Annotated in this window: 53 protein-coding genes (1 of these 53 only partly in view); 29 read left to right on the forward strand and 24 right to left on the reverse strand. The window is 62.5% G+C overall.

Annotation, left to right across the window (positions count from 1 at the left end; genetic code table 11):
* Positions 1-343: 343 nt before the first annotated feature.
* The 6 genes from ABFP37_RS08715 to ABFP37_RS08740 form a co-directional block, all read right to left on the reverse strand.
* Positions 344-2,584, reverse strand: coding sequence for a site-specific integrase (locus tag ABFP37_RS08715; RefSeq protein WP_347033284.1), 2,241 nt, complete (start codon positions 2,582-2,584; stop codon positions 344-346).
* Between the two features lie 157 nt (positions 2,585-2,741).
* A complete protein-coding gene (locus tag ABFP37_RS08720) occupies positions 2,742-3,914 on the reverse strand; it encodes a tyrosine-type recombinase/integrase (RefSeq protein WP_347033346.1) in 1,173 nt (390 codons plus the stop codon).
* A complete protein-coding gene (locus ABFP37_RS08725) occupies positions 3,799-4,923 on the reverse strand; it encodes a ParB/RepB/Spo0J family partition protein (RefSeq protein WP_347033285.1) in 1,125 nt (374 codons plus the stop codon). The genes ABFP37_RS08720 and ABFP37_RS08725 overlap by 116 nt, the downstream gene beginning before the upstream one ends.
* 603 nt (positions 4,924-5,526) lie before the next feature.
* The gene (gene dprA / locus ABFP37_RS08730) at positions 5,527-6,435 is read right to left on the reverse strand and encodes a DNA-processing protein DprA (protein ID WP_347033286.1); all 909 of its coding nucleotides are present in this window, start codon (positions 6,433-6,435) and stop codon (positions 5,527-5,529) included.
* 541 nt (positions 6,436-6,976) lie between these two features.
* Positions 6,977-7,132, reverse strand: a complete 156-nt coding sequence (locus tag ABFP37_RS08735) for a hypothetical protein (protein ID WP_347033287.1) — start codon at positions 7,130-7,132, stop codon at positions 6,977-6,979.
* A gap of 202 nt (positions 7,133-7,334) precedes the next feature.
* Positions 7,335-8,348 (reverse strand): DUF4192 domain-containing protein, encoded by a 1,014-nt coding sequence (locus ABFP37_RS08740; RefSeq protein ID WP_347033288.1) that lies wholly within the window; start codon positions 8,346-8,348, stop codon positions 7,335-7,337.
* A gap of 532 nt (positions 8,349-8,880) precedes the next feature.
* On the opposite strand from ABFP37_RS08740, the gene ABFP37_RS08745 reads away from it, so the two are divergent.
* From ABFP37_RS08745 to ABFP37_RS08775, 7 genes are all read left to right on the forward strand, one after another.
* On the forward strand, positions 8,881-9,186 hold the full coding sequence (locus ABFP37_RS08745) for a hypothetical protein (RefSeq protein ID WP_347033289.1): 306 nt from the start codon (positions 8,881-8,883) through the stop codon (positions 9,184-9,186).
* 46 nt (positions 9,187-9,232) lie between these two features.
* A complete protein-coding gene (locus ABFP37_RS08750; RefSeq protein WP_347033290.1) occupies positions 9,233-10,249 on the forward strand; it encodes an ATP-dependent DNA ligase in 1,017 nt (338 codons plus the stop codon).
* A 250-nt stretch (positions 10,250-10,499) separates the two neighbouring features.
* Positions 10,500-11,705 carry an adenine-specific methyltransferase EcoRI family protein gene (locus tag ABFP37_RS08755; RefSeq protein WP_347033291.1) on the forward strand — a complete coding sequence of 402 codons (1,206 nt, stop codon included), beginning with the start codon at positions 10,500-10,502 and terminating at the stop codon, positions 11,703-11,705.
* Complete coding sequence (locus ABFP37_RS08760) at positions 11,702-12,868, forward strand: DUF262 domain-containing protein (RefSeq protein ID WP_347033292.1); 1,167 nt, start codon at positions 11,702-11,704, stop codon at positions 12,866-12,868. The genes ABFP37_RS08755 and ABFP37_RS08760 overlap by 4 nt, the downstream gene beginning before the upstream one ends.
* A 250-nt stretch (positions 12,869-13,118) precedes the next feature.
* Entirely contained in the window at positions 13,119-13,448 is a 330-nt protein-coding gene (locus ABFP37_RS08765; RefSeq protein ID WP_347033293.1) for a hypothetical protein, read from the forward strand.
* Entirely contained in the window at positions 13,429-13,755 is a 327-nt protein-coding gene (locus tag ABFP37_RS08770; RefSeq protein WP_347033294.1) for a hypothetical protein, read from the forward strand. Before ABFP37_RS08765 ends, ABFP37_RS08770 begins: the two co-directional genes overlap by 20 nt.
* Positions 13,756-14,235: 480 nt before the next feature.
* Positions 14,236-16,794: an AAA family ATPase gene (locus ABFP37_RS08775; RefSeq protein WP_347033295.1), complete on the forward strand. Its 2,559-nt coding sequence runs from the start codon at positions 14,236-14,238 to the stop codon at positions 16,792-16,794.
* 412 nt (positions 16,795-17,206) lie between these two features.
* On the opposite strand, the gene ABFP37_RS08780 is transcribed toward ABFP37_RS08775, so the two are convergent.
* Positions 17,207-18,001, reverse strand: coding sequence for a hypothetical protein (locus ABFP37_RS08780; RefSeq protein ID WP_347033296.1), 795 nt, complete (start codon positions 17,999-18,001; stop codon positions 17,207-17,209).
* 90 nt (positions 18,002-18,091) lie between these two features.
* On the opposite strand from ABFP37_RS08780, the gene ABFP37_RS08785 reads away from it, so the two are divergent.
* Both ABFP37_RS08785 and ABFP37_RS08790 read left to right on the forward strand, forming a co-directional pair.
* Positions 18,092-19,497, forward strand: a protein-coding gene (locus ABFP37_RS08785) for a DDE-type integrase/transposase/recombinase (protein WP_347033347.1) whose coding sequence is annotated in 2 segments (ribosomal slippage) — positions 18,092-18,431 and positions 18,431-19,497 — 1,407 coding nt in all. Because the reading frame shifts where the segments join, the coding sequence is not laid out codon by codon here.
* A gap of 111 nt (positions 19,498-19,608) precedes the next feature.
* Positions 19,609-20,577: a hypothetical protein gene (locus ABFP37_RS08790; protein WP_347033297.1), complete on the forward strand. Its 969-nt coding sequence runs from the start codon at positions 19,609-19,611 to the stop codon at positions 20,575-20,577.
* Between the two features lie 57 nt (positions 20,578-20,634).
* On the opposite strand, the gene ABFP37_RS08795 is transcribed toward ABFP37_RS08790, so the two are convergent.
* Complete coding sequence (locus ABFP37_RS08795; protein ID WP_347033298.1) at positions 20,635-21,795, reverse strand: IS481 family transposase; 1,161 nt, start codon at positions 21,793-21,795, stop codon at positions 20,635-20,637.
* Positions 21,796-21,829: 34 nt separating this feature from the next.
* Between ABFP37_RS08795 and ABFP37_RS08800 the strand changes: the two genes are divergently transcribed.
* Complete coding sequence (locus tag ABFP37_RS08800; protein ID WP_347033299.1) at positions 21,830-22,360, forward strand: transposase; 531 nt, start codon at positions 21,830-21,832, stop codon at positions 22,358-22,360.
* Between the two features lie 7 nt (positions 22,361-22,367).
* On the opposite strand, the gene ABFP37_RS08805 is transcribed toward ABFP37_RS08800, so the two are convergent.
* The 6 genes from ABFP37_RS08805 to ABFP37_RS08830 form a co-directional block, all read right to left on the reverse strand.
* Complete coding sequence (locus ABFP37_RS08805) at positions 22,368-22,553, reverse strand: transposase (protein WP_347033300.1); 186 nt, start codon at positions 22,551-22,553, stop codon at positions 22,368-22,370.
* Positions 22,554-22,934: 381 nt separating this feature from the next.
* Positions 22,935-24,299 carry an oligosaccharide flippase family protein gene (locus tag ABFP37_RS08810; RefSeq protein ID WP_347033301.1) on the reverse strand — a complete coding sequence of 455 codons (1,365 nt, stop codon included), beginning with the start codon at positions 24,297-24,299 and terminating at the stop codon, positions 22,935-22,937.
* 368 nt (positions 24,300-24,667) lie between these two features.
* On the reverse strand, positions 24,668-25,552 hold the full coding sequence (locus tag ABFP37_RS08815; protein WP_347033302.1) for a glycosyltransferase: 885 nt from the start codon (positions 25,550-25,552) through the stop codon (positions 24,668-24,670).
* A gap of 83 nt (positions 25,553-25,635) precedes the next feature.
* Positions 25,636-26,538 (reverse strand): glycosyltransferase family A protein, encoded by a 903-nt coding sequence (locus ABFP37_RS08820; protein WP_347033303.1) that lies wholly within the window; start codon positions 26,536-26,538, stop codon positions 25,636-25,638.
* 227 nt (positions 26,539-26,765) lie between these two features.
* A complete protein-coding gene (locus tag ABFP37_RS08825; RefSeq protein ID WP_347033304.1) occupies positions 26,766-28,265 on the reverse strand; it encodes a polysaccharide biosynthesis tyrosine autokinase in 1,500 nt (499 codons plus the stop codon).
* A 377-nt stretch (positions 28,266-28,642) separates the two neighbouring features.
* Positions 28,643-29,107, reverse strand: coding sequence for an Lrp/AsnC family transcriptional regulator (locus tag ABFP37_RS08830; RefSeq protein ID WP_347033305.1), 465 nt, complete (start codon positions 29,105-29,107; stop codon positions 28,643-28,645).
* Between the two features lie 159 nt (positions 29,108-29,266).
* On the opposite strand from ABFP37_RS08830, the gene pdhA reads away from it, so the two are divergent.
* The 10 genes from pdhA to ABFP37_RS08880 all read left to right on the forward strand — a co-directional run bounded on the left by pdhA (position 29,267) and on the right by ABFP37_RS08880 (position 39,687).
* Entirely contained in the window at positions 29,267-30,529 is a 1,263-nt protein-coding gene (pdhA, locus tag ABFP37_RS08835; protein ID WP_347033306.1) for a pyruvate dehydrogenase (acetyl-transferring) E1 component subunit alpha, read from the forward strand.
* A complete protein-coding gene (locus ABFP37_RS08840; protein WP_347033307.1) occupies positions 30,526-31,629 on the forward strand; it encodes an alpha-ketoacid dehydrogenase subunit beta in 1,104 nt (367 codons plus the stop codon). Before pdhA ends, ABFP37_RS08840 begins: the two co-directional genes overlap by 4 nt.
* A gap of 4 nt (positions 31,630-31,633) precedes the next feature.
* Positions 31,634-33,139 carry a dihydrolipoamide acetyltransferase family protein gene (locus tag ABFP37_RS08845; RefSeq protein WP_347033308.1) on the forward strand — a complete coding sequence of 502 codons (1,506 nt, stop codon included), beginning with the start codon at positions 31,634-31,636 and terminating at the stop codon, positions 33,137-33,139.
* Between the two features lie 465 nt (positions 33,140-33,604).
* Positions 33,605-34,420 (forward strand): MBL fold metallo-hydrolase, encoded by an 816-nt coding sequence (locus ABFP37_RS08850; RefSeq protein ID WP_347033309.1) that lies wholly within the window; start codon positions 33,605-33,607, stop codon positions 34,418-34,420.
* Between the two features lie 84 nt (positions 34,421-34,504).
* Positions 34,505-34,798 (forward strand): hypothetical protein, encoded by a 294-nt coding sequence (locus tag ABFP37_RS08855; protein ID WP_347033310.1) that lies wholly within the window; start codon positions 34,505-34,507, stop codon positions 34,796-34,798.
* Between the two features lie 66 nt (positions 34,799-34,864).
* The gene (locus ABFP37_RS08860) at positions 34,865-35,008 is read left to right on the forward strand and encodes a hypothetical protein (protein ID WP_347033311.1); all 144 of its coding nucleotides are present in this window, start codon (positions 34,865-34,867) and stop codon (positions 35,006-35,008) included.
* Between the two features lie 184 nt (positions 35,009-35,192).
* Positions 35,193-35,336, forward strand: coding sequence for a hypothetical protein (locus tag ABFP37_RS08865; protein WP_347033312.1), 144 nt, complete (start codon positions 35,193-35,195; stop codon positions 35,334-35,336).
* 219 nt (positions 35,337-35,555) lie between these two features.
* On the forward strand, positions 35,556-36,794 hold the full coding sequence (locus ABFP37_RS08870; RefSeq protein ID WP_347033313.1) for a MinD/ParA family protein: 1,239 nt from the start codon (positions 35,556-35,558) through the stop codon (positions 36,792-36,794).
* 525 nt (positions 36,795-37,319) lie between these two features.
* Entirely contained in the window at positions 37,320-38,564 is a 1,245-nt protein-coding gene (locus tag ABFP37_RS08875; RefSeq protein WP_347033314.1) for an O-antigen ligase family protein, read from the forward strand.
* A 37-nt stretch (positions 38,565-38,601) separates the two neighbouring features.
* The gene (locus ABFP37_RS08880) at positions 38,602-39,687 is read left to right on the forward strand and encodes an acyltransferase (protein ID WP_347033315.1); all 1,086 of its coding nucleotides are present in this window, start codon (positions 38,602-38,604) and stop codon (positions 39,685-39,687) included.
* Here ABFP37_RS08880 and ABFP37_RS08885 read toward each other — a convergent pair.
* Both ABFP37_RS08885 and ABFP37_RS08890 read right to left on the reverse strand, forming a co-directional pair.
* Positions 39,684-39,941 (reverse strand): hypothetical protein, encoded by a 258-nt coding sequence (locus tag ABFP37_RS08885; RefSeq protein WP_347033316.1) that lies wholly within the window; start codon positions 39,939-39,941, stop codon positions 39,684-39,686. The genes ABFP37_RS08880 and ABFP37_RS08885 overlap by 4 nt on opposite strands.
* 313 nt (positions 39,942-40,254) lie before the next feature.
* A complete protein-coding gene (locus tag ABFP37_RS08890; protein ID WP_347033317.1) occupies positions 40,255-40,731 on the reverse strand; it encodes a GDSL-type esterase/lipase family protein in 477 nt (158 codons plus the stop codon).
* 640 nt (positions 40,732-41,371) lie between these two features.
* Between ABFP37_RS08890 and ABFP37_RS08895 the strand changes: the two genes are divergently transcribed.
* Positions 41,372-42,040 (forward strand): signal peptidase I, encoded by a 669-nt coding sequence (locus tag ABFP37_RS08895; RefSeq protein WP_347033318.1) that lies wholly within the window; start codon positions 41,372-41,374, stop codon positions 42,038-42,040.
* A gap of 295 nt (positions 42,041-42,335) precedes the next feature.
* Positions 42,336-43,439, forward strand: a complete 1,104-nt coding sequence (locus tag ABFP37_RS08900) for an acyltransferase (RefSeq protein WP_347033319.1) — start codon at positions 42,336-42,338, stop codon at positions 43,437-43,439.
* Between the two features lie 71 nt (positions 43,440-43,510).
* Here the strand turns inward: ABFP37_RS08900 and ABFP37_RS08905 are convergent, their stop codons facing one another.
* Positions 43,511-43,909: a hypothetical protein gene (locus tag ABFP37_RS08905; RefSeq protein ID WP_347033320.1), complete on the reverse strand. Its 399-nt coding sequence runs from the start codon at positions 43,907-43,909 to the stop codon at positions 43,511-43,513.
* Positions 43,910-44,179: 270 nt separating this feature from the next.
* Here ABFP37_RS08905 and ABFP37_RS08910 point away from each other — a divergent pair, with 270 nt between their 5' ends.
* A complete protein-coding gene (locus ABFP37_RS08910) occupies positions 44,180-45,331 on the forward strand; it encodes an alkaline phosphatase family protein (RefSeq protein ID WP_347033321.1) in 1,152 nt (383 codons plus the stop codon).
* A gap of 191 nt (positions 45,332-45,522) precedes the next feature.
* Entirely contained in the window at positions 45,523-46,722 is a 1,200-nt protein-coding gene (locus ABFP37_RS08915) for a trypsin-like peptidase domain-containing protein (protein ID WP_347033322.1), read from the forward strand.
* Positions 46,723-46,765: 43 nt separating this feature from the next.
* On the opposite strand, the gene ABFP37_RS08920 is transcribed toward ABFP37_RS08915, so the two are convergent.
* On the reverse strand, positions 46,766-47,698 hold the full coding sequence (locus ABFP37_RS08920) for a LysR family transcriptional regulator (protein WP_078026274.1): 933 nt from the start codon (positions 47,696-47,698) through the stop codon (positions 46,766-46,768).
* Between the two features lie 83 nt (positions 47,699-47,781).
* Between ABFP37_RS08920 and hisD the strand changes: the two genes are divergently transcribed.
* From hisD to ABFP37_RS08940, 4 genes are all read left to right on the forward strand, one after another.
* Positions 47,782-49,101, forward strand: a complete 1,320-nt coding sequence (hisD, locus tag ABFP37_RS08925) for a histidinol dehydrogenase (RefSeq protein ID WP_347033323.1) — start codon at positions 47,782-47,784, stop codon at positions 49,099-49,101.
* A gap of 25 nt (positions 49,102-49,126) precedes the next feature.
* A complete protein-coding gene (locus ABFP37_RS08930) occupies positions 49,127-49,942 on the forward strand; it encodes an ABC transporter substrate-binding protein (protein WP_078026271.1) in 816 nt (271 codons plus the stop codon).
* Between the two features lie 81 nt (positions 49,943-50,023).
* The gene (locus tag ABFP37_RS08935; protein WP_347033324.1) at positions 50,024-50,677 is read left to right on the forward strand and encodes an amino acid ABC transporter permease; all 654 of its coding nucleotides are present in this window, start codon (positions 50,024-50,026) and stop codon (positions 50,675-50,677) included.
* The gene (locus tag ABFP37_RS08940; protein WP_078026269.1) at positions 50,670-51,506 is read left to right on the forward strand and encodes an amino acid ABC transporter ATP-binding protein; all 837 of its coding nucleotides are present in this window, start codon (positions 50,670-50,672) and stop codon (positions 51,504-51,506) included. Before ABFP37_RS08935 ends, ABFP37_RS08940 begins: the two co-directional genes overlap by 8 nt.
* 69 nt (positions 51,507-51,575) lie before the next feature.
* On the opposite strand, the gene ABFP37_RS08945 is transcribed toward ABFP37_RS08940, so the two are convergent.
* The 5 genes from ABFP37_RS08945 to ABFP37_RS08965 form a co-directional block, all read right to left on the reverse strand.
* Complete coding sequence (locus ABFP37_RS08945) at positions 51,576-51,974, reverse strand: hypothetical protein (protein ID WP_078026268.1); 399 nt, start codon at positions 51,972-51,974, stop codon at positions 51,576-51,578.
* A gap of 196 nt (positions 51,975-52,170) precedes the next feature.
* Complete coding sequence (locus ABFP37_RS08950) at positions 52,171-52,716, reverse strand: hypothetical protein (RefSeq protein WP_347033325.1); 546 nt, start codon at positions 52,714-52,716, stop codon at positions 52,171-52,173.
* Positions 52,717-52,728: 12 nt separating this feature from the next.
* On the reverse strand, positions 52,729-53,382 hold the full coding sequence (locus tag ABFP37_RS08955; protein ID WP_347033326.1) for a TasA family protein: 654 nt from the start codon (positions 53,380-53,382) through the stop codon (positions 52,729-52,731).
* A 31-nt stretch (positions 53,383-53,413) separates the two neighbouring features.
* Complete coding sequence (locus ABFP37_RS08960; protein WP_347033327.1) at positions 53,414-53,992, reverse strand: signal peptidase I; 579 nt, start codon at positions 53,990-53,992, stop codon at positions 53,414-53,416.
* A 292-nt stretch (positions 53,993-54,284) separates the two neighbouring features.
* Positions 54,285-54,794, reverse strand: coding sequence for a GNAT family N-acetyltransferase (locus tag ABFP37_RS08965; RefSeq protein WP_185982193.1), 510 nt, complete (start codon positions 54,792-54,794; stop codon positions 54,285-54,287).
* A 311-nt stretch (positions 54,795-55,105) separates the two neighbouring features.
* On the opposite strand from ABFP37_RS08965, the gene ABFP37_RS08970 reads away from it, so the two are divergent.
* Complete coding sequence (locus ABFP37_RS08970; RefSeq protein WP_347033328.1) at positions 55,106-57,310, forward strand: S8 family serine peptidase; 2,205 nt, start codon at positions 55,106-55,108, stop codon at positions 57,308-57,310.
* A 133-nt stretch (positions 57,311-57,443) separates the two neighbouring features.
* On the opposite strand, the gene ABFP37_RS08975 is transcribed toward ABFP37_RS08970, so the two are convergent.
* Positions 57,444-57,671 carry the end of a glycoside hydrolase family 3 N-terminal domain-containing protein gene (locus tag ABFP37_RS08975; protein ID WP_347033348.1) on the reverse strand. The gene runs 1,032 nt beyond the window's last position, so only the last 228 of its 1,260 coding nucleotides appear in the window; its start codon lies beyond the right edge, outside the window; its stop codon occupies positions 57,444-57,446.

A 57,671-nucleotide genomic window follows, 5' to 3' on the forward strand; every position in this document is an offset into this window, starting at 1 on the left:
GCAAACTCATGCGGGAAAAAGGCACGCTAGAGGTTCGTCAGAAGGGGCGGGATAACTTTGGCTTTGCGTAGAGCCATGCAACTATCCCGAACAGGGGCACGAAGGCCATCACGAGCACCCAGACGATTCTAAAAGCTGGGTCTACGCGAGGGTCCCCCAAAACATCCCAGATACCCCAGACGATGGCACCCAAGACGAAAATTGCGGACGCTCCGCCAAGTATCACCAAAGCCCATTGCCAAAGTTCCACAGTTCCCCCGTTGATGGTTCTTCTGACCCGTCATGTTCAGCAAAGCACTCAATCACCAAAAGAGATAGGAAAACCTTCTCTACCGGCTCCGGTTCAGACGCGAATGACCGGAATACCCAAATTGGTGGAACCATGCTGGGCGGATCTTTGCGCGTCAGCGCGTTTCTCTTCGAGGAATTGGAGGGTGAGGTCGATGCCTTCGAGTTCGCCCAGCCAACCTTTCGTTTGTGCCAGCTCCCGTCGGGCGATGAGGTCGATCTTAATCTCCTGGAGGCGATCGATCATGCCAGGGTCAACCTGGAGCATGGGGCAGCGGATGCAGGCGTGTTCGTGTTCGCAGGGGGTGGCGTAGGGTCGGGCGCAGTTGCCGAGCTCGACTTTGCGTTTGTCGAAGTGTTCTTCGAATTCAGCCCATTCGGTCTCGGTTGGAGTCTTGTATTCTCTTGCTGGACGCGATACCCGTCGCTCGTTGAGGTGTTTTTGGTAGTGCCGAATGACGTCTTCGCGGAAGACGGTGACGTAGCCGTGGGTCGTTTGGATATCAAGGTGTCCCAGGAGGGCGGCGCCGATGTGGATGGGCAGGCCGTTGTTGACCAGGTCTGTGGCCAGAAGGCGGCGGAAGTCGTGCGGTGTGAAGCGGCAACCGCCCAGCTCGGGATGGTCGATGGCGACTGCGTCACTCAGCTTGGCCAGCTCATCACGAAGCGTTCCAGCGTTGATCACTTCGGTGCGTTGTCCGATCGTGCGTTGAAACAGGAACGGCAGCGGCTCGCTAGTGACTCTTTCGGATGGGTTGAATCGAGTCGCCAGAGGCACGTTCTCCCTGTTCCTAGTCAGGCGCCGGATGATTGTGGCGATGACGTGGAAAAGGTCAGGGCTCATGGGGATGACCCGTTCCCGATCATTTTTTGAGGGAGCGACGACCAGGAGTGCGACGATTTCGCCGTTGGGCCGGATGTATTGACGGATGCTCAGTTGCGACAGTTCCAGGAGTTCGTCGCACCGGAGGCCGGTATGCCTCAAGGTCTCAACAGCCGCCCACTGCCAAAACACGGCGTCCTCAGTGAACGTCACGTTGATCTTGCGGTTGGCGGCTAGATCAAGCACGCGGACATTGGATACTCCGTGGAAGCGGCGGTGTCTGGCATCTCCTTCGGTATATAGCCGTTGATACTGCTTCCCACCGACAGTGATGACCTCGTCTTTTCGGGTATCGCCGGCCACTTTGAGAAGTTCTTGGAAATGGTCTTTCCGTTCTGTGGCAGCTGCTATAAATGCAGGCAGCACTGGCTGTAAGAGGCGGATTCTGGAGTCCATGCGTTCTTTTGCCCGGCGGGTCGCTTTCCCCAGCGTCCGCGTTTCTCGGCCAGCGATCGGGCAAGGCGCTACCCATCTGGCCCAGCGTTCTGGTTCTTCGGCCGCCCAGCCCTGCAGGTCGAGATAGAAGGCCCTGATGTTCGTCATGACGGCTTCGAGCTGCAGGCGTGGTTTTCCGTCGCGGCGGAGGGCAACCACAGCCCGCCAGCTTTCGTAGTGCTCTTGAGAGATGACGAAATTCGACTGGCCGGGGTTGATCTGTTGGAGGCCCGTCCAGAACTTCCCGCAAATGTCCTCTTCCAGGTCCCGGAGTGTGGCGAAGTCTATGTCGTGGCTGCGACGGGTCAGGTAGGCAACGAAGACGTCGCGGATGTCCGGGTTGGTGATGTTGTGTTTATCGACCAGCTCAGCCGGCGTCTGAGCCGGGGATCGCATTGCCCCGCGAAGAGTTGGCGGGACCTGGGCGGGAAAGTGCCCGGATTCGGACATCACGCGCCAGGCAAGGTAACCGACGTGCGTTTCGTAGCCACGGCCCCATCCGCCTTCGCGCGTGGCTATGGCGTAGTGCAGCAACGCCTCGGCGCTCAGGTCGGCGAACCGGATTCCCTGGGTGGTCAACGCCGCAGCCACGTCCATCCGCGCGCAGCGTTTGAAGTGACTTGATGTGTCCTGTTGTTCAACGAGGGCCAGGAAGCGGTCCAGATCGGGATCGTTTTGTGCTTGCTCAAAATGCTCGTGGTAGCGGTAGAACGAGTTGATCTTGAAGGCTGCCAGTGAAGGGCGAATGACACGTAGACAGCACAGGAGCATCAGTGAATGCCCGAGTTCACCGTCAAGGCGGAAGTTTCCCGTGGTCAGCTCACGTATTTTGCGGTGACCATCATTGAACCCGGAGGAGATCCATTTCTCCTGCCAGGTCCGTCCGGAATGCCTCCCGAGATATGACAGCAGCCATTTCAGCCCTTGATGGCGCAGTGATTCACGTGGCTGCGTGCGGCGCCATATCGTGTCGGTCAAGGCGATGATACTTTCGGGGCTTGCCGTGTCCAGATCACCGCGAGGCCATGGAGGAATTTCTGGTCTCGGCGCCGGAGCAGCGATGATGACGGTTTGGTTCCGGGTTCTGCCGGGAACTGCTGCGTTTATCGGCCGCTGTTGTGGTCGTTTCAGAGCCTTAGGCACCGAACACCACTGAGAAGTCGTCGGGGTCGTAGCCAGGGGTCAGCGTTGGTTGGGGCCGTGGAGATGCGATGTGTTCTTGTACTTTTTGGAAGACCTCCTCGACCCGAGGCCTTAGATAGGGAGCCATCGAGGAGACTTGTCGGTGCCGGCTCACGGCCATGATTTCAGGCAAGGTCAGATTCGGGTCCGAGACCATGCGGTTGATGGTCGTGTGTCTTAAATCATGCAGTGACCAGTCCGTGCCCAGCACTACATTCACCCGTTGCAGCATTCGTCGAGCAGCGTGATACGTCAACGGCCGCGGTCTGCCATGGAGTGCTCGCCAGATCAGTTCATCTGGCCTGGGTGTTCCGTGCTCCTGGAAGTACATGGTCAGATACTGCAGGGATTCCGGTGAGACAGGCACCGGTTCCAGGAGACGGGATCCTTTCGATACCACCCATACACGTTGCCCGGCCCAGTCGATCTGATCGCCGTGGACGCCGAGCAGCTCACTCGCTCGAGCCCCTGAGGAAACATACATACTCACAAGGGCACGATCCCGGTTGGTCCGCAGAGCCTCCATCAAATCGTCGAAAAGGTCATCCGGGATGGAACGGGGCAGCCATTCAGACTTCTTCTGACGCAAAGGAGCCCGTTTTGCCCGTGGCACTGTTTCTATCCGGCCTCGATGAACAAGGCGTCTCCGCCCTGCAGCCTCAGGGACCGGGTTTATCAACGGTCCACGACCGAAGCGTGCGTGGTACGAGTAGAAGGCCGAAATCACCGAGAGGGCGTGATTGATCGTTGCCGGCGCATAGCCCCCGGCCAAGGGACGCTTGCCTGTGCGCGAGTTCTTGCCCCGGTTACTGGTTCCCCGCCGCTGAGGATTTACCGCGGATCGCATCCACCCCACGAGGACCTCGACCTCCGCACGAGTCGCCTGCTCCCATCCATTGCCGAGCAGACCAAGAATGCGCCACCATCTGAGCAGGTCATTGCTGTAAGAGCGCACGGTCAAAGGGCTCATATCACTCAGAACGAGATCACGGAGGAACAATGAGAAATCCTCAATCTCTTGCCCCTTGTCGTCGATGACGACGTAGGGCAAGAGGCCCTCCGTTCTTGGGACCACCGCGCCTACCGCCAGCAGGCCAATCTGTCCCTCGAGCAGTTTGAGCCGCACTTCGTCCACGAGGACCGCCTCTCCGGAGAACCCTGATCCAGACTCTACGACGAAGTTCAGTTAACAGGACGGACAGCATCGCTTTATTCTTCTCAATCAGGGTTTTGCGCTCGGCCTTTTGCTCCTCGGTCATGGGGCCTTTCTGCGCTGGGCGGCCGCCGTCGTAGCGTTCGTATTTCGGGGCGAAGCCCGTGTCCTTCCACCCCGCGATCACTGAGTGGGTCCGGTGCTGGCCCCGGTAGCCCGTGGTGATCAGAACGGCGTTGGCGTCATCCTCGGTGGCCGGTTCCCCGTCAGCTCTTTTGGCGGCGGTGACGTAGAGGTTGTCGTCATCGGCGTAGTGTCCGGCGTCCTCCACGATGGTCTTTCCCTGGGCTTCCAGTTCGGCGATCAGTGCGGCGAGGGCGGCGGCGCTTTCGCGCCGGTCCCGCAGCCGCTGCGCGACGTGCAGGAGCTGGTCAGGTTCGTCCATGATGACCGACTCGAGCTCGGCCGAGGCCTCTTCATCTGGCTCAAACTCCGCCATGATCAGTGCCTCCTCGATGCTCCATCCTTTGCCCAGGGCGGCGGCTCCCGCGTAGGAGGCCTTAGCCTTCAATGCGGACTCCACCGTTGTCTTGGTGCGCCCAGTCTTCTTCGCGATCGCGGCCGCCGAGACACCAATCAGGGACAGCTGGTGGTAGGCGTCCGCTTCGTCCGCTTCGGTCAGTTCAGCGCGCTGAATGTTCTCCACCACCTGCGTCACGATACGTTCGGCCTCCTCCGGGGAATCGATGATCATCACCGGGATCAGGGGCCGCTGCGCTTCCACGGCGGCGCGGGTGCGGCGCTGGCCCATCAGCACGTGCACGGTCCCGTCGTCCTTGCGGTGTGCGATCACCGGTTCCATCACGCCATGTTCTTTGATGCTGGCTACGAAATCCTGTGTCAGGGCGGCGTCCTTCCGGACATTGACGTCGACCGTCAGCGTGGCCGGGTCGAGCATTTCAAGCGTGGGTGCTGCATTCATATGGTGTTGCTCCTTTTTTGCCGAAAGGGTTGGTGGGTGGGGCGGCTCAGGTGACCGGCCAGCGTCCCCTCCCCCCCGTTGTTTTGGCTGCTGGCGAAGCTTGCGGAGCTGTGGCCGACGGAGGCCTGTCTACCCGTGAGGGCAAGGTGCGGGAAATTCCCGGAGGAAATCAGCGACGAAGGAGCGCCGCAGGGACATTTCCTGCACCGCAGGCCCCGACGAAGGAGGGGCTAGACCGGTCGGAGCGGACACGTACAATCCGTCAGGACAGCAGCCAAAAAGCGTCGCAGACAACACAGGGCCAGGGGGTCCGGAGCTCTGCGACGGCGCCACCTGGGCCCAACAGCCGGCCGCGCCAGCGGACGCCCATCAACTGGTTGCAGCGCAGTGGAAACCAGGGCGAGCCCCGCGAGCCTGCCCTTCACCCCGGACCACGGACAACCCAACGACACCACCAGCTTTTGCCTTGCCGCCGGCGGACGCCGCCCGGCACCTGGCGGCTGCGGGATGGGCGGTCCGCCGCCGCCAACCAACAGGACAAGCCAGCCACGACGGCGGACCGCCCGCGGTGACCGGCCCCGAAAGACCGGCCACCCCGTGGGTTTAGCTGGCGAGCAGTTCAGTGAGTTCGGCCGCGTCAGTCACCAGTGCCGCGCCTCCTTCTTTCAGGAGCCGGTGGCATCCTGCGGAGTTGGCGCTGTGGACGCTGCCGGGGACGGCGGCGACGTGACGGGCGATGGTTTCGGCGTGGTGGGCGGTGTTCAGGGCACCGGAGCGCCAGCGGGCCTCCACGACGCACGTGACACCGGCAAGGGCTGCAATGATGCGGTTTCTGTACAAAAATCTTGCCCGGGTAGGGGCGGCTGATGGGGGCAACTCGGAGAGCGTGAGCCCGTTGGCGCGGATCGCGGCGGCGAGGTCGGCGTTTCCGGACGGGTAGTCCCGGTCCAGTCCCCCGGCGAGGACGGCGATGGTGGCCGGGCCGTTGCCGGTGCTTCCGGCCAGTGCGGCGCGGTGGGCGTGGGCGTCGATGCCGTAGGCGAGTCCGGCGATGACGCAGATTCCTCGCTGGGCCAGGCTGTAGGCGATGTCGCCGGTGACGGCCGCGCCGTAGCTCGTGCAGTCCCGTGAGCCGGCCAGTGCCGCGCAGTTGGACGGGTCGGGGATGCCGTTCCCGATGGTGCCCCGGTACCAGAGGCCTAGGGGCGCGTCAGGGAGGTCGTCCAGACCGGTGGGCCAGTGCTCATCGCCGGGGATCAGGAAACCTCCGCCCAGGCGTTCGATGGTGGCCAGGTCCTTTTCCGGGTCCAGATCCGGTACGCGGGGCGCCCAGCGCTTCAGCGCGTCGGCCAGTTCCTCGGGCGTCACGTGCGGAAGGGTGTGGGCGGGTTGGGCGCCGGTGGCGAGCCGCAGCGCGGCGTACGCGCCGAGCCTGCCCACGAGGGTCCGTCCAACGGTGTCGTTTGGTTCGAACAGGCGGGTCAGGGCTGCGCGTGCAATGCGGTCGTTCATGGTGTTGCTCCTTTTTTGCCGAAAGGGTTGGTGGGTGGGGCGGCTCAGGTGACCGGCCAGCTTCCCCTCTCCCCCCGTTGTTTTGGCTGCTGGCGAAGCTTGCGGAGCTGTGCCCGTGCAGGCCCGTCTACCCGCAGGGCAAGACCCGGGAAATCTTCGGAGGAAATAAGCGACGAAGGAGCGCCGGAGAAGACTTTTTCGGGGCGCAGGCCCCGACGCAGGAGGGGCTAGAGGGGCCGGAACGGGCACGTACAATCCGTCAGGACAGCAGCCAAAACGGTCGTAGACACAAAAGGACCAGGGACGGCGGAGCCCTGCGGAGCCGGCACTGGACCCAACAGCCGGCCGCGCCAGCGGACGCCCTTCAACTGGTTGCAGCGCAGCGGAAACCAGGGGCGAGCCCCGCGAGCCTCGTTGGTGGCCGGCATGTAGTCGCCGGTGAACATGGCGAAGGGCCGGCACGTCGATGACGTGGCCGGCCCTTCGCGGTTTTTCCTCGGCAAAAAGGAAACTTGCGATGCAGCGTCAGTGCTGCTTCCGTTTACAGCTCGTAGTGTCGGTGGTCTTTTCTGGGCCGGTCTACTGGTCCGGTGGTGGCTGGGCCTGCGGTGAGCAGGCTCAGTTCCAGGATGTCTTCAAGGGGGCTCGCGTCCGGGGCAACGGTATCGTCCTCGGTCATGCGGAATTGATCTGCCACGCTCGGAACTCCTTGGCTGCTGTACGGGACGGCGGTGTCCTTTCACAGTATCGGCAGTTCCTGCGTGCGGGCTGGAAGTCGCGGCGCCCGCGCAGCGTTACGCGGCCGGAGGAGCCCTGGCGGGGGAGGCCGCCGCGCACCCCGGCGAAGATCCGCGGGGAGGGCCGGACCCCTTTTGTAGTGGAGTCCGGCCCTGTCGAAGCTAACGCCTCAGGCGGCGGTCATAAGCCTTTTTCGGATCGCGGCTGCAGTCTGCCAGCAGGCCGCGGTTCACCAGCTCGCCCAACAGTTCCGCCAGCCGGTATCCGGCGGTGTCCTCCAGCGCGAGCTTGAAGTACCGGGCAGCGAAGCTGGACTGTCCTTTGAGCCATTCCAGCCAGCCGATCAGGCACAACATGGGGGCACGCTGCCCTTCCGGGGTGGCTTTCATCAGCTCGAACGCGACTTCCTGCGCCCTGTCCACGCGCACCCAGTCCGGGCGGGTGGGGAACACACCAAGCATGACTGAGGTGAACTGCTCGGGCGCGTGCGGGACGATGTCGCCCATCATGTAGTCCCGGATGGTGGGGTGCTGCAACGCTCCTGCGAGCTGGTGCGCTGTCTGGGTTGTCAGGCTCTTGGGGTCGTCGAGCACCCTGGCCCAGGCAGCACGGCTGGCTTCGAGGTCTTCGGGCCAGCCGTCGGGCTTGTGCGCGGCGATAGCCTCGCGGGCCGTCTCGTCTCCGGTGAAGGGTTCCGGTGCGATGAAGCCGGTCACGGCGCTCCCCCGGTAGATCAGGGCGGCGTTGCCGTTGCTGGTGGTGATGGTGTCCAGCGACTCATCGGGGCAGCAATTGGGGTCCGTGCAGTGGTAGTTCCGCCACAGCTTCGAGGTCACCAGCCATGCGTCCTGCAGGGGCATTCCGGCGGTTGCCAGTTCGGTGCGCAGTGCCTGCACGTGCCCGGCGTAGGGGCTGCTGCCGTCGATCGTGCTCTCATCGGTGTAGATGACCAGCAGGCTGCCGGTGGCGGCCTCATCAGCGGTCAGGTAGCTGACGATGGTTTGGGCGTAACCGACGGGATCCTGCCCGAACGGGGCATCCACGCGCAGGGTCGCGCCGATCTTGTTGCCCTGCATGGTCAGGGCGACAAAGGATTCCGTGGGGGTCTGTCCCAGCGTGTGCGGAATGAAAGCCAGGACGTCGGCCGGGCCGGTGAATTTGATGAAGTCGTTCATGGTGTTGCTCCTTTTTTGCCGAAAGGGTTGGTGGGTGGGGCGGCTCAGGTGACCGGCCAGCGTCCCCTCTCCCCCGTTGTTTTGGCTGCTGGCGAAGCTTGCGGAGCTGTGCCCGTGGAGTCCCGTCTACCCGTGAGGGCAAGACCCGGGAAATCTTCGGAGGAAATAAGCGACGAAGGAGCGCCGGAGAAGAATTTCCGGGGCGCAGGCCCCGACGTAGGAGGGGCTAGAGGGGCCGGAACGGGTACGTACAATCCGTCAGGACAGCAGCCAAAAAGCGTCGCAGACACCACAGGGGCCAGGGGGTCCGGAGCTCTGCGACGGCGCCACCTGGACCCCACAGCCGGCCGCGCCAGCGGACGCCCAAACGGGTGCGAGCCCTGCGAGCATGCACCATCACTACCGGTGTGGCATGCTCGAAGGCGTAAGCAGCAGGATGTTTACACCCAGGGCAGAGGGCCCATTCCCACCGGTTGCGGCCCTCTGCTTTGTCCTGGGCGGTCATTGGAGTGTTGATACGAAGGGAAAGCCGATGGGTCTCTGGAGCTGGTTCGCCCGTCGGCGCAAGCCGGCAACGGCTGCTGGTCGCCCCGCCTTCGCAGCGGCCATTGAGCCGAAGGAACAGGAGCCGTTGACTCCTGAGCAGGTGGCAGATCTGAAAGCGGCGTGGGCCGAACTCGCCGAGGCGGCGAAAGAGTCAGCTGCCACCGGTTTTCATGCCTGCTCACGGGGCGGGAAGCCCTGGCAGGAAGATCCGGCAGCTGTGCGGAGCATGGCGGCATTACTCCGCCGCGTCGACGCGGAGGACGCTGCTACGGAAGGTCCTACCGCCAAGTAAAAGCCAGCACGGACGCTCGTGCTGGTTTCTCCTTTAGGCTGGGCCCATGGCCGAGTCCCTTCCGCCGGCACTGCACCCACCGGTCGCGGTTGCCCTGGCGAAACTCGTCAAGGCCTTCCCCGGCCCCAACGCACTACCCGGCGGTCTGAACGCCGAACCCAAATGGGACGGTTTCCGCACTACCGCCTTTAATGACGGCGGCAAGGTGACGCTGTGGTCCAGACAGGGCAAGGAACTTACCCGAATCCTGCCGGACGCAGCTGCCGCCCTCGCGGAGCAGGTGCCTCCCGGGGTGATCCTGGATGGTGAAACCGTCATTTGGAACCGGAACCGGCTGGACTTCGACGCGCTCCAGCAGCGCATGATCACCTCCAGGGCCGCGCTTCCGGCCCTGGCCAACGAGCTACCCGCTTCATTCGTGGCCTTCGATGTCCTGGCCGTCGCCGGGCACGACACCCGGAGTGTGCCGTTCACCGGGCGCCGGCAGCTGCTCGAGGAGCTCGCCCGGGACTGGGCGGCGCCGTTGCACCTCTCCCCCATCACCAGGGACATGGACCTGGCGAAGACTTGGCTGCGGGATCTTCCCGCGACAGGAATCGAAGGTCTCGTGTTCAAAGGCTCCCAGCCCTACGAGGCCGCCAGGATCTGGTTAAAGCTCAAGCACAAGGATCTTTGGGACGTGGTGTGCGCGGCCGTGATCGGGTCCGTGGCCCAACCACAGGCCATCATCGCCGGCCTGCCCATCGGCGGCGAACTCAAGATTGTCGGCCGCTCCACGGCCCTGTCCACGAAGGCCGGACGTGAACTCGGCCGGCACCTCCACCGCGCTGGACCCGGGCACCCCTGGCCCGAAGAGATCAGCGAGTCCTCCCTGAACAGATTCAGCAAGGACAAAGGCCCCGTGCGGCTGACACTTATCGAACCAGTCGTGGTCGAGGTATCAGCCGACGTCGCCTGGTCCGGCACGTCCTTCCGTCACCCCGTCACGTGGAAGCGCGTCAGGCCGGAGCTGGACCCTGCAGAGGTCAGGCTTCCCCCTGAACTGAACAACAGGCACCGCTGACGACGGCGCTGCGGCGGGTAATACCCAGTGTGGACAGCTTTGAGATTCATCCTCCGGTAACGGAGTCGTACGCCCCGCCGCGCACCAGGTCCAGTCTTATCCCCCGGGTCCTAACCAAGGCATCGATGGTTCAGGGTCCGACCGCGCCCCCACCATGCCAGGCGAAGTACTCACCCGTCGATATGATGTTCAGGCAAGACGCGCCCCACTTCCGGCGCAACAACGCCGGGCGAACGGGGTATTTACGAGCATGACGACACAGACCGCGAACAGGACCTCAAGCCTCAACGCGGCCAAGGCAGCGAAGAACGACGAGTTCTACACGCAGTGGGCCGACATCGAGCGCGAAATGAACGCCTACCTCGAGTTCGACCCCGACGTCTTCCGCGACAAGATCGTGCTCCTGCCGTGTGACGACCCAGAGTGGAGCAACTTCGCGAAGTTCTTTGCCCTGCACTTCGTCGACTTCGGGCTGAAGAAGCTCATCTCGACCTCCTACGCCCCTGACAGTAACCCGGCGCTGTTCTCCTACGAGCCCACGCTCTTCGAGCTGGACGACCCGAAATTCGACCCGACCAAGACGCACGCCAATGGCAAGAAGTTCGTTCTCGAACGCAACGACATCAACGGCGACGGCATCATCAACATCGACGACCTGCAGTGGGAGTACCTCGACGGCGATGGTGACTTCCGCAGCACCGAAGTCACCACGCTGCGCGACGAGGCCGACATTATCATCACCAATCCGCCGTTCAGCCTGTTCCGCGCCTTCGTCGGCTGGCTCGTCGAAGGCGGCAAGACCTTCTCGGTGATCGGGAACAGCAACGCCACAACTTACATGGAGATCTTCCCTCTGATCCAGCAGAACCGACTCTGGAAGGGCGCGACGGCCAACAGCACAGATATGGTCTTCGGCGTACCCAAGGGAGCAACGATCAAGGAGTCAGATCGTCTCAAGGCCGAACGGCTCGGCTACCCGCCGACAGACGAGCACGACTTCACAAGGCTCGGCAACGCGTGCTGGTTCACAAACATCGACCACGGCCGCCGGCACGAGCCGCTGCAGCTGATGACGACCGATGACAACATCAGATTCTCCAAGCACAAGGACGTCCGCGGCGTCGGATACCAGAGGTACTACAACTTCCCCGAGGCCCTCGAAGTCCCGTGGATCGACTCGATTCCCAGCGACTTCGACGGGATCATGGGAGTGCCGATCACCTTCCTGGACAAGTACAACCCCGACCAGTTCGAGATCCTCGCGCACGGCGACGACATGGACGGGCTGCGTCGGATCGGTGTCCAGACCCTGGGTGACGAGTTCGTCAAGACCTACTACGCGCAGGGCGGCACCGGAGGCAATAGTGCGGGGCACCGACGTCTCGGGCTGACTGAACCGAATTACCACACGGCATACAAGCGAATCCTCATCCGTCATCGGAAGGCCGTCTCGTGAAAACCGAGCTCAAGCACTACACCGTGGAGGAAGTCCTCGAGGGTTTCGTCTACAACGAGCTTGAGGGCAAGGGTCTTTTCGGCCTGTCGGGCCGGCTTGTCATTCAGCCGGAATATCAGCGCAACTACATCTACAACGACGGCAAGCGCGACGTCGCTGTCATCGACTCATTGCTCAAGGGGTACCCACTCGGGCTGATCTACTTCAACGTCGAGGGCCAGACGCTCGAAATTCTCGACGGTCAGCAGCGAATCACAAGCGTCGGCCGTTTCGTCACAGGCAAATTCGCCATCAAAGTAGGCGGCAGAGAGCAGACATTCACATCGCTGACCAAGGATCAGCAGCGCACCATCCTGGGTGCCCAGCTCGACATCTATGAGTGCGACGGCACCGAGGACGAGATCAAGGCGTGGTTCCAGACGATCAACATCGTTGGCTTACCCCTTAACAAGCAGGAGCTGCTTAACGCAATCTACTCGGGCCCCTTCGTCACCAAAGCCAAAGCCGAGTACAGCAACTCAAACAACGCAAACATGCAGAAGTGGCAGTCCTACATAGACGGCGACCCCAAGAGACAGCAGATTCTCGAGACGGCGCTTTACTGGGTCGCCTCGGCTGAAGGCATGAGCATTGACGCCTACCTTGCACAGCACCGCCAGGACGCCGATATCAATGGTCTGAGAACGTACTTCACGTCCGTAATCGACTGGGTCGGCAGCATTTTCATTCGCCCGCCGGACAAGGAGATGCGCGGCCTTGAATGGGGTCAGCTGTACGAGCTTTATCACTCCAGCGCATACAACGCTGCTCAGATCAACGCTGATGTTGACCAGCTTCGTGGTGACCTGGCCGTGCATAACAACAAGGGAATCTACGAGTACCTGCTGGGCGGAAAGAGCAACCCGCAACTGCTCGCCATCAGGCTCTTTGATGACAAGACAAAGCGTGCCGCGTATGAGCAGCAGACCCAGAAGGCGAACGCTAATGGTGTGTCGAACTGCCCGCTGTGTGCGATCGGCGACAATGCCAATAGGTTGCGGATCTACAGACAGAACGAGATGGAAGCCGACCACGTGACGGCGTGGTCAAATGGCGGGGCAACAGATCTTGGTAACTGCGAGATGCTTTGCGTCACACACAACCGGGCCAAGGGTAACAGGTAACCACAGCCAGCCAGGCCCTCTGGTATGTCGTTTGCTTCCGATGCAGCTCACGGGAGCCTGGGGCATTTGGGGACCGGATTATGCCCACGGGCGGGCAGGTGGAGCCCTCCGCACCGCTCAAACGCCCTGTCCCAATTGGGTATAACTCGGCCCCTTTGTCGTACCCCTCCCCCACCATGGAAAGCAGGCGGCCAACCTTGGCCGCCATCCTTTGGCGTGTCTTTTCGAATATATGTTCTAAGGTTGTGATATGGGACCCGAGCAGGCTGCAGCCCTACAGGCGCAGTACGCGCGGCGGGCCGGCCCGATCGGCCTGACCATGGAAGAGCTCGACTTCGAGCGCTTCCCGGTCAAGAACGGGTACCCGGGGATCCCGGTCAAGGCGTGGATCCGGTTCCCGAACTGCGCCGAGCTGGTGGACGGGGAAGTGTTCGCCTGGACAGCGAAAGCGGCCGAAGTGACGTGGAAGGACGGCCCGGTGACCTACCGGACCTGGGTGTGGAGCTCGGCGGTCACCCGCCGGGAAGACATGATGAACAGAAATTTGGGAGAGCGGACCCGTGGCAAGAACAGCAACTGACAAACCCCTCAACGTGCCGGTGCAGGTCCGGTTCACCGCGGCCGGCACTCCCCTGGCCGTCAGGTCCGACGGCCGGATCTGGGCCGTGGCCGCCGAACCAGTGCACTGGTTCATCCGCTCGGACTGGTGGAACACCGCCAAGCGGGCGCCGGTCGGTATCGGAAACCTCGTAGACATCGAGATGTGGAGGGTTCAAGTGCGTCTGACCTCGACCTCGGCACTGCGAACGTTCGAGCTGCGCCGCGACCCGTTGTCAGACCAGTGGCTGCTCGCGGCCATTTCCGACGTGGGTGCGGCCGCGGCATAGCCGCCCCGCTTCGGAACAGCCCACAGGGCCGTTGCCCACAGCCGGGGACAATTCCCCATGCGTTATCCACGGCTACGACTGCTAAGGGAGCTACCCCAACGGCTCCCAAATTCCAGCCGTGGATAACCCGAATTGACCCCAACCATGGACAACTCAAAGGTCACCTCGAGCGACTGGACCTGTAACGTGCTGCTTTACCGAAGGCCAGAGGCAAAGTAACTGTCACACATGAGGTCGGCAGCGAGTTGGGATATGCCTCCGTTTTTGCTGCCCACGAAGAGCGCGGTCCAATGTTGGCTTCAAGAAAGAATCCCCTATCCGTACGGGAGACACCACCCACAATCCGACTGACTGAACGCGCCGCAATGAGTTCCACCGTGAACGGGAGGTACGCTGTCCGTCGGGAGAAGCAAATGACCCAGTACGTGTCATTGCGGAATGAGATCTGGGGGAATCATTTTGACGTTACAAGAGCGCATTGTGGCGTGGCTTGCAGGCCGACCGAAATGGCAGCGGAATGTTGCAACAAGAATTTGCCAAGGGGAGAACCTTGGACCCGAGGACATACGGGAGATAGCCGCAAAACTCGTTGAAGGCCAGGCCACGGAACCCTCCGCTCTAACGGAAGCAGATATCCCCGGCGGCTCATTCAGTCCTGATCCTGTCAGGTTGACTCAGCTACGCAACGTTGAAGGAATCAACGTTCTGGCCGCCGATCAAACCCTTACTTTTGCAGAACGCGGCGTGACCGTCGTCTATGGTGACAACGGGAGCGGCAAATCTGGATATGCCCGGCTCGTGCGAACAGCCGTACGAGCACGTGTCCACGGAGACGTGCTAGGGAATGTCTTCGAAGCCGCCCCACGAGGCGACCAACATGCAGTCTTCGAGTACACCGTCGGTAGAGGTGCTCAGACCAGCGAATGGAAATGGAAAGAGCCATTCAGCAATGAGTTGGGCCGAATTCAGTTCTACGACGATGAGTGCGGGCGCGCATACATTTCAACAGCCTCGGAGATCAGCTATCGCCCATCAGCGTTGACCCTTCTGGACCAGCTAGTCTCCGTCTGTGACTCGGTGCGCCAAGTCTTGGATGACCAACTCCAGACAAACACAAACTCTAGGGCAGCGATTCCTACCATCGACCCGCATACAGAGGCCGGCAAGTTCTTAGCGTCCCTGTCCAGTAAGACCACGAGCGAACAAATCGCGACCGCTACCGCCAGGGATGAAGCCGACGGACCGGCCCTTGCTGCCGCATTGCAGCATGAAGCCCAGCTCAAGGGCAGCGACCCCTTAAAGGAACAAAAGCGACTTACCGCTCTGTCCGAGGACTACAAATCGCTCGCTTCGCACTGCGGATCTATTGACTCGCAACTTGAACCCGCAGCAATGAACCACCTGGTCGAAATACGAAGGCACGCCCGCGATCTTCGTGCGGCCGCCAAGATCGCCTCCGAGCAAGAGTTCTCAAACGAGCCCCTGAATGGAGTGGGCTCTCAAACCTGGCGAAAGTTATGGGAGACCGCCAAAGCATTTTCTGAATCCGAGGCCTACCCAGACCACGACTTTCCCCATACCGGCCCGACCGGTCATTGCGTTCTTTGCCAGCAGGCGCTTTCCTCAGAAGGGGCGGCCCGGCTAAGCCGCTTTCAAAAATTCATGACTGACACTACGGAAAACGACGCGCAGGAAGCGGAAAACCGCTTAGCCACCGTCCGGGTCAAGCTGGCTGCCATGCAGACTGTCCCACCGCTAGTTACTGCTTCGATGGCGCGAATCAGGAGCGAATCGGAAGTCGACGCGAACGCAGTAGAAGAATGGCTGCAGGACGCTGGGCTGCACGCCGCCAAGGTAACAGCATGGCTCGATGAAACAACAATGCATAAAGCACCGTCGGAAGTCAGTGAGTCACCGAGCAAGTCTCTGGCATCCACCGCCACAACTCTCACCGATAGAGCTCGAGACCTAGACTCCGCTGCATTCAAGGACCAGTTAGCCGCTGCTGTCTCCGCCGTCCAAGAGCTTCAGGCGAAGATAGCCCTTGGAACTTCCGCGGGCGAAATCACGAAGGAAGTCAAACGTTTGGCCGGTCGAGCCACGATCGAGGCTGCGAAGCGTATGACCGACACTGGAGTAATTACGCGTAAGTCGACAGAACTAACCAAAGAGCATGTAACGCGCGTCGTTCGCGACCAGTTCACACGTGAAACTGAGGGACTGAAACTTCGTCGCGTCACCCTTGATTCAAAAGCCGGACGTAAAAGCTCACTTCAACACCTGCCATCTCTACTAGACGCGGCAACTAGGGCGTCCGTGACGGAAGTCCTTAGTGAGGGTGAAAAGACCGCGCTAGGCCTTGCAGGCTTCTTCACTGAAGTAGAGTTCGACGAATCATTGTCCAGTGTGGTGTTGGACGACCCGATCACTTCGCTTGATCACACGCGCCGGTCGCTCGTAGCCAGACGAATAGTCGAGTTGGCGGAGAACCGGCAGGTCATCGTTTTCACTCACGACGTGATCTTCGTTGGCGACCTAGTCAAACACGGAGCAGAATCCAAGGTTCCGATCTCTGAAAGATGGATCAGTCGAAGAGGCAATGTCGCCGGATACTGCGCGGAACAGCACCCGTGGAAAGCAAAGGATGTCAAAAAGAGGATAAGCGATCTTAAGGTCGAACTTGGCCGGATCACGAGGGTCGCTGACGACTTGGACCCGGAAGCCTACGACGAAAAATGCGCCTCATGGGCCGGGAAACTTTCGGAGACATGGGAACGAGCTGTGAATATGGAAATCGTCTACGAGGTAGTTGACCGGGGTACCTCACAGGTAAAGCCTCACAAGTTTCGTATATTGGCAGCCATCACTAACCAAGACAACGAGGACTTCCAGATTGGTTACGGCCGGACATCTGAATGGGCACGCCGTCACGACAAGGACCCCGAGGTCAATTTCGTGGCACCGTCCTGTGATGAAATGGCCAAGGAGATGAACCGGATTGACACCTGGTACCACCGGATCAAGGCTTACCGCCAATAGACAGACGGAAGCCAATAGCATCTGGTCTTTACACCTCAATCTGAGCTCTAGGGGATGGCCCCGCTGAGGATAGTGTGAGAGGCATGACGACGAGCCCGATGCCTCATGAGGACGCACTTCTTTCATTGGCTTTTTCCATGCGGGCCAATCCAGGTGCTTACGCAGTTCTCGTCGGCGCCGGCGTGTCAGCACCGAGTGGCGGCTAGCGTCGCCGCCGGCCGGATGGCGCAGGACCAGCAAAGGAGAGATGCCGGCCCTAGCGTTAGGCTTCTTTCAGATCAGTTATGGCTGGATGCCGAGTCACGTCGGTAAGCAGACTCCAGCACCCTTCAGCTGCCATAACTGATGCCTGACATCAACTGTGGACAACTTCAAGTCACCGTGAGCGCGGGGAACTGTAACCTGCTGATTTCTAGCGTTTCCTAGTCTTCTTGCGCTTCAGGCGAACGGTGGGACGCCGGGCCGAGGGTGGGAGTGCTTTTGGCATACGTGCAGGAGCTATGAGTTTTGACTCCTCAAGGCGCTGGTCCATGTAGTCATTCTGAACGTAGGGATCGTTTAGGTATCGCACGGAAACGATCTGGTAGTTGGTATCGATGAGTAGTTCAAGGCTTCTGTCAGCGCGAAGCTGGTATTTCTTGAGTGTCCCGTATGTTGCTAGGCGTTCCAGACATCGCTCAAGCGGCCGCCCATCCGGCTTAGACCCAAAGAAGAGCACGGGGTGGCCCGAAGGCCCAACAAAGTTCTGCACGGCGGTGTGGAATCCGCCGTCATCGCGTGTAAGGGTGACGAGCCTCTTGGCATAGTTCGCGATGCCCTGCTGAGCTACATGTGAAAGGTTAGCTAGATCCGCGCCGAACCGGAGCCATCCAGGTTTGTGTTCCGCCTGCAGAAAGTCCATAAGTCCGGCGACAAATGCGGAGTGTTCTCGGGCCGGCTTCGCAGCTGGAAAATCACTCTGTCCGGTTGAGTAGTACATCCATGCGTCGAGGGGATCGGTCAGGGTGCTGACCCTCGTGGGTACGTTGCTTTCCGCAAACCGCCGTCGGTCGGCCGCAGTAGGAGCGGATGTCATCGGATGCTGCTCGTAGATCAAGTCCGGGTCTGGCTCGATGTACATGTCGCCATTGATGTACCACATCACCAGGTCCAGTTCATCAGCGGCGATGACCCTACGTGTCAGGCTGGAACGGTACCAGGGGCTCATAGCAAGTCCGTTTAATAGCGTGGGGCGAGAGCCAGGAATCCAGTGATCATGTCCAGTCCGGTTTTGAGTGCAGTACGCGAAGATAGTGCTGTGAGTAGTAGTAGTAGTAGTAGTAGTTCTTCCGGGCCGCGGGCCGGTGGGCCGCGGCCTCGCCGGTCGTTTACCCCCGCCCAGAAGCTCGAGTTCTTGGCCGCGTACGAGAATGCCTGCGAGAACAGCGAGGGCGGCGCGTTCCTGCGCCGGGAAGGCCTCTACTCCTCACAGATGACGGAGTGGCGGCGGTTGCGTGACGCCGGTGTCCTGGCCGGGAAGAAAGCCGGGGAATCGATCGGGAAACTCTCGGCGGACCAGGCCGAGAACGCGCGTTTGCGCCGCCAGTTAGAGGTGACTCAAGGCCGGTTGGAGAAGACCGAGGCAGCCCTGGACCTGATGGGAAAACTACAGGCGTTCTTAGAGAGCGCCTCAGAGGATATACCGGACGGGCCCCGGTCCAAGAAACGTTGATGGCCACCTATCGGTCGATGCTGGAATTGAAGATTCCCACCCGCCAGGCCGCGTCTTTGACGGGTGTTTCCAGGACGACCGCGAACCGGAAACCGGCCCCGCCGCGGGACCAGGTGCCGGTGGTGCCGCAGAACAAGCTCAGCGCCGCTGAGCGGGCCGGGATCCTGGCGGCGCTGAACTCCCTGGAGTTCGTAGACCTGGCACCCATGCAGGTCTATACGAAACTGCTGGACCAGGGCATCTATCTGGGGTCCCTGTCGACTTTCTACCGGGTGCTGGAAGAAAATAAGCAGGTTAAGGAACGCCGCCGGCTGGCCAGACACCCGTCACGGACGGTTCCTGAACTCGTGGCCACCGCCCCAGGCCAGGTGTTCACCTGGGACATCACCAAGCTCGCCGGCCCGGTCAAGGGCAAGTACTTCGACTGCTACATGATGGTCGATATCCATTCCAGATTCACCGTCGGCGCGCACGTCCACGCCACCGAATCCGGGGTCCTGGCCGTGGAGATGATGAAGGGAATCTTCGGGATCCACGGCATCCCCCAGGTCGTGCACGCGGACCGGGGAACGTCCATGACATCCAAAACCGTCGCCGCGCTGCTCTCGGACCTGGAAGTGACCCGGTCCCACTCCAGGCCCCGGGTATCGAATGACAATCCGTACAGCGAGGCGCTGTTCAAGACGCTGAAATACGGTCCGGAATTTCCCGAACGCTTCGCCTCTGTCCACGATGCCGGGACCTTTATCAGCGGCTTCGTGGACTGGTACAACCATCACCACCAGCACTCCGGCATTGGCTTCCACACGCCCGCCAACATCCATTACGGTCATGCTGCCGCAGTGGCGAAGGAACGCTCGGCAACACTCGCTGCAGCCCGCGCGAAACACCCCGAACGCTTCACTAAAACCACTGACCCCAAAATCCTCGCGCTCCCAGGACCCGCGTGGATCAACCAGCCAAAGGAAATAACCGAGCAGTCAGCCGCCTAACTCCCGTTGGTACCGTTCAGCTTGAAAAATTCCGTTTGTGCCACATTGCGTTGGCTTGTGTACCCAAAGCAACTGGACCAAGCTTCACATGCCTGCTCATAGACTGCTGGGATGGTGAAGACAAGCGAGAAGTTGCAACTGGCGGCAGCCTTCATCGTCACTGCCGTATCAACCTTCGGCGCGTGGCATTATTCTCAACCGGCCCTCTCTTCCGTCCCATCGCTGAGTATGCCCGGTGCGATTTTCGTAGGCGTGAAGCAGGGGTCAGCATCGGCGCCCGTCCGAGTGGATGTTGACTTGCGCTTCTACCCTTCTCCAAGCCTGACCTCTTTCGACATGGTTCTGAAAGGAGACGGTGACGCCGCTGTTCCGCCGGACCAAGCAGGTGAGCTAATGGTTGGGTTCTGTGGAGCGATGAAAGACGTTCATCTGCGCAAGTGGAGCAATGGCGAAGAACTCACATTTGAGCCTCCGATACCGCCGACGGATTCGAATCCGAAGTCGGGTTCGATCGGACTCGAGTTTTCCCTTGATGACGACTGCGTCATGACCGTTATCAGCCCAACGGATTACCGGGATACGACCGTTGGAGAAGCGGGTTTCGGCTGGGCAGTGTCCCTCGAGGGCGATACGACTGCGCCGACTGAAGCCTTTGCGGGATCCCATCATCGCTACGCCTTCCCGCGTATCGCTACTCTGACATGGCCTGCTGTCATGGGCCCACTGGGCATTCAGGCGGTAGCTGCTGAATCCGTGGTCCGCATCCAACCTAGAGATCTTCCAGCCGAGTACGTGCCAACAATCTCAAGCCCACAAGTGGAGGATCCGACAGCTCCCGGATGGGCTCTTCCCCTTCGAAGTGCTTACATGACCGCAGGATTTCGGCTGACTGGTGTCGACCAGCAAGACGAGACGGAGGTCCAGCGCAAGCTTTTCCTTGCTTCCGCGGCGGCAGGTACCGCAGGAGGTGGCCTAATCTGGCTGTTTGGAGCTATGGGCCCTGTGCTCCATGACGTTGTCCAGAAACGCCGGAATCGCAGTGTCAGCGATGGTCGAAAAGTGAGCCATTTCGCGGGCTGAAAAGTGTACGGTCCGGAGACATCCCTGACACTGTGTTGTCGGGAGATGCCTGACAGTCTAACCCGCGGCGGGTTTAGTGCGGGGCCGGCCGCGTTTGGCGCCGCTGCCGTGGTACGTGCCGGCCGGTCCCAGAACAAGCTGGCGGAGGATTTCCCCGGTGCCGGCATGGTGGATGACCACATACTCGGGACCTTCGACGATCCTGACGTGTTCTCCGGTGTAGGCCTGTCCGACGTTGATTTTTCGCTTGCGGAAGTTCACCGATCCAGCAGTAGAGACTTTCAAGATCCGTGGGGATGAACGCACCCGGCGGCTATCCAACGGCGAGGCTTTCCGGGAAATGTTGTAGACATTGGCCGGCGTCTGTTGCTCCAGGGACCGGTGCGGCCGTTCGTGGTTGTAATGCCAGCGGAACGCATCGCATAGGTCTTGCAGGACCTCGATGCTCAGTGCAGGTCCGTGGTCGGCGTAGTACTCCTTGAAGGTACGGTGGTAGCGCTCGAGCTTGCCGCAGGTCTGCGGATGACGGGGCCGGGAGTTCAGCTGCCTGATGCCGAGGGCCGAGAGTTTCTCTTGGAAATGGACCGGTTTCTGTCCTTTGCGGGAGCGGAACTGCAGCCCGTTGTCACTGATCAGCTGCCGCGGCGCCCCGTGCTCCATGACAGCTTTTTCCATCGCAGCCCAAGCTGCCTGGGCCGTGAAGCGGCGGACCGCGTGGGCGCCGATGGAGAACCGTGCGTGGTCATCGATCAGATCCACAATCCAGGCCTTGGAACCGTCGGCCAGGGCGACCTGGGTGCCGTCGATCTGCCACAGGTCGTTAGGCGCCTGCCGCTCGAACCGCTTCCACACCTTCGGTGTCCGGTGCTCCTGCGGTGTGACCAGCCCGTGGCGTTTGAGGACCCGGTGGACCGTCGATACCGCAGGCACGGGATCCAGCCCAGCCTGTTTGAGTTTGGTCTGCAGGATCCGGGCGCCCCACCGCGGGTTATCCACCCGAAGCCGGACGACCAGGGACTCCACTTCACCAGCAGTCCTTGCCGGAGAGCGTGCCGGGCGCCGGGACCGGGGTTGAAGCCCCTCGGTTCCCTGCGCCCATAGGCGCCGCCGGTACTCGTAGAAGCTCTGCCGCGAAATGCCGTAGCGGCGGCAGACCTCCGCGACGGGGATACCGTCACGGGCCGGTGCCAACAGGATTTCCAGCCAACGATCGTTCACGCTCATCACTCTCATCTGATTAAGAGTGTCAGCGATGTCCCGCCAACGGACTGTCAGCTATGTGTCAGGACCGTGCACCTTCCATAATGGTCGGTGGCCCTATTTTCAGTTGGCGTTCCTGGCCCTATTTTCGGCTGGCGTTAACACCAACCGGCGCCTGCTCCTGCGGGCCGGGGACTCGCTCTCGGACCGGGCCCGGGACAGGCTCAGCGGGGTGTTCGCGACCGACGATGCCACCGGGAAACTGCAGGCCGCCTGGCTGGTCAAAGAACAGCTCCGGGCACTGCTCGCCACCGGATCCCTCGCCGACGCGGCCGCCGCGAAAGACCGCCTGCAGGTCCTGGTCCAACGGGCCGGGCAGCCGGAAACCAACAGGCTCTGGCGCACAGTCTGCCGGTGGTGGAAAGAGATCGAAGTCCTCATCGTCACCGGCGCAACAACGGCGAAAGTGGAAGCCAACAACACCGCCATCAAGCACATCAAAAGGACAGGCCGGGGATTCACCAACGCACGCAACTACAAAACGCGTATCCTGTTGCGCAGTGCCGCCAGAACAGTGGCATGAATATTCATCACGGCAGAACATTCACCACGAACCGTGAAGAGCCGCCAAAGGCGCCTAGCATTTCCAGCAGTTCAGTCAGGCCGGCAGCTGTATCTTCGATTCTTCGCGCGGCCAGTAGTTGGCCTTGTTGGTCCACGAGTGCGATGTCGTGATGTCCTTCTGCCCAGTCGATGCCGCAGAACACTTCCGTCATTTGGCTGTTCCTTCCTCTGTCGTCGGTACATGCAGAGGACCGGTTGCGACGTGGGACAGTTGCGACCTAATGGAAGAGCTCAGCGGCTCGACATCTGATTGGCATTCTCATCCCTGTCGGACGCTGCCGGGGTCGAGTCTTGAGGCGAGAACTCTAGGGTTCGCGTTCACGGTGGAGACGCTGACCGGCAGCGAGGCCCCCGGAAGTCAACCTACGTTCCCATGGGGTGAGGGAGCCAGAGGGACAATCTTTTTCGACGGCTCCGGGCCACGGTAACGGGAAGACCTCAGCTGACTCCCTCAAACCCCATTAGACAACGGGGCAGTCCCAACTGAGCACGCATAGCGCCTGCGAGTTGATCGTCAACGATGCTGTTGCGGATCAATCTATTCGTACCGATTGCCTGGATCTCACGCCTACGGGGCGCCGCGAGCTAGTCTTTTCGGCCCGTCTCCTCCCGCTACGACCACGCTTCACTGATTCTGGCGTCGTTTTTCCCCTAAGTATCTTCGCGACGCGTACGTAGCCCGGCACGATCTGGAATAGCAGGACGCCGCTCGCGGTGGCCAATAACGGACCGGCGGCGCCGAGATATGGCGCCGTCAACCAACCAGCGGCTAAGGTCCAAATGCTCAGAATGACAATACAGATGGCTTGGAACCATAGGCCTGATGTATCAGTCAAGAACATTCCCGGAACCTGCTGCAAGCTTTGGACAAACAACAATACTGCGCTGGCCATTAACACGCTGGATCCCAGCTCAATTTTGCCTTGGGACACGATCCCTCCAAGCCAAGAGCCAAAAAAGGTAAGAAGTAGTGCAAACATTGTGCCCAGCGAACATAGTATTAAGGCACTGTGCAACACTTTCTTGCCCTGAGCCTCGCCGCTGCTCCGCCCGCGAGAGAAGACGGGCCACAGGCTGGTTGCCGCTACAGATATAAAGGACCACAATGGCAAGTAGAACTGCATTGTGAGGCTATACTCGGACAATTCTAAAGGGCCTGATCTCAAGGAAAGCAAAATCCTGTGAGTTTGAAATGCAAGCGGTATGCCGATCATGATCACGATCATCGGAGTAGCTTGCCGAAAAAGCCCTCCTATTTTTATCGACCTAAAATTGCTCGATATTCCCTCTGTACCGAGCATTCGCCATGCCAGAATATATGTTGTTGCTGCGGCGACAAGACTTGCAGCGGCGGGGCAGACGGCCAAGAAAACTGGGTTAGCCGGGGTTATAGATATTAACCAAGTTAGCGATAGGGCGGTAAGGCTCGTGACAAGGGCTAGTGCCACGGCAATGTGATTCTTTCCGAGTCCAACCAAGACTCGCTGTCCGAGGCCGAAAGGGATAGATAATCCGAAAATGGCGACGACAATGGACGTCACCATATCTACCTCATGAGGAGACGTTCCAGTGACACCGAGTAGAGTTGCCCAAGAGAAGAATGTGGAACCCATCGGTGCTGCCAGAAGAACGACCACCATCGGTATTAGTAGCCTTTTCGTCGCCGTGTAAAGAACGGCTTTTCGTCTGCTCGCATCTGTTGTGCTAGAAATTTCATTAACTACAGCAGCGCCAAGGCCCAAATCTGCGAACGGAACCAGTTGCACGAGTGTGGAAATGAGCGCGATGATGCCGAAAAGCAATCCACCAGCCGACTGAACAACAATAGATGTCGTTACCAAGGCGGCCAAGGCCGTAACTGGGAATACGACCACTCGCGTAAGCAAGCTCTTGCCCATAGGGCCGACTATTGACATTCGTGTCTCGCTCTCTCGCGCTAAGTGTATTGGTTACGTGCCAACGATCCGGATCCCAGACTTATAAAGCAGATGAACACTTTGAGGGAAGTCAGGCAGGAGTGTAGTCAAATTCCCTGGACGAGCTGCTTCCAACAAGGGACATCTGGATTTTCTTCGGGCTAGTCCCGTCATCCCAGCCGATCTGTTGCGGACACCGTTGAACGTGTCTAGACGACGCGACACGCATTACGGGGCCGGCCAGGGCGGAACCCACCCTCATAAACCGAGAATCCTCCGACTAGCTTGGCACGGAGAAAGAAGGCAAGGTGACACAGCGGTCGAACCTAATCGACCTTTCAATCAGTCCCTTATCCGACGGCGTCATCTTCCACTCGCTGATAGGCGATCGTGTAAGGCTTTCCGTTCACCACAGGCGGCGCCTTATACGGCCATCGCCGTATTAGGGCGTAAATCAACCGATCTGACATGACAGTGACACGTCTAATGAGCGGATAAAATCGTCCCGCATGTCGGGCACGAATGCGTTCGCCCTCGTCGGCGCCCTCATTGCCTTTATTTACGGTGATGTTCGATTCATGTATGCGGAAAGCAGCCACCTCCTGCCGTACGTAAGCGGAAGGACCACATTCCAACAAACGCGAGAACAAGTCTTGATCCATTGCTGATTTGCACGCTTCGTCTATTCCGCCCGCAGCCATCACGAAAGACTTGCGCAAGAGGCTACCTTGTTGCGGGACCAGGTTCTTGCCGTACGGAAGATACCATGCGGCGAACCGCCCAGGCCTTTGCAGCCACATAGAATTTCCGGCGGCATCTATATAGCGTACTGCTCCGTAAACCATGGGCGCGTTGGGGCGGGCAGCAAGGGCGGCGCTCGTTGCAGCTAGCGACCCCGGGGCGAGTAGGTCGTCATCTCCTAGCCAAGTGAGGAATTCGGCCTCTCCTGTATCCTTCCAGCCCTCATTTATTGCCACAGAAAGGCCCTTCCGGTCGCACTCGACTAGCTCAGCCCCGAGCTCCGTGCAGAGTCCTCCGAGCGACGCTTCAGACGGTGCGACTACGCGCACTCTGACCTCCACTCCTTCTTGACTGAGAATGGAGACGATGCTGGCGCGCAGCCAGTCTCGCCGAGTTCCAAGGGTAGGGACGACTATTAGAATTAAGGGGAACAAACAATTCTCCAAGGGTTTATTTGACCATTCTGCTCTAAAGCAGATGATTCTCCGTCGCATGGTGATGTCCGCTCTATACAGCGGACCCTTCGTAAAAATAGGGTGGAATGGCGAAAGCCAGCCTACGAATCGTCCTAGCAGATCTATGAATTGAGCGGAGACAGCCTATCCCACAGATCAAAATGATCCATAACCGCGCGAAATTGCAAGTCATTCTGGCCAGCCTTGACGTTTTCATGGTGTAACGCCAGCTTCTGAGCGGACCGGACAACAGGAAAGTTTCCGGATTCGTTGCCGATCTTGGCGACCGGAGTGTCGTTTATAAGTGTCATCGCCTTAAACCAAACATCATCCGCTGTTGGGCATAGCTGCATTGCTAAACTCGCGTCGCCGGTTATCGTCGGCAGCGCGCCGGGTGGATAGAGTATGCCGCCCATCCCTGTTAGAAAAACGTGGGAGGAAGGCGTCTCCTCATTGGCCCGGGACCAGTCGATATATGGGGCGACCTCCATGCCTTCTCCGGTAATCGACGCACCGCGGTGCCCCAATACGTAATCTGGGCGATCATTGTGCGCTTCGACAAGCTGCTGGAGCCATGAGCGAGGATAGATGACATCGTCATCAGCCGTGACAATGACTTTGTCTGCGTAATTATCAAGCAGAGGTAAGAGTTTCTTGAAGCTCCGTATATTGCCTTTATGGAAAACGATCTTCAGACCGCGACTTGCAAAGGCCGAGACGCTCGAGGGAATTCGGTGGTCAGGAAATTCTTCTTCGGACAGAACCAGTACAACCTGCTCGGGCGCTAGTTTTTGCCGATAGATAGATTCTAAGGATATCCAAAGCGTCTCGATGCGCCCCGGAAATGACGTCAAACTGACAATGACCCCAGGGTGACGTCGGCCTGAGGGGACAAAAGACTCAGGCAGGCGAACCATGACATTCGCCAAAATCATGCGGTTGGCGCGGCCGATTCTCTTGAGAGGGTTCAGGAAAGTCAATATGAGACCGTTTGCGGACCTCAAACGCGGTTTGAACTTGATCATTTTCGAAGCGCCTATCTGACGGTGAGCCAGCCGAAATATTGCTAGTGACTACAGTGTTGGTAGAGGAGATGCCTCTGCCATCTTCTGGGCTGGCAAATGGGGGTGGGAGGCACTCCCAGAGGCACAGCTTCGTGCGCGCGAGATCAGCAGTCAGGCGGTAGACCATCTCACACTGGCTGCTGACAGCTGCCCAGTTTTTGGAAGAAGTGCACGGGGTCGACGAGATCTTACTTGGACCTGGGGAAGCGTCGAGCTGGCTGTGGACCCGAGGCTGAGATGGCAGAATCGAACTCATCGAAGTCATGGCCGGAGGCGCTAAGTCTTTCCTCTTCCGTGCTTTGGGAACGACCCTTGCTTCGAGGCTCATTGGTGGCACTATCGGCACTGCTGTAGTAGCCATATGAATACGCATCTGGACCCTTAGCCGGGAGACGGTTAAGTACGATTCCAAGAATGTTCGAGCCGACCATTTCCAAGGCTCCGATGGACTTTTCGAGATCCTGGTGACGTAGCTTTTGGGACCCGACCACCACAACAACGCCTCCGACATGCTGTGACAAGACAGCGGCATCTGTAACAGGCAAGAGCGGCGGAGCATCAATCACGACTGTGTCGAAAACTTGCTCGAGCCGGAGAATTAGGTCTTTCATTTCGGCGGAGCCGAGAAGTTCACTAGGGTTCGGTGGTATCTGCCCGGACGCCAGTACATAGAGGTGGTCTTCACCCCAGGGCTGGAGCAAGTCATTGACGTCGGCACGCCCGATGAGTGCTGTCGTGAGGCCCGCGCTGCGATCGAGGCCCAAGTACTCGCTTATCATCGGCCGTCTGAGGTCGGCGTCAACGAGACAAACGGACTGCCCGGCCTGGGCTAGGGCGATTGCCAAGTTTGTTGCGGTCGTGCTCTTGCCCTCGCCGGGGACAGATGACGTAATCAAGACGGTCTTGGCCTTGTCGGAAACGTTTGCAAACTGAAGATTGGTTCGCAGTTGCCGGAATGACTCCGCCCGGGGACTCTGCGGTCCAGCCTGGGTTAGCAGGGGCTTCTTCTCGGCATCTTGGTCGTAGGATATGCCTCCCAGCAACGGAGCAGTCGTCACATGTCGGAGATCAGCTTCGCCCCGTATGCGCGTGTCTAGGGTTGCCCTGAGGACTGCAGTTAGTATCCCGAGGGCAAGCCCGATAAGGAGTCCCAATACCAGGTTCAGTCGTGTGTTCGGGGCAGAAGGTGCTGCCGGCGCGGTCGCCGGTTTGATGACCGATAGACTCACTGGGGAAGTGCCACCGACTCGTGGTTTTTCCAGGGAGTCAACGCCTGTAATGAGACTCTTTGCGACGGCCTGTGCGATTGCTGCCGCCTGCACTGGGGATTCGTCCGAAACGGAAATATTAATAAGCACTGTATTTAGATCCGAGCTAGCCTCGACGCGACTGGACAATTGTTGTGCAGTCAGAGAGAGTCCCAGACTGTCTATTGCCGGCTGAAGCACCATGGGAGAATTGACCGTTTTCACGTATGACTGAACCCGCGCTTGACCAAATGTGTTGCCCTGCTGGAGCTCCTGAATCGACCCGGAACCCTGTATAGCTACGAATAGCTGGGTTTCAGCTGTGTAAGTTGGCTTGGCAAGCACGGATACGGCGCCACCGATGAGAAGGCCTGCCAGTGTCGTGGCAGCGATCAATATCCAATTGCGGCGTAGAAGGCGCAGATAGTCGCGTAGGTCCAAACCGGTGTCCCCCTGTGTCGATTACCGAGGCGGCTCGCGGCCAACCCCCTGAACGGCGGTGTTCGCGCGCTCTCGCCAATTGTACCTGTGGAATTTTGGGTGCGGCTTCGACGTCTGCTCGTGTGACATGGCCCCGCCTGCAGCTCCTCCGATGGCCGCCCTCGCCCACTGGCAGGGCATACCTACACGCGGTTTGACTCTCACCTCCATTGGCCTGTCGCTTTACAACTGGAGTCCAGCTCACAGAGGGTGATGCCTACTGGACTTTTCCGCTGGTGCTGGTATGCCACGACGGAACGCATGGGCGACTCCTTCTCTCCTGCAATTCGCACTGACAGTCGGGCGTTCACAGTGAAACAAGTTTGCGGTCGAGATTACTAACGCGTATCCAAATCCTCAAACACCAAAAACGTCTGCGTATCCAGCACCCCCGGCATCGACTGCAGCTGATCAAAAATCACCCTCCGGAGGTCCACGTTGTCCACGGCCCGCACCAGCAAGATGACGTCGAAATCCCCGCCCACCAGCGCAATGTGATGCACTTCGGGGATGGCCCGCAGCAACTCCCGGAGCTCCCGCCAGGAGTGCTGGCGCACCTTCAGCGTCACGTAGGCGGATGATTTCAAACCGGCCTTGATGGGATCCACCAACGCCGTGAACTTCGTCAGCACGCCCTCGCCGGTCAGCCGGGCAATCCGCGTGTAGGCGTGCGCGCGGGAGATGTGGACGTTCTCCGCCACCTGCGTCACGGACATCCTGCCGTCCCGTGTGAGCTCGGCGATGATGTTGCGGTCCACGTCGTCCAGCGGCACCGCAGCCTGCTCCGGCTCGGCTCCTGCCATTTGTCCACAACCCCTGTCGGTAATCCAGCTCACAGTTACGATTTGTCTTTCAGAATAGGGTAACGGCCCGTACTTCTCCATGATTCGCCGCGGGACTGGATACGAAACATCGTCCGGGACCATACTGAAAGCGAATAGTGGCTACAGAAGGACGGACCAATGACGATCTCCGCGGACCACACTGCGCCCGGTCAGACGGCGCAGGGCCGGCAGTCGCCGGACCCCATCGAGAGCTCCCGGGGCGGCGGCCCCGTAGCCGAGGCGGTGCGCAAATTCGGCATCACGGCTGAGGACTACATGCTGCCGGCCCGCCACCAGATTCAGATGGTGGACCAGGACGGCCACCTGAAGCCGCACTCCGAGCAGGGTGCCGAGCCCGGACACGAGTACCCGCTGCCCGGCGACCAGGAACTTCTCGCGGCGTACGAGCAGCTCGTCGTCGGCCGCCGCGTCAACGACCAGAACTCCGCCCTGGTCCGGCAGGGCCGCATGGCCGTCTACCCCTCCAGCCACGGCCAGGAGGCCTGCCAGGTCGCGGCTGCCCTCTGCCTGTCGGAGGGCGACTGGATGTTCCCCACCTACCGGGACTCCGTGGCCGTCATGACCCGCGGCGTGGACCCGGTGCAGACCATGACCCTCTTCCGCGGCGACTGGCACAGCGGCTATGACCCCGCCAAGCACAAGGTCGGCATCCAGTGCACCCCTCTCACCACCCAGCTGCTCCACGCCGTCGGGGTCGCCCACGCCGCCAAGCTGCGCGGCGAGGACACCGTGGTCCTGGCCATGTGCGGCGACGGCGCCACCAGCGAAGGCGACTTCCACGAAGCCCTGAACTTCGCCGCCGTCTTCCACCTGCCCGTCGTCTTCTTCGTGCAGAACAACCAGTACGCCATCTCGGTGCCGCTGGCCCACCAGTCGGTGGCACCGTCCCTCGCCCACAAGGCCGTCGGCTACGGCATGGCCGGCGAACGCGTGGACGGCAACGACGTCGTCGCGCTGCTCGCTGTGCTGGACCGCGCCGTCAAGCTCGCCCGCGAAGGCTCCGGACCCCTCCTGGTGGAGGCGCACACCTACCGCATGCAGGCGCACACCAACGCGGACGACGCCACCCGCTACCGCCAGGACAGCGAAGTGGCCCAGTGGGTGGCCCGGGATCCGCTGACGCGGATGCGCACCTACCTCACGGACAAGGGTCTGCTGGACGACGACGGCGAGTCCCGGATCGCGGAGAAGGCGGAGGCAGTTGCCACGCAGCTGCGCAACGGCCTCAGCGAGGACGTCCCGGTGGACCCCCAGGACCTCTTCAAATACGTCTTCTCCACGCCCACGCCGCAACTCACGGAACAGTCCGCCCTGCTGGCCGACGAACTCGCCCGCGAGGCCAGCGCCGGCGCTTCAACCAACCCGGAGTCCGCAAAATGAGCACCGTCACCTCCGCAGTCAACGGCAACGTCAGCTCCGCCACCGCCCGGGCAGCGGCCTCGGCCGCGGCCACCGCGGAAGCGGCAGGACCGCAGCCCGTCACCATGGCCAAAGCCCTGAACACCGCCATGGCCGACGCCATGCACGCCGACAAATCCGTCCTGGTCTTCGGCGAGGACGTCGGCATGCTGGGCGGCGTCTTCCGCATCACCGACGGCCTTACCAAGACCTTCGGCGAGCAGCGCTGCTTCGACACCCCGCTGGCCGAGTCCGGCATCGTGGGCATGGCCGTGGGCATGGCCATGAACGGCATGCGCCCGGTCATCGAGATGCAGTTCGACGCCTTCGCCTACCCGGCCTTCGAGCAGATCGTCAGCCACGTAGCCAAGATGCACAACCGCACCAAGGGCGCCTTGAAGCTGCCCATGGTCATCCGCGTTCCCTACGCCGGCGGCATCGGGGGAGTGGAGCACCACTGCGACTCCTCCGAGTCCTACTACGCCCACACCGCGGGCCTGAAGGTCTTCGCCCCGGCCACCGTGGCCGACGCCTACCGCATGCTCCGCGAGGCCATCGACTCGGACGACCCCGTCATGTTCATGGAGCCCAAGAAGCTCTACTGGTCCAAGGACATGGTGGACCTGGAAGCCCTCCGCGACCAGCACGCCGCGAACACTGCAGCCGGAACCTCAACTGAAGGCCGCGCTGCCGTAGCCCGCCCGGGCACCGACGCCACACTGATCGCCTACGGTCCGTCCGTCCCCACTGCTCTCGCTGCGGCTGCTGCTGCCGCCGAGGAGGGGCGGTCCCTGGAAGTCATTGACGTCCGCTCGATCGTGCCGTTCGACGACGAAACCGTGTGCGCGTCCGTCCGCAAGACCGGCCGCGCCGTGGTGATCGCCGAGGCGCACGGGTTCGCGTCCGTGTCCTCCGAGATCGTGGCCCGCGTCCAGGAGCGCTGCTTCCACTACCTGGCGGCACCCATCCGCCGCGTCACGGGCTTCGACGTCCCGTACCCTGCCCCCAAACTCGAGCACTACTACCTGCCCGGCGTGGACCGCATCCTCGACGCCGTAGACGACCTCCAGTGGGAAGACTGATCAGATGAGCGAAACGAAAGTGTTCCTCCTGCCCGACCTCGGCGAAGGCCTCACCGAAGCCGAGCTCGTCAACTGGCTCGTGGCCGTGGGCGACGAAATACGCGTCGACCAGCCCATCGCCGAAGTGGAGACGGCCAAGTCCATTGTGGAAGTCCCGTCCCCCTACGCCGGCACCGTGGCGGAGCTGCACGGTCAACCCGGCCAGACCCTGGACGTGGGCAAGCCCCTGCTCTCTGTGACAGCGCTGGACTCGCTGGATGAGCCGTCCGAAACCCAGCCTGTCAAGACCGAGCCTGCCGAACCCAAGAGCCCGCTGGTTGAGCCCGTCGAAACCGAGGCACCCGAGATGGCCGCCGAAACCTATCGGGAAGAAGAGAAGGCCGGTTCAGGCAACGTTCTGATCGGCTACGGAACCCCGGGGGGAGCGGCTACGGTCCGCCGGACCCGCCCCCGGCGCTCAACATCGCTGGTTGAGCCTGTCGAAACCAAGCTCACCACCTCCGCCGACGATCTCCTTCTTATGCGCACCCGCGTCCCCGGCAAGCTCGGGGCGGTCATCTCACCGCTGGTGCGGCGAATGGCCAAGGAGCACGGCGTCGACCTAGGCCACCTGCAGGGCTCAGGCGATAGCGGGCTGATCATGCGCCGCGACGTCGAAGCCGCCATCAAACCGCTGGTTGAGCCAAGTCCGTTGGTTGAGCCTGTCGAAACCAAAGCCAGTCCGCTGGTTGAGCCTGTCGAAGCCCGGGTCTCGACAAGCTCGACGGCCAGCGTGATCGACCCCCGCACCGGACTCGGCATCGCCAGCCGCACTCCGGTCCGCGGCATCCGTAAGGCAGTCGCGACCAACATGTCGCGAAGCCGCTCCGAAATTCCGGAAGCAACGGTGTGGGTGGACGTCGACGCGACAGCTCTGGTGGAGCTTCGCGCCGGACTCAAGAAATCCGACGCCAACACTCCGGGCCTCATGGCCTTCATCGCACGTTTTGTCACGGCCGGGTTAAAAAGATACCCCGAGCTGAACACCCGGATCGTCACCACCGAGGACACTGCAGGGGGCGAGCAGCAGGAGATCGTCGCTTTTGACGGCGTCAACCTTGGATTCGCCGCACAGACGGAGCGCGGCCTCGTTGTGCCGTCCGTTCGAAACGCGGACAAACTCAGCGCTCGCGAACTGGACGTGGAAATCCGCCGGCTGACCGCCGTCGCCCGCGACGGCAAGGCGACCCCTGCTGAACTTGGAAGCGGAACTTTCACGCTGAACAACTACGGAGTGTTCGGCGTCGATGGTTCGGCGGCGATTATCAACTATCCAGAAGTGGCGATACTGGGCGTCGGCCGGATCATCGACAAACCCTGGGTCGTGAACGAGGAACTGGCCATCCGCAAGGTCGCAGAGCTAACCCTGACGTTCGACCACCGCGTCTGCGACGGCGGAACAGCAGGCGGCTTCCTGCGATACGTGGCCGATGCCATCGAGAATCCAGGTTCAATCCTGTCCGACATGTAGCGGACCAATTGCGTTTGGGTGGCCAGGCCGGGCTGACGGCCGGGCCACCTGCCCTCATGATCTATAGGGCGTAGCTCCCTGACTTGTTAGGCCAGCAGGTCCGAGTGCTCCGAGCAGTTGACTCTTGCAACCAAACCGCTGCCCTCTTGGCTGTATGAAGTGACGTGGTTGGTCGTTGTGTTGCACTTTTCACAGAAGTGCCGCTGTTGTTTTATCCCCATGGAACCAGATCATACGCAACCGGACATTTCGGCTGGGTTACTTTGAAGCAAAAAGCATGGGTACACAGCGGTGGCGCCGAGGTCCTGCAGCGGGCAGTGGGTGGGAGAAAATGCCGGATTGACCTACCAGAGGCGCGGGCAGCTGATGCGCCAGAACGACAGTCAGTTCCCTGATAATCCCAAGCTTGATGGGTAGAATCGAGGCCTGAACAACGCAACTGCTCCCCGGAATTACGGAGAAGAAATGTCACGATGGCTCGAAGTCGGCGCGGACAACTATGTGCTGGTGACCGAAGGTTCGAAGCTCAACACCGGCCTGATCGTAGGAACCGAGCGGGCCATGGTGGTCGACACCGGGTGCGGCCCGCGGCAGGGGCAGGAAATCCTTAACGCCGTGCGCGACATAACTCCCTTGCCGCTGGTGGTTGTGAACACGCATGCGCACTACGACCACTTCTTCGGCAACGCGGTGTTCGCGGAGGCTGGCGCCACCGAGTTCTGGGCGCATGAGAACTGTGCTGAGGAGATCAGCGAAAACGGTGACGCGCAGCGTGCCGCCGTGGCGGATCTGGAGCCGGAGATGGCCGCCGGCGAGGGCGATAATGTGGAACTCGTGGTGCCCAACGCGATCGTCCGGGACCAGCCAGTCCTGGTGGACCTGGGTGCGCAGACCGTAACGTTGTTTTACCTCGGCCGAGGGCACACCGACGGCGACCTGCTCGTCGGCACCTCCACCACTCTCTATGCGGGCGACCTCGTGGAGCAGGGCTCGCACCCGTCCTTCGAAGATTCCTACCCGGAAGAATGGGCCGACGCCCTTCGGCACCTGTCCGCACTCCGCCACCGTTACGAGTTCCTGGTTCCCGGACACGGCGAGCCGTGCAGCGACCGGTTCGTGAAGACCATGGCGGACACGATGACAACCGCGGTGCGCCAGGCCCGGCAGTCCATCCGCGACACCCCTTCTGATGCCACCAAAGCCATCCCTGTCCTTCCCTACGGGCCGGAACAGTCGCGCTGGTTCATCAAGCGCCTGCAGGAGACGCGTCCGCAGCACTAAGTCCAAGTAGTCCGGGTCAGCCGCCTGAAAAAACAGGTAGCGACTACTCTTGGGGCGCCATTCGGCCCACCCTAGGTTGGGGTCATGAAGACTGGTATCAGCGCAGCCATCCGACGCTTTATCGAGCAGCACATCGTCGCCGACGATCCCTACCCTGAGCGGTCTTGGCTCGACCGGCAGGACATGCCGCGCGTGCAGCTGCCGTCGCCTGTGGCGCTTGCAGGCCTTCCCGCGGAGCCGCTGCCCCCGCTGCCCCCGCTGCCGCAGCGCTTCGGGCACGGCCGCGACCGGCGCACGCACTACCGCGTCTGGGGAAGGAACCGTACAGCTGCGCATCAATCCGGCGGCACGCCCGCGGACGACAACGTGCCGCGCTGACGGCTGGTGCGTCACAATCGACTTGACTGGATCTGATCCCAAGGGTGTGCATGTAGCATCGCCGCCATGGGGAACTATTCAGGCAGTCAAGTCACCAGGGAATCGCGGCGGGAATCCCGCCAACGGACGCTTCGAATCCTGGCCTACGTAGGACTGGGCGCGCTGGCCGTGGCCACGGCAATCGTGGTGGTGATGGCGCTCCGTCGATAAGACGGCGCTTGGGCCTCTGAGGCGAATGGTTGAGGTTTGACAGGATTTGTCGAATCTGTGACTGGTGAGTAGGGTCTCTGTAGATCTGATTTGGGGGATCCCACCACCAGCTACTGTCGACGCGGCCAGGGCAACACTGCCTGTGCACGCGTCGAGAGTGTAACCGCGTTCCGGAGGTTCTTCCGTGGCTCTCACCGATTTTGTCCTCGCGCTGTCCGGCTTGCTCGGCAGCCTGCTCATTCCGTTTGCCGGGCTTTACTGGATGCTCCGGCTCAAGCGCCGCGCAGTACCCGCAGCTATCGCCGCCACGTCAGGACAGGCGAAGTAGGCGTGCCGTACATTGACATCAACCCGCACCGCAACCGGCCCAAATGGTGGAGCTACCTAGTCCTAGCTGTCCTGCTCATTGCCACCGTCGCCGTGGTGGCAACGGCCCTGATGCGCGGCTGAAATCGGTCATCGGGCTGCCAGCGCCTAGACTTGCTGTTTGAACCAGACCAATCGAGAAGCGCAGCGGGACGCCGCCGCGAGTCCTGGGGGACCAAACATGCCCAAACCAGCGGATAACCAATTGACCGACGCCGGCACCGAAGCGGAGCAGCCCGAACTCCGCCGCCGCCGCTCCCGCCGTCGCGATGGTGACGGCTCCGACGACTGGACAGGAATGTTTCCCGCCGTGACACCCGACACCACTTCAGTGCCCGTCCTCCCGGTCAGGAGCTCTTCCTGGGCGGAGGCAGCCGCCGCGGCGGACGCCCTCGCCGACGCCCCACCTGCTCCGCCGGCCCCGACCCGCACGCCGGCAGGAGCGCCGCCGTCGTACGCTCCGGAACCTGCGCGCGAACCCGAAGTGCCGGTTGCGGACCTCACGGCCCTGCCGACGTCGTTCGTCCGCGAGCAGAAGCCCAGGCCCAAAGGCGGATTCCGCGGTTTCCTGTACCGGGCCACCGGCGGTGCGTGGAACCTGGGCCCCAGCGCACAGGAGCGCGAGGAAGACGAGCTGGCACGGCGCATCTCCCGCCAGCTGCAGGGGAGCTTCAACACCGCCGTGCTGAGCCTCAAGGGCGGCATCGGCAAGACCTCCACCACAGTGGGCGTGGGCCTCACCCTTGCCGAGTTCCGCGGCGACCCGCCGTGCGCCATCGACGCGAATCCAGACTCCGGCGACCTCGTGGAGCGCGCGCTGGGCGAGGGCATCTACCAGCAGGCCACCCCGCGGACCATCACCGACCTGCTCAAGAACATCGACTCGATCGACTCGCTCACCGGGCTATCCCGCTACATGCACCACTCCGGCCGGCTGCACCTCATCGCCGGCGAGCAGGACCCCGAGGTCTCCGACTCGCTGACGGCCGAGGAGTACCTGCGCATACGCAAGGTCATCTCCGCCTACTACTCCGTGGCCCTCACTGACTGCGGCACCGGCGTGACGCACAACGCGATGAGCGGGATCCTGCAGTCGGCGGACAACCTGATCATCGCGGCCGGCTACGCGGTGAGCGGGGCCAAGCGCGCCCGCAGCACGCTGCAGTGGCTTTCCAGCCACGGGTACGAGGACCTGGCCCGCAACGCGATCGTGGTGATCACCGACAAGGACGAAGTGTCCAGCCGCGTGGACAAGGATGCGATCGAGGACCACCTCGCCGGCATGTGCAGGCAGCTCATCGCGGTGCCGCACGACAGGGGAGTGGCCGACGGGGACCTGGTGACCCTTGACCACTTGAAGCCGGAGACCCGGCGTGCGTACAAGGAGATTGCGGCCGCTGTTGTGGACGGGTACCGGTAAGGGTTCCGGCGGACATTTGGCTGGTTGGTTGTTTCCGGGCTAGCCCACGTTTGATGCCACGCGATCAGAACAATCTGGTAGCCAGATATCGCTCCAGCTTGTTCGGAGAGTATGGGCACTAAACCGGGTCTTGTCGGCCCCTAATCGGGCCGTAGAATGTTGGCAATCACATCTGCTCTTTGGGGGACTCTTGCGCTGTTACATTCGTGGTTTGAAATTGGGGGAAATCTGATCATGCCTAGGCCCAGCGAGACGGAGGCAACCCCGACAAGGCCTTCCGTCCTAGTCCGCCGGCAGCCGAAGCCCCGCTCCAAGACGCCGAAGGATGCGCCGAAAAAGACGGAGGTGCTCGTCAGGTCGCTTCCAAAGCCCGCATGGGATACATCTACCAGACCGTCTTTCCTCATCAGATCGGCTTCAGGCGCCGTAGAAAAGGCTCCGAATATGCCGTCCGCTCTGGTCAGCCGGCGTTCAAATCCTAAGCCTAAGGTCCCGAGGCGGAAACTTGATCGCGGTTCCCTAGCGATGATCGCGATGTTCGCCTTTGCGGTTCTTCCAACCGCATTTCATAACCTGACCACGGTACGCACGGCGTCCCAACTGACCATTGAGGCATCAGCCAGGACTCACGACCCTCTGTCGAGCTTCTACGTCTATGGCCTCGTGGCGGTGTTGGCTGCGCTCGTGATGGCGAGCGTTGCCACCATCCGACTGCCACGGACGTTCTGGCTATATCTGGCTCCATGGGTGGCGGCAACAATTGGCACCTATGCGTCCGGTCAAGGCATCTCGGTGGCTGCGTTTGTCTACCCAATCCTCGGCCTAGTGATCTTCTCACTCCCTGGCGTCAAGCAGACCCTGCGCACAACTGGCGTCCTCGTGTTCATCCTGGCAACATTCAGCCTTGCGACAGCCTTCATCACCCCAAGCACTGCATTCCTCACACTGGGTGGGGAAGCCAAGGAAAGCCTGTTCACCGGGCAGGCGCTGGCCGGACCGGTTTCGCACCCCAATACGCTGGGGCAGATGCTCGCACTCGGCTTGCCTTTCGTGTTGTACATCCCGTCGCGGCTGTGGCGCATTGCTGCCATCGTGCTTGTCCCTGCTGCCCTCTTGGCAACAGGGTCAAGGACTGCTCTGACTGCCGCTGCAATGGGGCTGCTGGTCATGATTTTGTGGAAAGCAAAGGCATCAGGACTCACCGTCCGCGGACTCCTAGCACCCCTCGGCCTGGTCATCATTTACCCAGTGGTCCTGCTGGCATCGCCATGGTTTATCGCCACCTCGGATCCTGAGAGCTTCACCGGCCGCGGGTACATCTGGGCGGGGAGCCTTGACCTCTGGCAACATTCGCCAATCTTCGGGAATGGTGCACGCGCTTTCTATGTAGCGGCTGGCTTCTACAACGATCTTGGTGTCGGAGCTTTCCACGCGCATAACGAGCTGCTCAACATGCTGGTCACGGCTGGAGTAGTGGGCCTCCTGGCCACACTCGTACTCGTCATCGCTCTACTGCGCGAGAGCTGGGCGGCGGGATCCGCAGGGCTCATCCCGTTGGCCGTGTGGCCCATCGTATTCCTCGCGGATGGCTGGTTCGAAGCTCCCACTGACTTCTATGCAGTTGCCGGAGTTGCATGGATGACCTGGATTCCGTTTGCCTTGGTTCTGCGGGCAAACGAATCAGTTCGGAACGCTGCGGCTCCGATAACAGAGGGCAGCACGCCCGTACCTGCGGCCCAGCGCCGCAGCCTGCTTGTCCGGCGGGCATGACCGGTGCACTTGAACCGACTAACTGGGGGAGATAGTAGTGACGTTTAATGATTTCCGGGATGGTCGGTTCATTCCTGGTCTAGATGGGCTCCGAGCAATTAGCGTTCTCCTCGTGTTGAGTTGGCACACTGGCGACGCACTCTGGCAGCCGGCGCGAGGGTACCTCGGGGTAACACTCTTTTTCGTGATTTCCGGTTTCCTAATCACCACTTTGCTGCTGCGCGAGGAAGATACCTTCGGGCATGTGTCGATATGGCGGTTCTATGTGCGGCGCCTATTCCGGATCACTCCTATGTACTACTTCACTCTGTTGCTATACGCGGTGCTCGTGCTTGGGCTCGATATGGCTGGGCCCTCGGACTCATTCGGCAGCCGATCGCTGCTGCTCGCTACCTTCAACGGTGAGTTTGCCGGACCGGGCACCTTCAGTCATGCGTGGTCCCTGGGAATTGAAGAGAAGTTCTACGTACTGTGGCCGATCCTGGGCTTTGCGATCGTGCCGCTGATGCGTCATCGGCTCTGGACCGCACTCGGCCTGCTCGCAGTCGCACTCGCCTCCTCTTCGTTCGCCGGATGGGACTACCTCGCGATCTATGTTCCGATCATTGCGGGAGTCGTTCTAGCCACGCTCATGCACAGGGAATCCACTTTTCGGGCCGTTGCTTGGCTGACAAAACCTGTGGTGCAAGTGCCCGTCCTGGTTGCCCTGGTCTATGCCGCAATCATCAATAGGGAGACCTCGTTTGTGCATATTCCATTTGGTCTGCTTGCCACCCTGGCAATGCCTACTTTCATCCTGAGTAAGGGTTTAGTCTCGGCAGTGCTCCAGTGGAAGCCGCTCGCATACATCGGGACTCGCGCATACGGCATCTATTTGGTACACATCATTGTCCTGCTGGCAGTTAGCCGTGTGATCCCAGAGAGTGACGGTTCGGCCCCCCTGGCCATTCTCCGCTTCGTCGTTGTGGCATGCGTGGCGCTCGGCGCGGCCGAGATACTATGGCGGCTCCTTGAGTCCCCCATGATTATCGTGGGCCGCAGGTTGACCACCAAGAAGTCGCCGGCAGACATGCCCTCCCGTTCAACGGGAAGGCATGTTGGCTCGACGGCATCCAAGTCCTAGGGCAACTGGCTGGCCCGCCGTCGGGTAAATAGCGAAACGTTCCGGGTAACGTTCCGGATGGTCGCCCGGTCAATGTCGATGGTCTGCGCGCCGCTGAACACGATCTGCAACTGCATCTGAGTCGTGGCAGCAGGCACCGCCAACGGCTCCGTTTGCGCGAGTCCGTACATGTCGAACACCGCCTGATTGTCGTTCCCGAGCGCCCATTCCATATCGGAGATAGTGGTGTTGGGGCCCACGGCCTGCATCTGCATAGAGAGGCCAGATGTGCCCGCAGACGGTGCCTGGTCAATGAGGGTCCGCCGGATCTCCACCCTGTGGGGGGCGTGTTGTCCGCGATGGCCCCGGCGCTGAACCGGTTGTAGGGCAGGACGTTGGATGGGTCGCCCTCATCGGAGCCAAGGTCAAGGGCTGAGGGCGTGAGTGGGCCGATGATCTGAGCGAACGCATCAGCGATGGCCTTGCCTGCGGCTGGTGCTGACTTGTTGCCGGGGTGGATACGGTCTGCGCTGTAACCGGAAAGGTATCCGGTGCCGGCAGGGTTGACCACGGCGGAGTAGATGTCAGCTACGCGGAAGTTCCGGCGGCTCCTGCCTTGGAGCCTGATCCATGCGTTGAGGGCGGGGGTGTCTGCGAGCTGGGTGCCGGTGTAGGAGTTGCGCGGGGGATGGTGGTCGCCACAACCCGAATGCCTGTCGCGTCGAGCATTGACCAGATCGCGGCGAGGTTCGCTTTGATCGTCGCCATGGGGATGGCCTGCGCGACATCGTTCGTCCCTGCCGTGACGTAACCGGGCTTGTAGGAGAGGACTCCCGTAGCCACTCTGGCAAGGATCTGATCGGTGCGTTCCCCACCAACACCCGAGTTGCGGAGCAGCTGCAGCCGCTGGCCGCTGAAGAACTGCGCCCAGGTCAGCATCCCGTAGGAGCGGTGGCTGACGGCCACGGGAGCGCCGCCACCCTGCTCAATGAGGGAGTCTCCCAGCCCGACGAGGGTGTTTGGTCGCAGCAGGGGTGACAGTGCGGGTGCGTCGAGGATACCCATTTGGCTCACCACAATCTGGGGGACTTTGGTTGCCGCGCCGGCGGTGTTCCGGGTGATGGTCGGCTGCGTGAAGGTCTTCGTGACCGGCGAGCCGTAGGTGATGTTGTAGTCGAGGACAGCGCCGTTGGTGTCCCGGCCGGTGATTGTCAGCGTTCCTGGTGTCCCGTCAGGCCACTGGACAGCGGCGCTGGTGACGAGGTTGTTCGCATCGACGGTGACCGCCCCGGCGATGAGCGAATCCGGGTTCTTGGCAAGCTGAACGAGTCCGGCATAAGTGGCAGTTAGTGCCGAGAAACCACCACACCGGAATGTGTCGCCAGCTCATCGCCTTTCCGCACAAGGGATGGGGGTTGGCCGGCAGTGAGCTGGCGGCGTGGACGTAGAAGGCGGCGACTCGGTGCTGGCGAAGCCTTGCCCGGGCGCCCCGTGGCGGCGCCAATTAATTCTTGACGGAACCTTGACGGATTCCGGCATGGAGTCCTGAGTAAGTTGCGGCAATCTTCTTGCAATAGGCCCAGGGGACAGCCGAAGTCTCGTTCTTTCGAAATCCGGTGATCTTCCTCGGTTCCAGCCACAGCGAGGGGACACGTCGTGAGCATCTCGATTCCACAGGTCTCCGGACAGCTGCGCGGGGTGTCCGGTGGCTGAGCCGAAAGGGGGTCCGCGGACGGGGGATTCCTTCGCGCCGAAGGCCGCAGGAATATCACGGCCGCAGTTCGGCATGGACACCGGCGGTCAACGCGGCAGCCGCCGCCCCGTCGAGGTGGCCGAGAAGCGTGGAGGGCCCGGGCTGGGGGCGGCCGGCGGCGTCGCCGGCCTGCTGCTGATGTTACTGATCTTCGCCGCGCTTGCCCTAGTCATCGTGCCGCGGGCCACCGGATACCGGACCTACACCGTGACCACGAACTCCATGGCTCCCAAGTACCCCGCCGGAACGTTCCTGACCGTGAAGCCCGTGGCATTCAGCGAACTGAAATCCGGCGACGTCGTCACCTTCCAGCCCAACCCGGACCGGCAAGACGTCGAAACGCAACGGATCGTCGGGTTCGGCATCACACAGTCCGGCGAGAAAACCCTGATCACCAGGGGCGACAACAACGGCGCCACCTCCCCGACACCCGTCCACCCAAGCCAGGTCAAGGGGAAGCTGTTCTACGCGGTGCCCTTTGCCGGCTACCTCGCCGACAACCTGGGGCACGCGGACCGCGAGCTGTGGATGACCGTGGCCGCTGCGGGCCTGATCGGCTTCGGCGCGCTGTTCATCTTCCGGGCCTTCCGCCGCCGTCACCGGGCCGCAGGCCGAGGCTGACCTCCCGACTCCCGGCTCCCGGCCCGCCGTCGTCGTCCGTCTTTGAAACGCTGACAGTGGGCCCGGACTCTGAGACTGAGCGCTGCGTCAAGGGCCGCTGGGAAGTCCTGCTCGCGTACGGCGGCGAGGATGCGCCCGACCCTGTCCGGCAGCAGGCGCAAGAACATGGCGGCGTAGCTGATTGCGACGGCATCGCTTTCGACGTCCTCAGCGAGCCGAAGCAGCCGGGAGGAGGAGAACACGCCTCCATTGCCTTGTATGATGGGCGGTCACCGCCGTCTCACAGGGAGGAAGGATGGACCATAAGCCCACGCGGCTGGATTCGCTGACAGGATTGCGGTTTCTGGCCGCGATGCTCGTCGTCTCGTATCACGCGTCCGTGACGCTGGTGCCGGAGATGTTCCCGCTCGTGTCCGTGGGGCAGACCGGTGTGACGTTCTTTTTTGTACTTTCCGGATTCGTGCTCGCCTGGTCCATGAAGCCAAACGCTCCCAAAAGACAGTTCTACTGGCGCCGGTTTGCCAGGGTGTGGCCGTTGCATGCGCTCACCCTGATTGCTGCGGTGGTGCTGATCCAGGCCACCGAGGGGGAGCAGTCCGTTCCCCGGTTCATGGCTTCGCTTCTCCTCCTACAGTCCTGGCACGCGGACCCGACCTGGGTCTATGCGTACAACGGGGTGTCCTGGTCGCTTTCCTGTGAAGCCTTTTTCTATGCGGTGTTCCCGTTCCTGGCCGTGTGGCTTTCGCGTTTTCGAGCGAAACGACTCCTTCGTATTTGCGTGTTGGTTTTCGTGGCCGTGGCCCTCTTGTCGGCACTGCTCCCGCTGGTCCCGGCGTTCGATTGGGGAGCGCTGCTGTACGCCTTCCCGGCGTACCGGGTGTCAGAGTTCATTGTGGGTGTGTGCCTGGCCATGGCGTTCAGGAAAGGCTGGAAGCCCAAGTTCGGTGTGTGGGTCGGAACGGCCGCAGCCGTCGGTCCTGTCCTCGTGCTCGAGGTCGTGGCCGCCAACGTCCCGTGGCACATCGCGCCGGCGCTGGCGAGCACGCTCTGCATGCCAGGCTTCGCCCTCCTGATCGCGGCCTTCGCCCACCGTGACTGCACCGGAGGCCGCCGCACCTTCGCCAGTTCTCCTGCCATGGTGAGGCTGGGCGAATGGTCGTTCGCCCTCTACCTGGTTCACGAGCTCGTGCTGCGCACAGCCCTGGAACTCGGCCCGGTGACCCTTGGCGAACGCGCGGCCTTTGCCGCCTTCGGCGTTGCAGTATCCATCCTGCTATCCGCGCTCCTCTTCACACTGTTTGAACGCCCCATTGAGGCGTGGTTGAGGAGCATGTTCCTGCGTGGCGGCGGCCCCGTGCCGAATAACCCTCAACCCGAGGAAAGTCTGGGGGTGAAGTAGCCTGATCAGGACTGTTCCGGGGCGGCGAGGGCTCCGGCGATCCTCCGCCAGTGCTGGGCTTGGACCGCCGGTCACGGCTCCTTGCGCTTTGAGTCCTCCAGGTCCTGCCAGCCTCGGAGGAATTCCTCGAGAGCCCGTGTCAGCGGCAGGCAGTCTTTGGCTACTTCGCCCGCGGACCGGGCCGCGGCAGCGAAATCTCCGCTGCGTAAATTCGCTTCCAGGGTGCGGCAGTCCCGTTCCATCGCCAGGCCGCCGACCATGTGGGCACGGACTCTGAGGCTGAGCACTGCGTCAAGGGCCGCGGGGATGTCCTGCCCGCGCACGGCGGCAAGGATCCGCCCGACCCTTTCCGGCAGCAGGCGCAGGAACATGGCGGCGTAGCTGATCGCGACGGCATCGCTTTCGACGTCCTCGGCGAGCCGCAGCAGCCGGGAGGAGGAGAACACGACTCCATTGCCTTCAAATGCCATTGTCTTTCCGTTCGATGGGAACAGGACCAACAATGCCCGGGGCCCCTCAGGAAAGAGTCCGCTTCAGGTCAATAAGGGATCAGCAGTTGATCAAGGATTGATCAAGACAGGACGGCGAGCAGTGTCTCATCGGACCTTGAAAAGGAGGCTGGGAATCATTGCCCGGGGAGGCCTATGCTGGTGCCAGCCGTCGGGGCCTCTGAACTCCGAAGATTCCTTATGCGGGTGTTTGCCGACGGCTGCCGGACAGGTCCGTGAGAGAAGGACACGATGGGCTGGAAGGCCAGGCGGAGGGCGGGCAAAGGTGCCCGCCGGGGTGCGCAGTGGCTCGCCCTTGCGGTTGCCGTCATTATGTCCGGGGCGGCCAGCCAGCCGTCGCCGACCCCGCAGACCGCGTCACGCCCCGTTACCGCCGCCGCTCCTGCCGCGGCGCCGCTGCCGGATGTGCCTGCGCTGACCCGGGCAGCGAGGGCCGGCCACGTCTTTGTGATTAACCTCGAGAACAGGGGCTATGGCGCGGTCTGGGGACCGGCGTCGAAAGCCCCCTATCTGTCTAAATTCCTGCGCGCCCGCGGTGTCCTGCTGTCCCAGTACTACGCGATCGCACACAATTCGCTGCCGAACTACCTGGCGCAGATTTCCGGGCAGCCATCGAACGCCATGACCCGTGCCGGCTGCGGGACCTATGCGCGGTTCAGGCCCGCCGGTCCTCCGTACCGCGGCGTTTTCAGGGGCGCAGGCTGCCTCTACCCACGGTCCGTTCCCACCGTCGGCGGGCAGCTGACTGCGGCCAGGAAGAGCTGGAAGGGGTACATGGAGGACATGCGGATCCCGTGCCGGCATCCGCCGCCCGGCGCCCAGGACGGGAGCCAGGGGGCCCGGCGCGGTGACCAGTACGCCACGCGGCACAACCCCTTCGTGTACTTCGAAGCGATCACGTCCTCGCCCGACTGCCGGCGGCGGGTGGTTGATTTCCGGGCGCTCGCCTACGATCTGAGGTCATACGCGGCGACGCCCAACCTCTCCTACATCACCCCCAATCTGTGCAGCGACGGGCACGACAGCCCCTGCGTTGACCGGCGACCCGGCGGCCTGGTCACCGCGAACGCCTGGCTCCTGCGGCACGTGCCGCCCATTCTGCGGTCCCCGGCGTTCCAGCGCGACGGCGTCCTGGTCATCACCTTCGACGAAGCCGAAGGCCGCTCGGCCGGCCCTCCGGGCAGACCCGGCGGGACTGCAGGCGGACAGGTGGGTGCCCTGGTGCTCTCGCCCTTCGTCCGGGGCGGCACCACCTCCCACCGCTTCTACAACCACTACAGCCTCCTGGCCACCATCGAGGACATCTTCCGGTTGCCCCGCCTCGGTATTGCCCGCGGCGCAGGGGTTAACAGCTTCGGGCCCGACGTCTTCAACGCCCGCTGACGGGATTGGTTGAACGCATGGGGCGCCGGGCCGCAAGCCGAGGCTGACGGCCCGGCTCCCGGGCCGCCGTCGTTCATTTTTGAAACGCTCACAGCCCCCTCACAGCAGCGCAACAGGCGCACACTAGTCCCGCGTTCAAGTATTGGGTCATAGCCTCCGAGCAGTCGGAGCCGAACCCAAGGAGCACGATCATGAACGCCAGTGCAGGCACCGAGAGTCAGGCAGCCGCGACGCCCGCCACCCGCCGGAAGGCCGGGAAACGGGTCGGGCCGGCGGTCTTTGTCACGAGCCTGGTGGCCGCCGGTCTCCTGGGCGGGGGCGCCGCAGCCGGGGCCGCAACCCTGTGGGGCGCGCCGACGCAGGCGGCCTCCAGCGCGCAGGCTGCCCAGTACACGCCGGTGATCGTCAACAACACCTCCAGCGTCAACGCGGTGACCGCCGCCGCCCAGAAGGCCTCGCCCAGCGTGGTGACCATCAGCGCCAGCTCCGGCAGTTCCGGCGGCACCGGCTCCGGCATCATCCTGGACGCCGACGGCCACATCCTGACCAACACGCACGTGGTCACTCTCGACGGGCAGGCCCAGGCAGCGGCCATCGAGGTCCGCACCAGCGACGGAAAAGTCTATGCGGCCACCATCGTCGGCACGGATCCGCTCTCGGACCTGGCCATCATCAAGATCACCGCCACCGGGCTGGTCCCGGCGACCCTGGGCGACTCCAGCGCAGTCAACGTGGGTGACGCCGCCATCGCCATCGGCGCGCCGCTGGGACTCAGCGGCACCGTCACGGACGGCATCGTCTCGGCCGTGGACCGCACCATTGAGACGGAGTCATCGGCAGCCGGCAGCTCCGCTTCCGCAAACGCGGCGCAGGACTCCATCAGCATCAACGTCATCCAGACGGACGCGGCCATCAACCCCGGAAACTCCGGCGGCGCCCTGACCAACACGCAGGGCGAGATCATCGGCGTCAACGTGGCCATCGCCTCGGCCGCTTCATCCTCCTCATCCTCGGCCCAGTCCGGCAACATCGGCGTCGGGTTCTCCATCCCGATCAACGTGGCCAAGCGGGTGGCCCAGGAGATCATCGCCAACGGCTCCGCGACGCACGGCCAGCTGGGCCTGTCCGTGCAGGACAAGGCGCCCGGCACGTCCGAGTTCACCACCGGGGCCGAGGTGGCCGCCGTGACCCCCGGGTCCGCGGCAGCCAAGGCGGGACTGAAAGAGGGCGACGTGGTCACCGCGCTGGCCGGCCACACCGTGACGGACGCGTCCGAGCTGACGGCGGCCGCCCGCGAACAGGCAGCCGGGAGCACGGTGAAGATCACGTTCCAGCGGGGCGGCCAGGATCAGGAAGCCGACGTCACGCTCGGTGCGGCAACGGCAGGCTGACGCCGGCTCGCTGACGCGGCAGGGGCCGGTTATTCGACGCCGGTCAATTCCGGACCGCTCGCCGGACATTCTGTTCCGGCGCCACCTTGGCCAGCAGCGTCCGCTCGGCCATCTGGGCCATTTTGCGTGTTGCGGGGGAAAGGTAGGCGGACTCCCGCTGGATGAGGGCGATGGTGTCGTACAGCGGTTCGGCAAATGGAACGGCTTTGACGTTTTTCGGGAAACCGGGCCCGTTGACGATTGCCTGGGGGACAATGGTGTCCGCCGCCCCCGTGGCCACAAGGCCCAGCGCCGTATCGACATGTTCCACTTCAATGGCGGGATCTATCTTCAGGCCTTTCAGCCGCGCGCGCTCGAGAATCTGCCGGCGCGTGGGATCACGCCAGCCGGCGAAGGCGTCATAAAGCACCAGCTTGGACTGCGCGAGTTCCTCGATGGTCATGGGGCCGCGTGACGGATCGCGCTGGGCGGAGGCGTAAAAAACTTCGTCCCTGAAGAGCGGCCTGACCTGGAGCCCGGTTTCCACAACGGGGAGAACAATGAGACCCGCTTCAATTTCACCGGAAGCCACGGATTCGGCCACGGCGACGGAGTTCAACCCCACAAGACGCACTTTCACCTTGGGATAGCGACGGTGGAAGCGCTGCACGAGGTCGGCAAGATCGTAGTGCGCTCCGTAACGCAGGACGCCGAAGGTGCAGACGCCGCCCTCCAGCGATGACATGGATTTCAGGGCCTCCACACCGTTGTCGAAAGAGGTCACGGACTGCAGCGCATGGACCTTGAGTTCGACTGCTGCGGTGGTGGGAATGAGCCGTCTGCCGCCGCGGGTGAAAAGGCTGTGGTTGAGCTCGTGTTCCAGCCTGCTGATGAGCTCCGAAACGGATGCCTGGCTTGTTTCCAACTTTCGTGCCGCGGCAGTGAAGGAGCCTAGCTCATACGCGGCGAGGAAGGCCCGGAGTTGCGTGAGTGTCATGACTCATCCTATCGGGCAACCCTATTGCAGGCACGTGTTTACGTCCCGTTGTGCGATGGGTCGCCTGCACGTACCTTTAGCCCATGCAACTTACTGAACGTGACCGGGTCCACATCCGGGGCAACTTCTCAACACTGAAGGGCCCCGCCGTAGGGGGCGTCCCGGCCCAGCGTTTGCCGGAAGTTATTCAAACGGTCTCCGAGATGCTTGGCGACATCGAGAAAAACGGTATGGACGCCGTCGTCAAATACTCGAAGCAGTTAGACGGCTGGCAGGGCGCAAACATGGAGATCGGCCAGGACGATCTGGCCAGGACCGGCGACGCACTGTCCCCGGAACTGCGTGAGGCCCTGATGGCCAGTGCCGAACGGACCAGGCTTTTCGCCGTCGAGCAGCGCGAGCACCTCACCGACTTTGAGGCCGAGCTCCTCCCGGGCGTCTTCACGGGACACAAGTACGTTCCGGTGGCCCGCGTCGGGGCCTACCTGCCCGCGGGCAGGTTCCCCATCCTTGCGAGCGCCTTCATGACGGTGGGGGTGGCGAAGGCCGCCGGCGTCGGCAGCGTCATCTCGTGCACTCCGCCGGCCGGCCCGGACAGGGGACACCCGGCTGTTCTGTACGCCGCGTACCTTGCCGGAGTTGACCGGGCCTTTGTCCTCGGCGGCGTGCAGGCCCTGGCCGCTATGGCCTTCGGCCTTCTCAGCGAGGAACCGTCGGACATCCTCGTCGGCGCAGGTAACGCCTACGTCACCGAGGCCAAACGCCAGCTGTTTGGACGCGTCGGCATCGACCTCCTGGCCGGCCCGTCCGAGGTGGCCGTCATCGCCGACGAAACCGCGGATGCGGAACTCGTCGCCGCGGATCTCCTGGGCCAGGCAGAACACGGCCCGCAGTCACCAGCGTCCCTCGTGACCACGTCCCGGGAGCTGGGTGAGGAAGTCATCAGGCAGATCGACAAGCAGTTGCGCTCGCTTGCCACCCGGGACATTGCCGGGCCGGCATGGCGCGACTACGGCACCGTCTACCTTGCGGAGGACCGGGAAACGGCAGCGCAGATTATGGATCTGCTGGCCCCTGAGCACCTGGAAATCCAGACCTCGGACGATTCCTACTATCATGCCAACCTGCGGAATTACGGCTCCATCTTCCTGGGGCCGTGGTCCACCGTGGCTTACTCAGACAAGGGCGCATCCGGCACCAACCATGTGCTCCCCACCGGAGGCGGCGCCCGGTCATCAGCAGGGCTCTCCGTCTCCAGATTCCTCAAACCCCTCACCTACCAGCGGGTGGAAAAGGACGCCACGCCACGTCTGGCCAACTACGTGGCGACGATTTCCGACGTCGAGGGCATGGAAGCCCACAAGGCCACAGCCACCCTTCGGCTCGAACGCTTCAACCGATAAAACCCATCACTAGCAAAGGCACTTCATGATGAATACAAAGATGCTCCGCAGGCGCTTCGCTGCCCTGGTGCCCATGGGCATTGTTGTTGCCCTGGCGATGACGGCTTGTGGCTCAGGAGCCAGCAGTGGAGGGAGCACGGGCGGCACTGAACAGAAAACCCTCACCATCGCAACGTCCAACGATGCTCCCTTCTCCTTTACCGATCAGGCGTCCGGCGATCTCAAGGGTATTGACGGCGACATGATCAAGGCCATCGCGGACGCCAAGGGCTGGAAGATCAAGGTCTTCACCTCAGAATTTGCCACGCTGATCGCGGCGCTGAACGCAAAGAAGGCCGACGTCATCGTTGATGCCATGTACATCACGGACGACCGGAAGAAGCAGATCAACTTCACCGACCCCTGGTACACCGAAGGCGAGGCAATGGTGGTCCCGGCGGACTCCACTCTGGCCTCCCGGGACGATGTGAAGGGCAAGGTCCTCGGGGCGCAGACGGGCACCGTATTCAAGGACCTCGTGGACAGCCTGGGCGGCAGCCAGGTCAAGCTCTTCGACTCGCAGGCTGCCCTGCTGGCCGCCGTGGAAAACAAGCAGGTTGACGCCGTCTTCACCGACAGCGCCGTGATCGGCTACAGCCTGGTCCAGAAGCCCAACCCCAAGCTCAAGCTCGTTCAGCCCTACAAGCCCTACTACCCGGGCATCATCGGCGCCGGAGTGCGCAAGGACGATTCGCAGCTGCTGCAGGACCTGAATTCCGGGCTCGCAGACCTGAAGAAGACCCCGAAATACCTCGAGATCCTCAAAAAGTACGGTCTCGGCGAAGCCAACATGTCCAAGTAGTATTCGGCACCGGGCCGGGCCGGCGGACACCGCTTCATGGGAGTGATGACCGCCGGCCCGGCCTCAATCTAGGGATCCTTAATGGACTTCATCAACAACACCTTCGCCGTTTTTCCGGCATTGCTGGTGGCCGTACCCGTCGTGGTGCAACTGGCGCTGGGCGCAATGGGGCTGGCGCTGGTTCTGGGCCTGCTGATTGCCTTGGCGCGCATTTCCTCGATCAGGATCCTCCGCGGGGTTGCGACTTTCTATCTGGAGGTCATCCGGGGAACACCCCTTCTGGTGCAGCTGGTCTACATCTTCTTCGTCCTCCCCAGCATCGGCGTGGACATTGAACCCGTTCCCGCCGGCATCCTGGGCCTGGGGCTCAACTACGCCGCCTACCTCTCCGAGGTATTCCGCTCCGCCATCCTGTCGGTGGAACACGGCCAGACCGAAGCAGCACTGTCCCTGGGCTACACCCCCACGAAGACCCTGTGGAAAGTGGTGATCCCGCAGTCTTTCGTGGTCTCCATGGCGCCGATCGGCAACTACTTCATTGCCATGGTCAAGGACACCGCTCTCACCTCGGTGATCGCCGTGACCGAAATCCTGAAGACCGCCAACATCCTGAACAGCCAGACCTTCCAGACCACAGCCATCTACACCGCCGCGGCGATTCTCTACCTGATTATCAGCCTCCCACTCTCACGCGTCGTGGTAGTGCTTGAACGAAAGGCACGGGCCAATGGCTGACGAGACCATCATCGACGTCCGCGATGTCCACAAGACCTTCGTCTCCGAGACGAAAAGGACACTCTGGAGCCGGCTTACAGGCCGGCCGCATGTGGAAAAGAGGGTCGAAGTGCTCAAGGGCGTGGACCTTGTGGTTCATCGCGGAGAGACCATCGCCATCCTGGGATCCAGCGGCTCCGGCAAGAGCACGCTGCTGCGCTGCATCAACAAGCTCGAAACGATCGAAGCCGGCCGCATCTACGTCAACGGACACCTGATCGGCTACGAGGAACGCGATGGCGAGCTGATCGCGGAAAAAGCATCCGTCACGGCCCAGAAGCGCACCGACATCGGCTTCGTGTTCCAGCACTTCAATCTGTTCCTCAACAAGACGGCCCTTGGCAACGTGATGGCTCCGCTGCGGGACGTCAAGAAGCTCTCGGCCGCCGAGGCCCGGAACGTCGCTGTGCCCAACCTGGAAATGGTGGGACTGGCCGACAAGATGGACAACTATCCCAGCAAGCTTTCCGGTGGTCAGAAGCAACGCGTTGCCATCGCCCGTGCCCTCGCCATGGAGCCCAGCGTGATGCTCTTCGACGAGCCGACATCCGCCCTGGACCCCGAGCTTGTGGGCGAAGTCCTCGCCGTCATCAAGAAGATCGCCCAGCAGGGCACCACCATGGTCATCGTCACCCACGAGATGCAGTTCGCCCGGGATATCGCGGACCGCATAGTTGTCATGGATCAAGGGGTCATCGTGGAGGAGGGGCCGCCAAGCCGGATCTTCACCTCGCCCCAGCATCCGAAGACCCGGGCCTTGCTGAGCCGGTCGGGCATTCTGCCCGCGTAGAGACGCGTGCCGCCGGCTTCCTGGGGAAGCTGGCGGCAGCACCGGCGTCGTAAGCTTTCTTCCGCTGCCTCATGCCTGCCCGCCTTTTGAGCCCCCCTGGTCCTGCCAGCCTCGAATGAATTGTTCCAGCTCCCGGGTCAGCGGCAGGCAGTCGCTAGCCACCTCGCGGGCGGACTGGGCCGCGGCAGCGGCTTCCCCTTTGCGCAGGTTCTCTTCCAGGATGCGGCAGTCCCGTTCCATCGCCAGGCCGCCTGCCATATGGGCCCGGACTTTCAGGCTCAGCACCGCGTCTAGTGCGGCTGGCAGGTCCTCCTGGCGAACAGTGGAAAGGATGCGCCCCACTCGTTCCGGCAGCATTTGCACGAACATTGTGGCATAGGTGACGGCGATAGCGTCGCTTTCGACGTCCTCCGCGAGCCGAAGCAGCCGCGAGGAGGAGAATACGGCTCCATTGCCTTGAAGTGCCATTGTCTTTCCGTTCGATGTGTCTTGTAGCTTCGGCTCCCTTGGAATGTGTGGGGTTGGCCGGTGTTCCGCATCAGCGCCCGGTGGCCGTGGCCGTGCAGACCTTAGCCCTGGTAACGGGCGTGACTGGCTCGGTTCGCTCTCTCATCTCGGTCCTCTTGACGACATCTGTACTAGCAGCGGCGACCGGGGAATACGGTCAGGACGTGGTGGTGTTCGCTGTGCGGACCTGGCTGCGCGAGACTGTGACTCCTATGGTGATGGTTGAATCTCGTTGGATAGCCGCGGTGATCCGGACGCGCAGTCGAATTTTGGTTCCTGTGGCCGCAAGCGGAGCGTTCAACGCCGTAGGGGAGGCCCCCGTATTCATGACGGTCGTGATAGTGCCCGACGGACAGGTTCCGGTGGACTCGTCCCAGGTGGTGCTGCACCTTTCCACCGCGGCTGAACTCCTTGTGGTCGTGGCAGTAAAGGTCTCCCCGGTGAGAGAGAGTGTGCCGGTGTTGACCACGTTGAAGTACTGCCGGTCTGTTCCTGCCGCCGTGAACGTCAGTGCCAGTGCCCCAGTGCCGAAAGGGGCGGCCCCGGCGGTGGTGGCCACGGCGCTCCATTGTCCCGAGCCGGCTGCCTGAGTGCCGGACACCGCCCCTGCCTTTATTGCAGCGTGGGCTGGAGCGGCGACCAGGCACGGCAGCAGGGCCGCGGCAATGATGACCGCCACCCTGCTGCTGTGCCTGTGCGTCATGGTAGTAGCAGGTCAGTTGGTGGTGGTGGAGGCCGTGCGCTGGGTGTCCGTGAACGTCCAGGTCAATGACGAGGAGAGGCCCTGGATGGTGGCGCCGGGTACTACGCCGTTCGTCGTGGTCTCTGTCTGGTCCGGCAGGGTGGTGGAGATCTGCAGGTTCAGGACCGAACCCTTGGCCACGGCGCCCCCAACGACGGATGCCGGCGTGGTGATCAGGGTACTCAGGGCTGCGTTGGTCACCAGAACGGCCGGGGTCCCACTGCAGATGCCGGTGCCGGGAGTCCAGGTGCCAGCATTGCACTGGGTGACAGTGACGTGCAGCCCGTTGGTTGCATCTGTGGTCAGCTTAGTGGCCGCTGCGGCGCTGACGCCCAGCGTCAAGGCTTTGCCGTCCAGGCTGCTGCCCTGGGTGAGGTTGACGTACCGGTTCACCGTGTCGCCGGGAGCCAGGTTTGAGATGGCTTGGGTAAATCCCGCACCATTGTCGGCCATGGTCAGGCTCAGGATGCCGCTGGTGGCGTTCTGTGCGGTGGTGTTGGAGGCGGTTGCGTTCAGTGCGGCGAAGACGCCGCCGCCGGTGATGGCCAGGCCGGCGGCGCCCACTGCAAAGGCGGCGAGCAGACGGGGGTTGGGGCGGCGAACGGAGGGGGTTGCGATAACAGACATGACAGATCCTTACTTTGGCTATGGAAAAGGTTTAGGCGGTGGCAGACGAGCTTGATTGCGCCGGCGGTTGCGACCGGAGGATCCAGCGAACGCTGGCGCCCGTGACAGCCAACCCGAACAGAGCAGTGAGGATGGCCCTTTGGGCCGGGTTCTGCGCCCAGAGCAGTACGTTGCCGGCATACGGAACAGCGGTTACCACCACCGGTACCTGGTCCTGGTTCAGCGTGGCCCGCCAGTGATCCGGCGCAGGATTAGCATCACCTTTGGTGGTGATCACCGGATGCTCGGAACTTCCGAGGACGGCGGTAATACGGTGGGCGAAGGGGGTACTTTCTCCGGGAGGAGTGAAGACCGCTATCTGTCCCGGCTGGAGACTGCTGACCTGCGCCGGGGCAGTGATCAGAAGGTCACCCGGGGCGAAGGTGGGACGCATACTGCCTGTCAGGACCGGGGAGAACCCGAGGTGAAGCAGCGGGGCCGCGACGCAGACGCCGACGAACAGCAGCGCGGCTGCCGCGCAGATGACGAAGTTGACGGCGCGGCGAACCGCTGCATACAATCCCGTGACCGGCGTCGTGCCCGCTGTGGCTGAGCTGGATGCAGTGCCCATGGGATGTTTCCGTTTCCGTCGAGACCGTTGGTGGAACAAAACCAACGATGCCCGGGGCTGCTCAGGAAAGCGTCTGCTTCGGGTCAAAAACGGATCATCAGTTGATCAAGGTTTGATCAAGGGCAAGCGGTCAACAGCGCGTCCATCAAGATAGTCCATCAGGGTGCGCCTTTAGCGCCTCGTGGGCAGGGCGGACAGCCGTGCCCCACGGGCGCACTCAATCGGGATCACAACGATGGCCTCCGCGGCTGGCAGTTGGCAATAGCGAGGGCTCAACCCGGGTCAAGGAAAGTCAGTCGACGCCGGCCCGCTGCGTGAGGCGGCGGAAGTCCCTGGACAGGTACAGGGCCATGGCAGCGGAGTTGGTGCTGTGGACGGTGACGGCAACGGTCCTGTGCCCCAGCGTGTGCAGGACATGCATGGCATGGCGCAGGAGGTCCTCGGCGAGGCCCTGCCTGCGGTGGTCCGGGTGGGTGAAGAGCTCGGCGATGTAGGCAGTGCCCGGCGTGGCGCTGCCGACATGGCGGTCCGTGACGAGGATGGCCGCGGTGATCTGGCCGACCGCGTTGACGATCGCCAGGGAGGCCTGGGGGATGGGTGTTCCGTGCGTTCCGGCGAAGATCCGGCTGATCCTGCCGGCAGCCTTTTCGGCGTCCAGGCGGTCCGCTTCGGGATGGTAGGACCGGAGATACAGGTCCGTCAGTTCTGCCAGATCCGTGGATTCCACGGGCCGGGGAACGCTTGTGCCTTGCTTGGCTTCCTGCGGGCTGAGGAGGGCCGCCAGGGAGATGAGAGGGACCATGATTGATCTGCCTTCCGCCGGTGGGGGAATGACTCTTGCGCTAAGTGTGCGGCATTCCGGACTCCGGGGGAAGACCCGGAGTTGGGGCGTTTCCCCAAGCTCTGAGCGAAGCGGCCTTGGACTCCGAAGCGCGGCCGTACCAGAGCGCCAGCTATCGTTTTTGCCCGGATGCCAGCCAAGCGCCGCCCCTATGGACTGCATCACAAAAAGTCACCCCCACCGGATACACTCGGTTCTGGACGCGGCGGGGGCCGCGCCTCTTTTCTGCGTCCCAGCCATCAGTGGTCAGGTCGCCGCACAGGATGGTCTCAATGTCTCAGACGCGCCGCACTTACTTGTCCTCATTCCTGACCTCGGCTGGAGTTGCAGTCCTGGTTGCGGGCGCGCTGTTCGCGCCGCCTGCCTCGGCTGCTGACGATCCGGCCGTGCCGCCCGCGGTGCCGCGCCGGGCTTCGTCCCCCGCTCCGGTGACCACGGACCAGTTCATCGTTAAGTTCAAGGACGCCGCCGCAAAGGTCCCCGCGGAGCGGGCCAGGGCCTACGGCAAGGCCGCGGCCAGGCTCGGCGCCCCGGTCAAGGACCTCCGCGCCACCTCGAGCGGAGCCCGGGTGCTCAGGACCGACAAGAAGCTGGGAACCGCTGACGCGGCGAAGCTCCTGGCCTCGCTGCGGGCCGACCCCGCCGTGGCCTATGCCGAGCCCGACGCCCTGCTCCAGGCCAAGGCCGCCGACCCGAACGATACCTACTTCGAATTCCAGTGGAACCTGTCCGAACAGCCGGGCGGCATGCGCGTGACCCGGGCCTGGGACGTCACCCGGGGCAGCGGCGAAGTGGTGGCGGTGGTGGACACCGGCATCACCAGCCACGTCGACCTGGACGCCAATGTGCTGCCGGGCTACGACATGATCAACGATCCGGCCAATTCCCGCGACGGGGACGGGCGCGATCCCAACCCCAACGACGAAGGCGACTGGACCGACATCGGCCAGTGCGCCGACGGTACACCGCAAATGGCTTCGTCATGGCACGGCACCCACGTGGCCGGCATCATCGCCGCCGTCGCCGGCAACGCAGAAGGCATCGCCGGGATTGCCCCGCAGGCCAAGATCGTGCCGGTGAGGGTGCTGGGCCCCTGTGGCGGCCGCACCTCCGACATCGCGGACGCCCTGGTCTGGGCATCGGGCGGCCACGTGGCGGGGGTGCCGGACAATCCCAACCCGGCCCGGGTCATCAACCTCAGCCTCGGCGGCACGGAAGCCTGCTCGCAGGCTTTCCAGGACGCCATCAACACCGCCACCGGCAGGGGAGCGGCCGTGGTGACGGCCGCAGGCAATGAAAGCGTGCAGGCCGCCTCCTCCAGCCCCGGCAACTGCCAGAACGTCATCAACGTGGCCGCCAGCGGACCCAGCGGCGCGCTGGCCCCCTACTCCAACTTCGGGTCCGCCGTGGACCTCACGGCCCCCGGCGGCGACATGACGCCCCTCCCCGGCGGCACCGCCGACAGCGGCGTCCCGGGCGGCATCCTGTCCACGGGGAACGACGGCCCCACCACGCCCGGGCCGGAGGCCTACTACTTCGCCGAGGGCACCTCCGCGGCTGCCCCGCACGTATCCGCCGCAGCCGCGCTGCTCATGGCCCAGATGGGCCCGGGCACCACCCCCGCCGCCGTCGAGGCACGCCTCAAGCGCACCGCCCGGCCGGTGCCCGGAGGCTGCCCGGCAGGTTGCGGGGCAGGCCTGGCGGACGCCGCCGCCGCGGTGCTCCACATCACCATGGTGGTGGCCGCCGGTGACATGAACGGCGACGGGAAGCCCGACGTCCTGGCCCGCGACAACGGCGGTGTGCTGTGGCTATACCAGGGCAACGGCCGCGGCGGCTGGCTGGGGCGGATCCAGGCGGGCAACGGCTGGAACGGCATGACGTCGATCGTCGGCGCCGGGGACATGAACGGCGACGGCCGGAACGACGTGCTGGCCCGTGACGGGTCCGGCGCACTGTGGCTGTACCAGGGCAACGGCCGCGGCGGCTGGCTGGGGCGGACCCAGGCGGGCAACGGCTGGAACGCGATGACCGCCGTCGTCGGTCCCGGCGACATGAACAGCGACGGCCGGAACGACGTGCTGGCCCGCGACACCGCCGGCGTGCTGTGGCTCTACCCGGGCAACGGCCGCGGCGGCTGGCTGGCACGCGTGAAGGCGGGATCCGGCTGGAACGCGATGACCGCCGTCGTGGGTTCCGGCGACATGAACGGTGACCGGAAAGCCGACGTCCTGGCCCGCGATACCGACGGCGTGCTCTGGCTCTACCCGGGCAACGGCCGCGGCGGCTGGCAGGCACGGACGAAGGCCGGCACCGGCTGGAACACCATGACCACCATCACCGGCCGCGGCGACTTCAACGGCGACGCCAGGAACGACGTCCTCGCCGTCGACACCGCCGGCGCGCTGTGGCTCTACAAGGGCAGCGGCAACGGCGGCTGGCTCGGCCGCGTCCAGGCGGGAAGCGGCTGGAACTGACCCCTTTGGCCGGGCATCTCGACGAGGCGCGGGGCGTGGCCCGGTTGGCCGAATAGGCACCCGGTTACCGGCTAACAGAAAGCCGGACTGCCGTCCACGACGGCGGGCCGGCGTCCATTTTTAGTCCCGCCCGTCAGTGCCCGGCCTTTACCGTCAACACTTTCAGTGCGGCGGCATTGACCTCGGCCGCGAAGGCGGGGTTGCGCTGCGCGAGCTGCAGCACCGCGGAGGACATGACCGGAATGTCCCGCGGGTTGGCACACAGCAGCATGGTTCCGCCGGCATGGATGAAGCCGGTGGCCCGGGCGCCCTTGGCCCACGGAGCCAGCTGCGCGGCGTTGCACAGGTCATCGGACAGGAT

Origin of the sequence: Burkholderia sp. RS01, from assembly GCF_039748055.1 — a bacterium.
Taxonomy (GTDB): domain Bacteria; phylum Actinomycetota; class Actinomycetes; order Actinomycetales; family Micrococcaceae; genus Arthrobacter.

Coding starts and splice junctions, on each gene's coding strand:
- ABFP37_RS08870 (WP_347033313.1), top strand. CDS start 35,556: ATGCCCAAACCAGCGGATAACCAATTGACCGACGCCGGCACCGAAGCG.
- ABFP37_RS08920 (WP_078026274.1), bottom strand. CDS start 47,698: ATGACACTCACGCAACTCCGGGCCTTCCTCGCCGCGTATGAGCTAGGC.
- ABFP37_RS08950 (WP_347033325.1), bottom strand. CDS start 52,716: ATGACGCACAGGCACAGCAGCAGGGTGGCGGTCATCATTGCCGCGGCC.
- ABFP37_RS08765 (WP_347033293.1), top strand. CDS start 13,119: ATGGGACCCGAGCAGGCTGCAGCCCTACAGGCGCAGTACGCGCGGCGG.
- ABFP37_RS08790 (WP_347033297.1), top strand. CDS start 19,609: ATGGTGAAGACAAGCGAGAAGTTGCAACTGGCGGCAGCCTTCATCGTC.
- ABFP37_RS08860 (WP_347033311.1), top strand. CDS start 34,865: ATGGGGAACTATTCAGGCAGTCAAGTCACCAGGGAATCGCGGCGGGAA.
- ABFP37_RS08740 (WP_347033288.1), bottom strand. CDS start 8,348: ATGAACGACTTCATCAAATTCACCGGCCCGGCCGACGTCCTGGCTTTC.
- ABFP37_RS08945 (WP_078026268.1), bottom strand. CDS start 51,974: ATGGCACTTCAAGGCAATGGAGCCGTATTCTCCTCCTCGCGGCTGCTT.
- ABFP37_RS08820 (WP_347033303.1), bottom strand. CDS start 26,538: ATGATCAAGTTCAAACCGCGTTTGAGGTCCGCAAACGGTCTCATATTG.
- ABFP37_RS08830 (WP_347033305.1), bottom strand. CDS start 29,107: ATGGCAGGAGCCGAGCCGGAGCAGGCTGCGGTGCCGCTGGACGACGTG.
- ABFP37_RS08845 (WP_347033308.1), top strand. CDS start 31,634: ATGAGCGAAACGAAAGTGTTCCTCCTGCCCGACCTCGGCGAAGGCCTC.
- ABFP37_RS08800 (WP_347033299.1), top strand. CDS start 21,830: ATGTCCCGCCAACGGACTGTCAGCTATGTGTCAGGACCGTGCACCTTC.
- dprA (WP_347033286.1), bottom strand. CDS start 6,435: ATGAACGACCGCATTGCACGCGCAGCCCTGACCCGCCTGTTCGAACCA.
- ABFP37_RS08810 (WP_347033301.1), bottom strand. CDS start 24,299: ATGGGCAAGAGCTTGCTTACGCGAGTGGTCGTATTCCCAGTTACGGCC.
- ABFP37_RS08805 (WP_347033300.1), bottom strand. CDS start 22,553: ATGACGGAAGTGTTCTGCGGCATCGACTGGGCAGAAGGACATCACGAC.
- ABFP37_RS08875 (WP_347033314.1), top strand. CDS start 37,320: ATGATCGCGATGTTCGCCTTTGCGGTTCTTCCAACCGCATTTCATAAC.
- ABFP37_RS08780 (WP_347033296.1), bottom strand. CDS start 18,001: ATGAGCCCCTGGTACCGTTCCAGCCTGACACGTAGGGTCATCGCCGCT.
- ABFP37_RS08725 (WP_347033285.1), bottom strand. CDS start 4,923: ATGAATGCAGCACCCACGCTTGAAATGCTCGACCCGGCCACGCTGACG.
- ABFP37_RS08905 (WP_347033320.1), bottom strand. CDS start 43,909: ATGGCATTTGAAGGCAATGGAGTCGTGTTCTCCTCCTCCCGGCTGCTG.
- ABFP37_RS08750 (WP_347033290.1), top strand. CDS start 9,233: ATGGCCGAGTCCCTTCCGCCGGCACTGCACCCACCGGTCGCGGTTGCC.
- ABFP37_RS08965 (WP_185982193.1), bottom strand. CDS start 54,794: ATGGTCCCTCTCATCTCCCTGGCGGCCCTCCTCAGCCCGCAGGAAGCC.
- ABFP37_RS08890 (WP_347033317.1), bottom strand. CDS start 40,731: ATGGGTATCCTCGACGCACCCGCACTGTCACCCCTGCTGCGACCAAAC.
- ABFP37_RS08755 (WP_347033291.1), top strand. CDS start 10,500: ATGACGACACAGACCGCGAACAGGACCTCAAGCCTCAACGCGGCCAAG.
- ABFP37_RS08850 (WP_347033309.1), top strand. CDS start 33,605: ATGTCACGATGGCTCGAAGTCGGCGCGGACAACTATGTGCTGGTGACC.
- ABFP37_RS08960 (WP_347033327.1), bottom strand. CDS start 53,992: ATGGGCACTGCATCCAGCTCAGCCACAGCGGGCACGACGCCGGTCACG.
- ABFP37_RS08915 (WP_347033322.1), top strand. CDS start 45,523: ATGAACGCCAGTGCAGGCACCGAGAGTCAGGCAGCCGCGACGCCCGCC.
- ABFP37_RS08930 (WP_078026271.1), top strand. CDS start 49,127: ATGATGAATACAAAGATGCTCCGCAGGCGCTTCGCTGCCCTGGTGCCC.
- ABFP37_RS08900 (WP_347033319.1), top strand. CDS start 42,336: ATGGACCATAAGCCCACGCGGCTGGATTCGCTGACAGGATTGCGGTTT.
- ABFP37_RS08885 (WP_347033316.1), bottom strand. CDS start 39,941: ATGCAGATGCAGGCCGTGGGCCCCAACACCACTATCTCCGATATGGAA.
- ABFP37_RS08955 (WP_347033326.1), bottom strand. CDS start 53,382: ATGTCTGTTATCGCAACCCCCTCCGTTCGCCGCCCCAACCCCCGTCTG.
- ABFP37_RS08815 (WP_347033302.1), bottom strand. CDS start 25,552: ATGCGACGGAGAATCATCTGCTTTAGAGCAGAATGGTCAAATAAACCC.
- hisD (WP_347033323.1), top strand. CDS start 47,782: ATGCAACTTACTGAACGTGACCGGGTCCACATCCGGGGCAACTTCTCA.
- ABFP37_RS08910 (WP_347033321.1), top strand. CDS start 44,180: ATGGGCTGGAAGGCCAGGCGGAGGGCGGGCAAAGGTGCCCGCCGGGGT.
- ABFP37_RS08940 (WP_078026269.1), top strand. CDS start 50,670: ATGGCTGACGAGACCATCATCGACGTCCGCGATGTCCACAAGACCTTC.
- ABFP37_RS08840 (WP_347033307.1), top strand. CDS start 30,526: ATGAGCACCGTCACCTCCGCAGTCAACGGCAACGTCAGCTCCGCCACC.
- ABFP37_RS08855 (WP_347033310.1), top strand. CDS start 34,505: ATGAAGACTGGTATCAGCGCAGCCATCCGACGCTTTATCGAGCAGCAC.
- ABFP37_RS08935 (WP_347033324.1), top strand. CDS start 50,024: ATGGACTTCATCAACAACACCTTCGCCGTTTTTCCGGCATTGCTGGTG.
- ABFP37_RS08745 (WP_347033289.1), top strand. CDS start 8,881: ATGGGTCTCTGGAGCTGGTTCGCCCGTCGGCGCAAGCCGGCAACGGCT.
- pdhA (WP_347033306.1), top strand. CDS start 29,267: ATGACGATCTCCGCGGACCACACTGCGCCCGGTCAGACGGCGCAGGGC.
- ABFP37_RS08970 (WP_347033328.1), top strand. CDS start 55,106: ATGTCTCAGACGCGCCGCACTTACTTGTCCTCATTCCTGACCTCGGCT.